Source organism: Phenylobacterium composti DSM 19425 (assembly GCF_059568645.1).
Genome location: NZ_JCANTT010000019.1, coordinates 111108 through 161326, shown reverse-complemented (window position 1 = coordinate 161326; position 50219 = coordinate 111108). Strand labels below are relative to the sequence as shown.

General features: G+C 69.7%; 60 protein-coding genes and 4 tRNA genes (1 of these 64 only partly in view). 41 read left to right on the top strand and 23 right to left on the bottom strand.

Annotated elements, in window-relative coordinates; genetic code table 11:
- Window positions 1-564 (top strand): aminotransferase class I/II-fold pyridoxal phosphate-dependent enzyme (locus tag BO64_RS15395; protein ID WP_496401555.1); only part of this gene is annotated, 564 nt, incomplete at its 5' end.
- A gap of 12 nt (window positions 565-576) precedes the next feature.
- On the opposite strand, the gene BO64_RS15390 is transcribed toward BO64_RS15395, so the two are convergent.
- The gene (locus BO64_RS15390; RefSeq protein ID WP_496404184.1) at window positions 577-819 is read right to left on the bottom strand and encodes a hypothetical protein; all 243 of its coding nucleotides are present in this window, start codon (window positions 817-819) and stop codon (window positions 577-579) included.
- Window positions 819-1253, bottom strand: a complete 435-nt coding sequence (locus BO64_RS15385) for a Ros/MucR family transcriptional regulator (protein WP_496404183.1) — start codon at window positions 1251-1253, stop codon at window positions 819-821. Before BO64_RS15385 ends, BO64_RS15390 begins: the two co-directional genes overlap by 1 nt.
- A 194-nt stretch (window positions 1254-1447) precedes the next feature.
- Here BO64_RS15385 and glyA point away from each other — a divergent pair, with 194 nt between their 5' ends.
- Genes glyA through thiL form a run of 7 tightly spaced genes read left to right on the top strand, consistent with a single transcriptional unit; the run spans window position 1448 to window position 6396 of the window.
- A complete protein-coding gene (glyA, locus tag BO64_RS15380) occupies window positions 1448-2737 on the top strand; it encodes a serine hydroxymethyltransferase (protein WP_496404193.1) in 1290 nt (429 codons plus the stop codon).
- A 31-nt stretch (window positions 2738-2768) separates the two neighbouring features.
- A complete protein-coding gene (nrdR, locus tag BO64_RS15375) occupies window positions 2769-3236 on the top strand; it encodes a transcriptional regulator NrdR (RefSeq protein ID WP_496404182.1) in 468 nt (155 codons plus the stop codon).
- 60 nt (window positions 3237-3296) lie between these two features.
- Entirely contained in the window at window positions 3297-3941 is a 645-nt protein-coding gene (locus tag BO64_RS15370) for a RibD family protein (protein ID WP_496404181.1), read from the top strand.
- A complete protein-coding gene (locus tag BO64_RS15365; protein WP_496404180.1) occupies window positions 3942-4532 on the top strand; it encodes a riboflavin synthase in 591 nt (196 codons plus the stop codon).
- Window positions 4533-4542: 10 nt separating this feature from the next.
- Window positions 4543-5004: a 6,7-dimethyl-8-ribityllumazine synthase gene (locus BO64_RS15360; protein WP_496404179.1), complete on the top strand. Its 462-nt coding sequence runs from the start codon at window positions 4543-4545 to the stop codon at window positions 5002-5004.
- Window positions 5001-5450: a transcription antitermination factor NusB gene (gene nusB / locus BO64_RS15355; RefSeq protein WP_496404178.1), complete on the top strand. Its 450-nt coding sequence runs from the start codon at window positions 5001-5003 to the stop codon at window positions 5448-5450. The genes BO64_RS15360 and nusB overlap by 4 nt, the downstream gene beginning before the upstream one ends.
- On the top strand, window positions 5434-6396 hold the full coding sequence (thiL, locus tag BO64_RS15350; protein ID WP_496404177.1) for a thiamine-phosphate kinase: 963 nt from the start codon (window positions 5434-5436) through the stop codon (window positions 6394-6396). The genes nusB and thiL overlap by 17 nt, the downstream gene beginning before the upstream one ends.
- 14 nt (window positions 6397-6410) lie before the next feature.
- Here the strand turns inward: thiL and BO64_RS15345 are convergent, their stop codons facing one another.
- Window positions 6411-7361 (bottom strand): retroviral-like aspartic protease family protein, encoded by a 951-nt coding sequence (locus BO64_RS15345; RefSeq protein ID WP_496404176.1) that lies wholly within the window; start codon window positions 7359-7361, stop codon window positions 6411-6413.
- 120 nt (window positions 7362-7481) lie between these two features.
- Here BO64_RS15345 and BO64_RS15340 point away from each other — a divergent pair, with 120 nt between their 5' ends.
- The gene (locus BO64_RS15340; RefSeq protein WP_496404175.1) at window positions 7482-7931 is read left to right on the top strand and encodes a hypothetical protein; all 450 of its coding nucleotides are present in this window, start codon (window positions 7482-7484) and stop codon (window positions 7929-7931) included.
- Between the two features lie 208 nt (window positions 7932-8139).
- Window positions 8140-10260: a sodium-translocating pyrophosphatase gene (locus BO64_RS15335; RefSeq protein WP_496404174.1), complete on the top strand. Its 2121-nt coding sequence runs from the start codon at window positions 8140-8142 to the stop codon at window positions 10258-10260.
- 82 nt (window positions 10261-10342) lie between these two features.
- Here BO64_RS15335 and BO64_RS15330 read toward each other — a convergent pair whose 3' ends face one another.
- A complete protein-coding gene (locus BO64_RS15330) occupies window positions 10343-10837 on the bottom strand; it encodes an outer membrane protein assembly factor BamE (protein WP_496404173.1) in 495 nt (164 codons plus the stop codon).
- A 111-nt stretch (window positions 10838-10948) separates the two neighbouring features.
- Between BO64_RS15330 and BO64_RS15325 the strand changes: the two genes are divergently transcribed.
- The 6 genes from BO64_RS15325 (at window position 10949) to BO64_RS15300 (ending at window position 14932) form a co-directional block, all read left to right on the top strand.
- Window positions 10949-11473 carry a ubiquinol-cytochrome C chaperone family protein gene (locus BO64_RS15325; RefSeq protein WP_496404172.1) on the top strand — a complete coding sequence of 175 codons (525 nt, stop codon included), beginning with the start codon at window positions 10949-10951 and terminating at the stop codon, window positions 11471-11473.
- Window positions 11470-11991 (top strand): YceD family protein, encoded by a 522-nt coding sequence (locus BO64_RS15320; protein WP_496404171.1) that lies wholly within the window; start codon window positions 11470-11472, stop codon window positions 11989-11991. The genes BO64_RS15325 and BO64_RS15320 overlap by 4 nt, the downstream gene beginning before the upstream one ends.
- An 81-nt stretch (window positions 11992-12072) precedes the next feature.
- Window positions 12073-13122, top strand: coding sequence for a phosphate acyltransferase PlsX (gene plsX, locus BO64_RS15315; protein WP_496404170.1), 1050 nt, complete (start codon window positions 12073-12075; stop codon window positions 13120-13122).
- 1 nt (window position 13123) lies between these two features.
- On the top strand, window positions 13124-14104 hold the full coding sequence (locus BO64_RS15310; RefSeq protein ID WP_496404169.1) for a beta-ketoacyl-ACP synthase III: 981 nt from the start codon (window positions 13124-13126) through the stop codon (window positions 14102-14104).
- 97 nt (window positions 14105-14201) lie between these two features.
- Entirely contained in the window at window positions 14202-14504 is a 303-nt protein-coding gene (locus BO64_RS15305) for an integration host factor subunit alpha (protein ID WP_496404192.1), read from the top strand.
- Window positions 14505-14518: 14 nt separating this feature from the next.
- Window positions 14519-14932 (top strand): MerR family transcriptional regulator, encoded by a 414-nt coding sequence (locus BO64_RS15300; protein WP_496404168.1) that lies wholly within the window; start codon window positions 14519-14521, stop codon window positions 14930-14932.
- Window positions 14933-14956: 24 nt separating this feature from the next.
- On the opposite strand, the gene BO64_RS15295 is transcribed toward BO64_RS15300, so the two are convergent.
- Together BO64_RS15295 and BO64_RS15290 are read right to left on the bottom strand one after the other, a co-directional pair.
- Window positions 14957-15033: transfer RNA gene (locus BO64_RS15295), tRNA-Pro, on the bottom strand.
- A gap of 69 nt (window positions 15034-15102) precedes the next feature.
- Window positions 15103-15300, bottom strand: coding sequence for a DUF2842 domain-containing protein (locus BO64_RS15290; RefSeq protein ID WP_496404167.1), 198 nt, complete (start codon window positions 15298-15300; stop codon window positions 15103-15105).
- Window positions 15301-15394: 94 nt separating this feature from the next.
- On the opposite strand from BO64_RS15290, the gene BO64_RS15285 reads away from it, so the two are divergent.
- From BO64_RS15285 to msrB, 5 genes are all read left to right on the top strand, one after another.
- Window positions 15395-16426, top strand: a complete 1032-nt coding sequence (locus BO64_RS15285) for a COX15/CtaA family protein (RefSeq protein WP_496404166.1) — start codon at window positions 15395-15397, stop codon at window positions 16424-16426.
- Between the two features lie 179 nt (window positions 16427-16605).
- Window positions 16606-17079: a 50S ribosomal protein L13 gene (rplM, locus tag BO64_RS15280; protein WP_496404191.1), complete on the top strand. Its 474-nt coding sequence runs from the start codon at window positions 16606-16608 to the stop codon at window positions 17077-17079.
- A complete protein-coding gene (gene rpsI, locus BO64_RS15275) occupies window positions 17079-17567 on the top strand; it encodes a 30S ribosomal protein S9 (RefSeq protein ID WP_496404165.1) in 489 nt (162 codons plus the stop codon). The genes rplM and rpsI overlap by 1 nt, the downstream gene beginning before the upstream one ends.
- Before the next feature lie 78 nt (window positions 17568-17645).
- Window positions 17646-18623 (top strand): N-acetyl-gamma-glutamyl-phosphate reductase, encoded by a 978-nt coding sequence (argC, locus tag BO64_RS15270; RefSeq protein WP_496404164.1) that lies wholly within the window; start codon window positions 17646-17648, stop codon window positions 18621-18623.
- A gap of 60 nt (window positions 18624-18683) precedes the next feature.
- On the top strand, window positions 18684-19175 hold the full coding sequence (msrB, locus tag BO64_RS15265; protein WP_496404163.1) for a peptide-methionine (R)-S-oxide reductase MsrB: 492 nt from the start codon (window positions 18684-18686) through the stop codon (window positions 19173-19175).
- 82 nt (window positions 19176-19257) lie between these two features.
- Here msrB and BO64_RS15260 read toward each other — a convergent pair whose 3' ends face one another.
- The 4 genes from BO64_RS15260 to phaC all read right to left on the bottom strand — a co-directional run bounded on the left by BO64_RS15260 (window position 19258) and on the right by phaC (window position 23017).
- The gene (locus BO64_RS15260; protein ID WP_496404162.1) at window positions 19258-20055 is read right to left on the bottom strand and encodes a GIN domain-containing protein; all 798 of its coding nucleotides are present in this window, start codon (window positions 20053-20055) and stop codon (window positions 19258-19260) included.
- Between the two features lie 13 nt (window positions 20056-20068).
- On the bottom strand, window positions 20069-20635 hold the full coding sequence (locus BO64_RS15255) for a DUF1700 domain-containing protein (protein WP_496404161.1): 567 nt from the start codon (window positions 20633-20635) through the stop codon (window positions 20069-20071).
- A complete protein-coding gene (locus tag BO64_RS15250) occupies window positions 20632-20961 on the bottom strand; it encodes a PadR family transcriptional regulator (protein ID WP_496404160.1) in 330 nt (109 codons plus the stop codon). Before BO64_RS15250 ends, BO64_RS15255 begins: the two co-directional genes overlap by 4 nt.
- A 115-nt stretch (window positions 20962-21076) precedes the next feature.
- Window positions 21077-23017 (bottom strand): class I poly(R)-hydroxyalkanoic acid synthase, encoded by a 1941-nt coding sequence (gene phaC, locus BO64_RS15245; RefSeq protein ID WP_496404159.1) that lies wholly within the window; start codon window positions 23015-23017, stop codon window positions 21077-21079.
- Between the two features lie 130 nt (window positions 23018-23147).
- Here phaC and BO64_RS15240 point away from each other — a divergent pair, with 130 nt between their 5' ends.
- The 12 genes from BO64_RS15240 (at window position 23148) to BO64_RS15185 (ending at window position 31544) form a co-directional block, all read left to right on the top strand.
- Window positions 23148-23549: a hypothetical protein gene (locus BO64_RS15240; protein WP_496404158.1), complete on the top strand. Its 402-nt coding sequence runs from the start codon at window positions 23148-23150 to the stop codon at window positions 23547-23549.
- 127 nt (window positions 23550-23676) lie between these two features.
- On the top strand, window positions 23677-24897 hold the full coding sequence (locus BO64_RS15235; RefSeq protein ID WP_496404157.1) for an LL-diaminopimelate aminotransferase: 1221 nt from the start codon (window positions 23677-23679) through the stop codon (window positions 24895-24897).
- Window positions 24898-24899: 2 nt separating this feature from the next.
- Window positions 24900-26189: a homoserine dehydrogenase gene (locus BO64_RS15230; protein ID WP_496404156.1), complete on the top strand. Its 1290-nt coding sequence runs from the start codon at window positions 24900-24902 to the stop codon at window positions 26187-26189.
- 60 nt (window positions 26190-26249) lie between these two features.
- Window positions 26250-27203, top strand: coding sequence for a class II fructose-bisphosphatase (gene glpX, locus BO64_RS15225; protein ID WP_496404155.1), 954 nt, complete (start codon window positions 26250-26252; stop codon window positions 27201-27203).
- A 75-nt stretch (window positions 27204-27278) separates the two neighbouring features.
- A complete protein-coding gene (recJ, locus tag BO64_RS15220) occupies window positions 27279-29069 on the top strand; it encodes a single-stranded-DNA-specific exonuclease RecJ (RefSeq protein ID WP_496404154.1) in 1791 nt (596 codons plus the stop codon).
- 114 nt (window positions 29070-29183) lie between these two features.
- Window positions 29184-29258: transfer RNA gene (locus BO64_RS15215), tRNA-Glu, on the top strand.
- A 155-nt stretch (window positions 29259-29413) separates the two neighbouring features.
- Window positions 29414-29989 (top strand): cold-shock protein, encoded by a 576-nt coding sequence (locus BO64_RS15210; protein WP_496404153.1) that lies wholly within the window; start codon window positions 29414-29416, stop codon window positions 29987-29989.
- A 23-nt stretch (window positions 29990-30012) separates the two neighbouring features.
- Entirely contained in the window at window positions 30013-30528 is a 516-nt protein-coding gene (locus tag BO64_RS15205) for a DUF192 domain-containing protein (RefSeq protein ID WP_496404152.1), read from the top strand.
- A 1-nt stretch (window position 30529) separates the two neighbouring features.
- Window positions 30530-30946: a PaaI family thioesterase gene (locus BO64_RS15200; protein ID WP_496404190.1), complete on the top strand. Its 417-nt coding sequence runs from the start codon at window positions 30530-30532 to the stop codon at window positions 30944-30946.
- Between the two features lie 71 nt (window positions 30947-31017).
- Window positions 31018-31094 (top strand) — tRNA-Pro (locus BO64_RS15195).
- A 37-nt stretch (window positions 31095-31131) separates the two neighbouring features.
- Window positions 31132-31440, top strand: a complete 309-nt coding sequence (locus BO64_RS15190) for an ETC complex I subunit (RefSeq protein ID WP_496404151.1) — start codon at window positions 31132-31134, stop codon at window positions 31438-31440.
- Window positions 31441-31467: 27 nt separating this feature from the next.
- Window positions 31468-31544: transfer RNA gene (locus tag BO64_RS15185), tRNA-Arg, on the top strand.
- Between the two features lie 135 nt (window positions 31545-31679).
- On the opposite strand, the gene arsH is transcribed toward BO64_RS15185, so the two are convergent.
- From arsH to BO64_RS15160, 5 genes are read right to left on the bottom strand one after another with little or no spacing between them, the layout of a single operon-like run.
- The gene (gene arsH, locus BO64_RS15180) at window positions 31680-32396 is read right to left on the bottom strand and encodes an arsenical resistance protein ArsH (protein ID WP_496404150.1); all 717 of its coding nucleotides are present in this window, start codon (window positions 32394-32396) and stop codon (window positions 31680-31682) included.
- Window positions 32396-33451 (bottom strand): ACR3 family arsenite efflux transporter, encoded by a 1056-nt coding sequence (gene arsB / locus BO64_RS15175; protein ID WP_033450605.1) that lies wholly within the window; start codon window positions 33449-33451, stop codon window positions 32396-32398. The genes arsH and arsB overlap by 1 nt, the downstream gene beginning before the upstream one ends.
- Before the next feature lie 9 nt (window positions 33452-33460).
- Window positions 33461-33886: an arsenate reductase (glutaredoxin) gene (gene arsC, locus BO64_RS15170; RefSeq protein ID WP_024846003.1), complete on the bottom strand. Its 426-nt coding sequence runs from the start codon at window positions 33884-33886 to the stop codon at window positions 33461-33463.
- Between the two features lie 8 nt (window positions 33887-33894).
- Window positions 33895-34434 carry an arsenate reductase ArsC gene (locus BO64_RS15165; RefSeq protein ID WP_496404149.1) on the bottom strand — a complete coding sequence of 180 codons (540 nt, stop codon included), beginning with the start codon at window positions 34432-34434 and terminating at the stop codon, window positions 33895-33897.
- Window positions 34427-34789, bottom strand: a complete 363-nt coding sequence (locus BO64_RS15160; RefSeq protein ID WP_033450788.1) for an ArsR/SmtB family transcription factor — start codon at window positions 34787-34789, stop codon at window positions 34427-34429. The genes BO64_RS15165 and BO64_RS15160 overlap by 8 nt, the downstream gene beginning before the upstream one ends.
- 276 nt (window positions 34790-35065) lie before the next feature.
- Between BO64_RS15160 and BO64_RS15155 the strand changes: the two genes are divergently transcribed.
- The 3 genes from BO64_RS15155 (at window position 35066) to BO64_RS15145 (ending at window position 36714) form a co-directional block, all read left to right on the top strand.
- A complete protein-coding gene (locus tag BO64_RS15155; RefSeq protein WP_496404148.1) occupies window positions 35066-35551 on the top strand; it encodes an OsmC family protein in 486 nt (161 codons plus the stop codon).
- Between the two features lie 98 nt (window positions 35552-35649).
- On the top strand, window positions 35650-35850 hold the full coding sequence (locus BO64_RS15150) for a hypothetical protein (RefSeq protein WP_496404147.1): 201 nt from the start codon (window positions 35650-35652) through the stop codon (window positions 35848-35850).
- A 54-nt stretch (window positions 35851-35904) separates the two neighbouring features.
- A complete protein-coding gene (locus BO64_RS15145) occupies window positions 35905-36714 on the top strand; it encodes a pseudouridine synthase (RefSeq protein WP_496404146.1) in 810 nt (269 codons plus the stop codon).
- Here BO64_RS15145 and BO64_RS15140 read toward each other — a convergent pair.
- The 4 genes from BO64_RS15140 to metC all read right to left on the bottom strand — a co-directional run bounded on the left by BO64_RS15140 (window position 36659) and on the right by metC (window position 41197).
- Window positions 36659-38068, bottom strand: a complete 1410-nt coding sequence (locus BO64_RS15140; protein WP_496404145.1) for an NAD-dependent succinate-semialdehyde dehydrogenase — start codon at window positions 38066-38068, stop codon at window positions 36659-36661. The genes BO64_RS15145 and BO64_RS15140 overlap by 56 nt on opposite strands.
- Window positions 38061-38873, bottom strand: a complete 813-nt coding sequence (locus tag BO64_RS15135; protein WP_496404144.1) for a kinase — start codon at window positions 38871-38873, stop codon at window positions 38061-38063. The genes BO64_RS15140 and BO64_RS15135 overlap by 8 nt, the downstream gene beginning before the upstream one ends.
- Before the next feature lie 74 nt (window positions 38874-38947).
- Entirely contained in the window at window positions 38948-39940 is a 993-nt protein-coding gene (locus BO64_RS15130) for an SDR family oxidoreductase (protein ID WP_496404143.1), read from the bottom strand.
- Window positions 39941-40009: 69 nt separating this feature from the next.
- On the bottom strand, window positions 40010-41197 hold the full coding sequence (metC, locus tag BO64_RS15125; protein ID WP_496404142.1) for a cystathionine beta-lyase: 1188 nt from the start codon (window positions 41195-41197) through the stop codon (window positions 40010-40012).
- An 82-nt stretch (window positions 41198-41279) separates the two neighbouring features.
- On the opposite strand from metC, the gene BO64_RS15120 reads away from it, so the two are divergent.
- Complete coding sequence (locus BO64_RS15120) at window positions 41280-42374, top strand: amino acid ABC transporter substrate-binding protein (protein ID WP_496404141.1); 1095 nt, start codon at window positions 41280-41282, stop codon at window positions 42372-42374.
- Here the strand turns inward: BO64_RS15120 and BO64_RS15115 are convergent.
- The 4 genes from BO64_RS15115 to BO64_RS15100 all read right to left on the bottom strand — a co-directional run bounded on the left by BO64_RS15115 (window position 42371) and on the right by BO64_RS15100 (window position 45993).
- Window positions 42371-42787: a GNAT family N-acetyltransferase gene (locus tag BO64_RS15115; RefSeq protein WP_496404189.1), complete on the bottom strand. Its 417-nt coding sequence runs from the start codon at window positions 42785-42787 to the stop codon at window positions 42371-42373. The two genes, BO64_RS15120 and BO64_RS15115, sit on opposite strands and share 4 nt — an antisense overlap.
- 84 nt (window positions 42788-42871) lie before the next feature.
- The gene (gene sseA / locus BO64_RS15110) at window positions 42872-43714 is read right to left on the bottom strand and encodes a 3-mercaptopyruvate sulfurtransferase (RefSeq protein ID WP_496404140.1); all 843 of its coding nucleotides are present in this window, start codon (window positions 43712-43714) and stop codon (window positions 42872-42874) included.
- 19 nt (window positions 43715-43733) lie between these two features.
- On the bottom strand, window positions 43734-44735 hold the full coding sequence (locus BO64_RS15105) for a cysteine synthase A (protein WP_496404139.1): 1002 nt from the start codon (window positions 44733-44735) through the stop codon (window positions 43734-43736).
- A gap of 46 nt (window positions 44736-44781) precedes the next feature.
- Window positions 44782-45993: a class I SAM-dependent methyltransferase gene (locus tag BO64_RS15100; RefSeq protein ID WP_496404138.1), complete on the bottom strand. Its 1212-nt coding sequence runs from the start codon at window positions 45991-45993 to the stop codon at window positions 44782-44784.
- Window positions 45994-46147: 154 nt separating this feature from the next.
- On the opposite strand from BO64_RS15100, the gene kdsA reads away from it, so the two are divergent.
- The 4 genes in view from kdsA to BO64_RS15080 are tightly spaced (at most 34 nt apart) and all read left to right on the top strand, a layout consistent with a single transcriptional unit that may run on beyond the window.
- Complete coding sequence (gene kdsA, locus BO64_RS15095) at window positions 46148-47005, top strand: 3-deoxy-8-phosphooctulonate synthase (protein ID WP_496404137.1); 858 nt, start codon at window positions 46148-46150, stop codon at window positions 47003-47005.
- Between the two features lie 34 nt (window positions 47006-47039).
- Window positions 47040-48509, top strand: a complete 1470-nt coding sequence (rfaE2, locus tag BO64_RS15090; protein WP_496404188.1) for a D-glycero-beta-D-manno-heptose 1-phosphate adenylyltransferase — start codon at window positions 47040-47042, stop codon at window positions 48507-48509.
- Window positions 48506-49507 carry an ADP-glyceromanno-heptose 6-epimerase gene (gene rfaD / locus BO64_RS15085; protein WP_496404136.1) on the top strand — a complete coding sequence of 334 codons (1002 nt, stop codon included), beginning with the start codon at window positions 48506-48508 and terminating at the stop codon, window positions 49505-49507. The genes rfaE2 and rfaD overlap by 4 nt, the downstream gene beginning before the upstream one ends.
- A gap of 13 nt (window positions 49508-49520) precedes the next feature.
- Window positions 49521-50219, top strand: the 5' portion of a protein-coding gene (locus BO64_RS15080; RefSeq protein WP_496404135.1) for a DUF3089 domain-containing protein. The gene runs 438 nt beyond the window's last position; only the first 699 of its 1137 coding nucleotides appear in the window; the start codon lies at window positions 49521-49523; the stop codon falls past the right edge of the window.

The following is a 50219-nucleotide window of genomic DNA, read 5'->3' as shown; positions in this document are numbered from 1 at the left end:
TACGGTCCCCGGGGCGCGGGCGTGGCCGAGCGTGACGGCCTGATGGCCGAGATCGACATCATCGAGGGGACGCTGGGCAAGGCGTTCGGGGTGATGGGCGGCTATATCGCGGCCGATGCGGTGATCGTGGACGCGATCCGCAGCTATGCCGACGGCTTCATCTTCACGACCTCGCTGCCGCCGGCGCTGGCGGCGGGGGCGGCGGCCTCGATCCGCTGGCTGAAGGAGCACAACGAGGTGCGCGAGGCCCACCAGGAGCGGGCCGCGACCCTGAAGGCCAAGATGCGGGCGGCGGGCCTGCCGGTGATGCCGTCGGTGAGCCACATCGTGCCGGTGCTGGTGGGCGACCCGGTGCACTGCAAGATGGTCAGCGACATCCTGCTGGAGAAGCACGGGGTGTACGTGCAGCCGATCAACTTCCCCACCGTGCCGCGGGGCACCGAGCGGCTGCGCTTCACGCCGAGCCCGTTCCACACCGACGACATGATGGACCGCCTGGTCGAAGCGCTCGAAGAGCTCTGGACCTACTGCAACATCAAGCGCGTCGGCGGCGTCGCCGCCTAGGGCGGGGATTCCTCAGAAGACGTCGGTCACCCGGCAGACGGCGTTCCAGCCGCCACGAAACGTGGCGAGCTGGACGACGGCCACCTCGTGGACGACTCCGCGGCTTTCCACCGTGAACAGGTCGCCGAGGCGCGGGGCAAGCGGGTCGACGGACCAGATCGCCACCTCGCGGCGTGTATCCAGCTCCTCGTCGAGGATCTCGTAGCCGCCCTGGTTGAACGGCAGCAGAGCCGGATCGGTCCTGGCCTGGGGCATCATTTCCTCCTTCGAACCCCGCGGCCGAGACCTATTTTCTTGGCGAAGTCGGACCGGCGGGCCGCGTAGGCCGGGGCGACCATCGGATAGTCGGGCGCCAGCCCCCAACGGCGCCGGTACTCGTCGGGGCTCATGTTGTAGCGGGACCGCAGGTACCGCTTGAGCATCTTGAGCTTCTTTCCGTCCTCGAGACAGACGATGTAGTCGTGCTGGACGGAGCGGCTGATCGGCACCGCGGGCTTCGGCCGCTCCTCGGGAATCGGCGCAGCCGGCTCGCGGGTGAGCTGCTCCAGGGCCTGATGAACGCTGCGGATGATCTCGGGCACCGCGTCGGCCGACACGGCGTTGCGGCTGACATAGGCGGCGACGATGCCGGCGCCGAGACGCAGGAGTTCTTCTCCCGACGGAGCCCCATTGTCGGGTCCAACGCTCATGGATCCCCCTTTTTTCACGCTGCACTTCCGGGTCGGGCGCGCCCTCGGCTGCACCCCGGCTCAAGGCGCAGAACGTGACAGGACGGCCTTTGTTCCCCCGGTCGCGGTTGGAAGCCGCGCGGCAAGAGAGTAAAGGGGGCGCTCCGCCGCCACCGGACCCGAGTCCCAGCCTTAAAGAGAGGCCCGCCTTGAACGTGCACGTGCAATCGCAAGCCCAGACGGACGAGTTCTTCGGCAAGGGGGTCGGCGAGGCCGATCCGGCGGTCGCCGCCGTGCTCGACGGCGAGCTGAAGCGTCAGCAGGACCAGATCGAGCTGATCGCCTCGGAGAACATCGTCTCCAAGGCGGTGCTGGAGGCCCAGGGCAGCATCCTCACCAACAAGTACGCCGAGGGCTATCCGGGCAAGCGCTACTACGGTGGCTGCGAGGTCGTCGACGAGGTCGAGCGCCTGGCCATCGAGCGCGCCAAGCAGCTGTTCGGCTGCGAATACGCCAACGTCCAGCCGCACTCGGGCAGCCAGGCCAACCAGGCGGTGTTCATGGCCACCATGACGCCGGGCGACACCTTCATGGGCATGAACCTGGACCACGGCGGCCACCTGACGCACGGCAAGAGCGTCAACCAGTCGGGCAAGTGGTTCAGCCCCGTGGCCTATGGCGTGCGCGCCCAGGACCACCTGATCGACTATGACGAGGCCTATGAGGTCGCCAAGGCCAACAATCCGAAGGTGATCATCGCCGGCGGCTCGGCCTATTCGCGCCACATCGACTTCAAGAAGTTCCGCGAGATCGCCGACGAGGTGGGCGCGATCCTGATGTGCGACGTGGCCCACTATGCGGGCCTGATCGTGGCGGGCGAATATCCGAACCCCTTCCCGCACGCCCACGTGGTCACCACCACCACCCACAAGACCCTGCGCGGCCCGCGCGGCGGCATGATCCTCACCAATGACAAGAAGCTGGCGAGCAAGATCAACAGCGCCGTCTTCCCCGGCCTGCAGGGCGGCCCGCTGATGCATGTGATCGCCGCCAAGGCGGTGGCCTTCGGCGAGGCCCTGCAGCCGGAGTTCAAGACCTATGCGAAGCGGGTGATCGAGAACGCTCGGGCCCTGGCCGACAGCCTGCAGGGCGTGGGCTTCAAGATCGTCTCCAACGGTACCGACAGCCACCTGATGCTGGTCGACCTGACGCCGAAGAACGTCAGCGGCGCGGCCGCGGAAGTGGCCCTGGAGCGGGCCGGCATCACCACCAACAAGAACTCGATCCCGGGCGACCCGCTGCCGCCGATGCAGACCTCGGGCCTGCGCGTCGGCTCGCCGGCCGGCACCACCCGCGGCTTCGGCCCCGAGGAGTTCCGTCAGATCGGCCGCTGGATCGGCGAGGTGCTGGACGCCGTGGCCACCGGCGAGGACTCCTCGGCCGTGGAGCAGAAGGTCCGCGGCGAGGTGCTGGCGCTGACGAAGCGCTTCCCCATCTACTGCTAATAGCGTTTAGTGGCCGGGAAGAGGGCTAGATATGCGCTGCCCGTTTTGTGGCCACGATGAGACCCAGGTGAAGGACAGCCGCCCGTCGGAAGACGGGGCGGCGATCCGTCGGCGGCGGCTCTGCCCCCAGTGCGAGGGCCGCTTCACCACCTTTGAGCGGGTGCAGCTGCGCGAGCTCACCATCGTCAAGCGCTCCGGTCGGCGTTCGCCGTTCGACCGGGACAAGCTGGCCCGTTCGGTGTCCATCGCCCTGCGCAAGCGTCCGGTGGAGCCGGAGCGGGTGGAGCGGATGATCTCCACGATCGTCCGCCAGCTCGAGAGCATGGGCGAGACGGACATTCCGTCCTCGACCGTGGGCGAACTGGTCATGAAGCAGCTCAAGCTGCTCGATGACGTGGCCTATGTGCGCTACGCCTCGGTGTACCGCGACTTCCGCGAGACCCAGGACTTCGCCCGCTTCCTCGGCGAGGAAGGCCTGAACGAGGCCGCCGAAGGCTGACGGCCTTGCGCGGCGCGCCCGCTTGGCGCCCGCGAGGTTCTCGGCCATGAACGGGGATACATGCCCGTCACCCTGAAGCTCGCCACGTCCCTGGACGGCCGCATCGCCACCGCGGCGGGCGAGAGCCGCTGGATCACGGGCGAGGCGGCCCGGCGGGCGGTGCATCAGCTGCGCGCCCGGCACGACGCGGTGCTGGTGGGGGCGGAGACCGCCCTGGCCGACGATCCCGAGCTGACCGTCCGGCTGGCGGACTGGACCGGGCCGCAGCCGGCGCGGGTGGTGCTGGACAGCCGCCAGCGCCTGAGCCCGTCGAGCCGGCTGGCGCGGACGGCCCGGGAGATCCCGACCTATGTGGTGGCGACGGGCGAACCGCGTCCCGACCTGGTCTCCGCCGGGGTGCGGGTGATCACGGTCCGGCCTGTGGGCGAGGATCGGCCAGAGTTGAAAAGCGTGCTGCAAGCCCTTGAGGTTGAAGGACTTTCAAGGATTTTCGTCGAGGGCGGCGGGCAGGTGGCGGCGAGCTTCCTGCGCTGCGGCCTGGTGGACGCCCTGGAGTGGTTCCGCGCCCCCCTCGTGATCGGCGGGGAAGGGCGGCCCGGCGTGGGCGCCCTGGCGGTTGCGGCCCTGGCGGATGCGCCCCATTTCCGGCGCATCGAGGTCAGCGTCGTCGGCGACGACCTGTGGGAGCGTTACGAGAGGATCTGAATGTTCACCGGCATCGTCACCGACGTGGGCCGCGTCCGGGCCGTTCGCGACACCGACCGGGACCGCCGGTTCGAGATCGAGACCGCCTATGACACGGCGGGCGTCGACATCGGCGCGTCCATCGCCCACGCGGGCTGCTGCCTGACCGTGGTGGAGAAGGGGCCGGGCTGGTTCGCCGTGGAGGTCTCGGCCGAGACGCTGTCGAAGACCACCCTCGACGAATGGACCGAGGGGCGGCGGGTGAACCTGGAACGGGCCGCTCGGGTGGGCGACGAGCTGGGCGGCCATATCGTCTCGGGCCATGTGGACGGCGTGGGCGAGGTGGTGAGCGTGGCGGCCGAGGGCGGCTCGCACCGGGTGCGGATCAAGGTGCCCCGCCCGCTGCACCGCTACATCGCGCCGAAGGGCTCCATCGCCGTGGAAGGCGTGTCGCTGACGGTGAACGAGGTGGAGGACGACGTCTTCGGGGTGAATCTGATCCCGCACACCTGGGAGGTGACCACCCTGGGCGAGCTGAAGGCGGGCTCGCGGGTGAATCTGGAGATCGACATGCTCGCCAGATATCTCGCCCGCTGGCGCGAAACCGCCTAAAGGGGCGGACATGAGCGACCAAAACCTCCGCCTCCTGATCGTCGAGGCCCGATTTTACGACGACCTGGCCGACGCCCTGCTGGAAGGGGCCAGCGATGCGCTGAAGGCCTATGGCGCGGAATTCGACGTGGTGACCGTCCCCGGCGCCCTGGAGATCCCCGGCGCCATCGCCATGGCCGCCGACGCCGCCGAGGCGGGCGGCGTGCGCTATGACGGCTATGTGGCCCTGGGCTGCGTGATCCGGGGCGAGACCTATCACTTCGAGATCGTCTCGAACGAGAGCGCCCGGGGCATCATGGACCTGACGGTGCGCCGGGGCCTGTGCATCGGCAACGGCATCCTGACCACCGAGGACGAGGACCAGGCCTGGGCCCGGGCGCGGATCAGCGAGGGCGACAAGGGCGGCGGCGCGGCCCGCGCGGCCCTGGCCATGATCGCCCTGAAGCAGCAGCTGGCGGCGGGCGAGCGATGAGCAGCGCCAAGCAGTCCCGTTCGGTGGCGCGGCTGGCGGCCGTGCAGGCCCTCTACCAGATGGAGGTCACCTCCGCGGGCGTGGAGGCGGTGATCCGCGAGTTCAGCGATCATCGCTTCGACCGCGACGTGGAGGGCGAGACCCTGGCCAGCGCCGACGAGGCGTTCTTCGCCGATCTCGTGCGCGGGGTGGTGCAGCAGCAGAAGGCCATCGACGCGGCGATCGTGAAGCGGCTGGCCTCGGGCTGGCGGCTGGAGCGGCTGGACGCCACGGTGCGGGCCATCCTGCGGGCCGGGGCCTTCGAGCTGATCCACCGGCCCGACGTGCCCACCGAAGTGGCGATCGACGAATATGTCGAGCTGACGAAGAGCTTCTTCGAGGGCCCGGAGCCCGGGTTCGTGAACGGGGCGCTGGACGGCGTGGCCCGCGATGTCCGGCCCGGCTGAGCGCGGTCTCGACGAGTTTGGCGAGATCGCGCGGCTGTTCCGGCCGCTCACCGGCGGCTATCCCGGCGCGTTCCAGCTGAAAGACGATGCGGCGGTGATCCCGCCGCGGGCCGGGCACGAGCTGGTGGTGACCAAGGACGCCATCGTGGAGGGCGTCCATTTCCCCGTGGGCGAGGCCCCGGACCTGGTGGCGCGCAAGCTGGTGCGGGCCAATCTTTCCGACCTGGCGGCCAAGGCGGCCGAGCCGTTCGGCTGCCTCCTGGCGGTGGCTTGGCCGCAGGGCCTTTCGGCGCGCGACCGTGAGCGGTTCGTGCAGGGCCTGGCTGCGGACCTGGAGCATTACGGGGTCAAGCTCCTCGGCGGCGACACGGTGTCGACGCCGGGCCCCTTCACAGCCAGCCTGACCGCCTTCGGCTGGGCGCCGGAGGGGCGGATGGTGCGCCGGGCCGGCGCGCGCCCCGGCGACCGGCTGCTGGTGAGCGGGACGATCGGGGACGCCACCCTGGGCCTCGATGTCGTGAGGGGGCGCCTGGCCGACGGCGACGGGACGCTGGTCTATCGGTACCGCCTGCCCGAGCCGCGCCTCGACCTGCGCCGGGCGCTGCGGGAGAAGGCCACGGCGGCGGCGGACGTCTCGGACGGCCTGGTGGCCGACGCGGCCCACATCGCCGAGGCGAGCGGCGTCGGCGTGCGCATCGACCTGGACGCCCTGCCGCTGTCGCGGGCGGCGGCGAGCTGGCTGGAGCAGCAGCCGGACGTGGCGGCGGCCCTGGTGCGGCTGGCCACCGGCGGCGACGACTATGAGGTGGTCTGCACCATGCCCGCCGCCCTGCGGAAGCCGCCGGGCTTCACGGTGATCGGCGAGGTCGTGGAGACGCCCGGCGTCACCGTCCTGGCGCAGGGCCGCGAGGTGGACGTCGGGACCGGCGGCTGGCGGCACGGCTAGGCCGCGCGGCGCGATCAGACGAACTCGAACCGGACGGCCGAGCGGCCGAAGTCCAGGGCGACCTGTTCGAACTGGGTGAGCAGGTCCATGCCGATGACCAGGGCGGGCCGGGTCTCGAGGTCCCAGATCTTGAAGACGTGCATGTCGGCGTAGGTGACCGGCACATTGCCCAGGTGCAGGCCGCCCAGGCGCAGGAAGGGCAGGAAGACCGACTCGCCCTGGAACACCTCGCCGGCCAGGGACTCCATGCGGATGTACTGCGGCGGCTCCACCTTGCCGCGACGGCGCTCGGAGGCGCGGATGAGGTCGCGCAGGGGCGTGTTGCAGAGGGTGCCCTGGGCGCCGGAATCGATGATGGCGCTGATCGGCACGCCGTTCAGGTCGGCGTCGACGATGGTGAGCTGGCCGTGCCTGCGGCGGGCCGGGACCACCACCACGCGGCCGGCCTGGGGATGGTCGGACCTGGACGCCGTGATCTCGATGGCGTTCTTCTTGAAGTCCAGCACCAGGCGCTGGCCTTTGAGCCAGTCGACGCCGAGGATGCCGTCGATGTGCGGGCCCTTGATGGGCAGGGCAGGGGCTTCCACGTCGCGGCGGGCGCGCTTGCCCACGGTCAGTTCCTGGATGACCACGCTGGGGCGCTCGCGGACGCCCACGATCGTATGCACCCGGCGTAGACGGCCGGGCTGGAGGGCGAGCCGCTCCACCAGGGCGTGGGAGACGCAGCTGACATTGGCCCCGGTGTCGAGGACGAACTGGTAGGGGCCCCGGCCGTTGATCAGGACGGGCGCCATCATGTGGGTGAAGCTGTCGCCGCCCGCCTCGAGGATCTCGTCCTCTTCGTGCGGCTCGGCAGGCAGGGCGGCGGGGCCGGGGATCTCCTGGGCGAAGGCCCGGCTGATGGACAAGGAAGCAGCGCCAGCGGTCATGAGGCCGAGGGCGGCCTGGCGTCTGGTCGGAGACATGGCTCCGGTTTTCCTCCCAACGTCTTATATGGCCGGAAGAATATCACCGTTCGCCGGGTGCGGCCATCGGCGCGCGAGCACGAAAGGATAATGCAACCGAATCCGGGGCAGGATCGGGTCATGAACCGCCGCCGCGTCATCGCCGCAGCCTGCCTCGCCCTGGCGCTCGCCGGGGCACCCGCTGGGGCGCCCGCTGGGGCGCTGGCGGCTGACCGCGAGGGGCCGCCGAAGGACGCCGGGCAGTTCGTGGACCTGCTGCCCGTGGCCCTGCCGATCGTCGTGGATGGCCGGCTGGTGAACTATGTCTTCGTCCATGTGCGCATCAACCTGACCCCCTCGGCGCTGCCCAGCCGGGTCCGGCTCAAGGAGCCGCAGCTGCGCGACGCCCTGGTGCGGGCCGGCCACCGGACCCCGTTCACCCTGGCCACGGACTACAGCAAGATCGACACCGCCAAACTCGCAGCGACCCTGAAGCGCGAGGCGGAGGCCATCACCGGACCGGGCCAGATCAAGTCGGTCGCCGTCACCGCCCAGCAGCCGCAACGCCGGGTGGCCGCCCCCAAGGCCTGATCCCCGCGCCGGCGCGAAGGGATGATGGCGTTCGGCGGACGCTGTTCGCGCCGGTTGCGCCCTTTCGAAAAACCTGAGTACGGTTCCGCCCGCCGGGGCCGTCAGAGCCGCCGGTCAACTGGGGAAACGAACAAGGGCTGGGAGCACGCCGACCGCCCGGTGGGCCGCCGGCGCTCCTGCGCGCAGATCGCAAAGGGGTGCGCACAACATGAGTCTTACGCTTACGCTGGTGATCCTCGCCGGCTTGCTGGCGGTGCTGTACGGCGCCGTCCAGACGGGGTCGCTGTTGCGGGCCTCGCCCGGCAACGCGCGGATGCAGGAGATCGCCGCCGCCATCCAGGAGGGGGCGCAGGCCTATCTGAACCGCCAATACACCACCATCGCCATCGTGGGCGCAGTGATCCTGGTGGCCGCCTTCTTCCTGCTGGGCTGGCAGGCCGCCGTGGGCTTCGCCGTCGGCGCCGTGCTCTCGGGCCTGGCGGGCTTCGCCGGGATGCTGATCTCGGTGCGGGCCAATGTGCGCACCGCCCAGGCCGCCTCCGAGGGCTTGGCCAAGGGCCTGTCCATGGCCTTCCGCTCGGGCGCGGTGACCGGGATGCTGGTGGCCGGCTTCGCCCTCCTGGGCGTGTCGGTCTATTTCGCCCTGCTGGTCCACGGCCTCGGCTATGAGCCCACCAGCCGCGTGGTGGTGGACAGCCTGGTGGCCCTGGGCTTCGGCGCCTCGCTGATCTCGATCTTCGCCCGCCTGGGCGGGGGCATCTTCACCAAGGGCGCCGACGTGGGCGGCGACATGGTGGGCAAGGTGGAGGCCGGCATCCCCGAGGATGACCCGCGCAACGCCGCCACCATCGCCGACAATGTGGGCGACAACGTCGGCGATTGCGCCGGCATGGCCGCCGACCTGTTCGAGACCTATGCGGTGACGACCGTGGCGACCATGGTGCTGGCCGCCATCTTCTTCCGCGGCTCGGGCGTGGAGTTGGACATGATGCTGTTGCCGCTGGCCATCTGCGGCGTCTGCATCCTGACCTCGATCCTTGGCACCTTCTTCGTCCGCCTGGGCAAGAAGCAGAACATCATGGGCGCCCTCTACCAGGGCCTCATCGTCACCGGCCTGACGTCGGTCGTGGCGCTCTACCTGGTCATCAACCAGCTGGTTCCGGCTCCCGTCACGGCGGGCGCGGTCAGCTTCGGGGCCATGGAGCTGTTCTGGTGCGGCGTCGTCGGCCTGCTGGTCACGGCGGCCATCGTGGTGATCACCGAGTACTACACGGGCACGGGCTTCCGGCCGGTGAAGTCGGTGGCCAAGGCCTCGGTCTCTGGCCACGGCACCAATGTGATCCAGGGCCTGGCCATGTCGCTGGAGGCCACGGCCCTGCCGGCGCTGGTGATCATCATCGGCATCCTCGTCACCTACAATCTCGCGGGCCTGTTCGGCATCGCCATCGCCACCACGGCCATGCTGTCGCTGGCGGGGGTGATCGTCGCCCTGGACGCCTTCGGGCCGGTGACCGACAACGCCGGCGGCATCGCCGAGATGGCGGGCCTGCCGCCCGAGGTGCGGGTGTCCACCGACGCCCTGGACGCAGTGGGCAACACCACCAAGGCCGTCACCAAGGGCTACGCCATCGGCTCGGCGGGCCTGGGGGCCCTGGTGCTGTTCGCCGCCTATACCGAGGACCTGAAGTTCTTCTCGGCCAACGCCACGCCGGGCTCATTCTTCGACGGGCTGGGGGCGGTCGCCTTCGACCTGTCGAACCCCTACGTGGTGGTGGGCCTGCTGTTCGGCGGCCTGCTGCCCTTCCTGTTCGGCGGCCTGTCGATGACCGCCGTGGGCCGGGCGGCCGAGTCGGTCGTGGCCGAGGTGCGCCGGCAGTTCAAGGAGAACCCCGGGATCATGACCGGGGAGGTGAAGCCGGAGTACGGCCGCGCCGTGGACATCCTGACCCGCTCGGCGATCCGCGAGATGATCGTGCCGAGCCTGCTGCCCGTGGTCTCGCCGGTGCTGCTGTTCTTCGTGATCCGGGCCATCGCCGGGAACACCGACGCCTTTGCGGCCCTGGGCGCCATGCTGATGGGGGTGATCGTCACGGGCCTGTTCGTGGCGATCTCCATGACCAGCGGCGGCGGCGCGTGGGATAACGCCAAGAAGCTGATCGAGGAGGGGCACTACGGCGGCAAGGGGTCCGACGCCCACAAGGCGGCCGTCACCGGCGACACCGTCGGCGACCCCTACAAGGACACCGCCGGCCCGGCGGTGAACCCGATGATCAAGATCACCAACATCGTGGCGCTGCTGCTGCTGGCGGTCCTGGCCCACACGGCCTGATCGGACGGTCCTGAAACGACGACGCCCCGGAGAGTGATCTCCGGGGCGTTTTTCGTTTGGCGATGCTGAGGGAAGAGCCGGCCTAGCGGCGGTCGCCCGGACGCGAGCCGGGCACGCCCTCGTCGTCGCTCGGGAGCATGGCGGAACGGCCCACCGAGCCCAGGAGCTGTTCCAGCACGGTCATCTCGCGGCCGCGGGTCGGCGTCTCGCGGCCGTTGTAGGCGATCACCTTGCCGTCCTTGAGGGTGTAATTGTTCACCGAGGCGACCGTCTCGGTCTCCTTGTCGAACTCGATGGCGGTGACGTTCCGGGCGGTGACCTGCGGCTTGCGGAAGGCCACCCGCTGCTTCACCTGGTTCACATAGAACCAGACGTTGGGATCGAAGGTCGACTGCGCCGAGGGCGACCCCAGCTTGGCGCGGACGGTCGACTTGGTGTCGGTCCCCACCTGGACGTCCTTGGGATTGGAATCGATGGCCTGGAAGCCGGAATAGGTGGTGATCGGCGAGCAGGCGGCGAGGCCGAGGCCCGCGAGGAGGCCGACGGCGAGGACGGCGGGAGCGGCGGCGCGGAACATTCGGTCGGGTTTCCAATCACCTGAAAGGCAAGAGGCTTTGACCTATCGCTGGCAGCCCCTTAGTTCAATGCCGCCTTTAGCCGCCGCTGTTGGCGAAATCGAGGCCGACCCATGCTGAAGAGCCTGTTCAAGCCCAAGCCGGCCGTCACCGCCGGCCGCGCCCTCTACGCGCGGGTGGTGGAGCAGGCGCGCACGCCGGCGCTCTATCTGGACCTCGGCGCGCCCGACACCGTCGAGGGCCGTTTCGAGATCTACAGTCTGCATGTGGTGCTGCTGCTAGAGCGGCTGCGCGGGCAGGGGCAGGCGGCGGCCGACGTCTCCCAGGCCCTGTTCGACGCCTATGTGAAGGGGCTGGACGACGCCCTGCGCGAGCTGGGCGTGGGCGACATGGTGGTCGGCAAGAAGATGCGGAAGCTGGGCGAGGCCTTCTACGGCCGCGGCAAGAACTATCAGGCCGCCCTGGACCAGCTTCCCGACCGGGCGCCGCTCGAGGCGGTGATGGGCCGGACGGTCTATGCCGGGGTCGAGGACCGCTCCCGCGACCTGGGCGACTATGTGCTGGCCGTACGCGAATCCCTGGCCCGCAACCCGCTGGAGGCCCTGCTGCAGGGCCAGGTGGACTGGAGGGCGGCGTGAGCGACGGCTGGGAAAAGCTCCTCAAGCTGCACGAGCTGAACCAGGGGCCTGTGCGCCTGTCGCTCGCACCGGACGAGGCCGAGCGGGCGGCGGTGGCCAAGCGCCTGGGCCTGCGCCGGGCGCCGAAGCTGACCGCCGAGGTGACGGTGAAGCCGTGGCTGGACGGGGCGGAGCTTTCGGGCCGCTTCGACGCCGTGGTGGAGTACGTCTGTGGCGTGACCCTTGATCCGTTCGAGGCCCCGGTGCGCGGGGAGATCTTCGCCCGGGTGGTGCCGGCGGGCAGTCCGCACGCCCCGGCCGAACCCCAGGGCGAGATGGACCTGGACCTCGAGGCGGACGATCCCCCCGACGTGCTGGCCGGCGAGACGGTGGACGTGGCCGACTATGTGATCGAGCATCTGGCCCTGGAGCTCGATCCGTTCCCGCGCAAGCCGGGGGCGACCTTCGATTATCAGCCGCCGCAGGAAGAGGAATCGCCCTTCGCGGTTCTCAAGAAGCTGCAGGAGCGGAAGGACTAGGCCCCGGTTTTCAGAACGGAAACCGGCGCGTATGGTCGGCATGATTCCGGCTGAAGGCCGCCGAAGGACGAAAGCGCCGACTTGACCCAATCGCTGGTGATTTCGATCGACGCCATGGGCGGGGATCATGGGCCGTCCGTGGTCGTCCCGGCCGCGGCCAGCGCCCTGAAGACGCTGCCGCCCCATGTGCGCTGCCTGCTGCACGGGGACGCGGCGCAGGTGAAGGCCGAGGTGGCCAAGTGCGCGGGCCTGGCCGAACGCAGCGAAATTCGGCACGCCGAGCGCGTCATCGGCATGGACGAGAAGCCCGCCCAGGCCCTGCGCCGGGGCAAGGGCACCTCCATGTGGAACGCCGTGGAGGCGCTTCGGTCCGGGGACGCCACGGTGGCGGTCTCGGCCGGCAACACCGGCGCCCTGATGGCCATCTCCAAGCTGATCCTGCGGATGAGCGCCGACCTGGAGCGGCCGGCCCTGGTGGCCTCGGTGCCGCACGCCCGCGGCGTCAGCACCTTCCTCGACGTGGGCGCCAATGTGGACTGCGACGCCCAGCGCCTGGTGGAGTTCGCCATCATGGGCGAGGCCTATCATCGCGCCGCCCATGGGGTGGTCCGGCCCACCGTCGGCCTCCTGAACGTGGGCTCGGAGGAGATGAAGGGCCACGAGGAGGTCCGCGAGGCCAACCGCCTGCTGCGCGAGGCCGGGCTCGAGCTCGACTACCGCGGCTTCGTCGAGGGCGACGACATCACCAAGGGCACGGTGGACGTGATCGTCACCGACGGCTTCACCGGCAACGTGGCCCTGAAGTCCATGGAGGGCGCCGCCCGGTTCATGTACGGCGAGCTGAAGGCCGCCCTGACCGCCGGGCCGCTCTCGACCCTGGGCGCCTTGCTGGCGCGGCCCTCGCTGCTGCGCTTCCGGGACCGGATCAATCCCCCGCCGACGGCGCCGCTGCTGGGGCTCAACGGCCTCGTCCTGAAATGCCACGGCGGCGCTGGCGACCGTGAGTTCGCCAAGGCCATCCGCGCGGCCGCCGATCTGGCGCAAAGCGGGTTTGCCTCGGAGATCGAACGGAATATGAGGCGCCTTCCCGCCGCGCTCTCAATCGCGGCCCCTGCGGACGGAGCCGCCTAGAGTGTCCAAAGTCGTGCGTAGCGTCGTGACCGGGGTGGGGGGCTATCTCCCCGAAGGCGTCGTCACCAACGACGACCTCGCCAAGATCGTCGACACCTCCGACGAATGGATCCGCGAACGGACCGGCATCCGCCAGCGCCGCAAGGCGTCTGATGACCAGGCGGTCTCGGATCTGGCGGTGGAGGCGGCGAAGCGCGCCCTGGCCGCCGCGGGCCGCACGGCCGAGGACGTCGACCTCATCATCGTGGCCACCACCACGCCCGACCTGACCTTCCCGGCCACGGCCACCATCGTCCAGCGCAAGCTGGGCGCGCCGGTGGGCATCGCCTTCGACGTGCAGGCGGTGTGCTCGGGCTTCGTCTATGCCCTGTCGACGGCCGACGGCTTCGTGGCCCGGGGCCGCGCCAAGTGCGCCCTGGTGATCGGCGCCGAATGCATGACCCGGCTGATGGACTGGACCGACCGCGGCACCTGCGTGCTGTTCGGCGACGGGGCCGGGGCGGTCGTGCTGGAGCCGCAGGAAGGCGAGGGGACCACGGACGATCGCGGCCTCCTGGGCTTCGCCCTGCGCGCCGACGGGACCAAGCAGGACCTGCTGTATGTGGACGGCGGCGTCTCGACCACCCGCACCACGGGCTATCTGCGGATGCAGGGCAACCAGGTGTTCCGCCACGCCGTGGTGAACATCTCGGAGGCGGTGACCGCTGCGGCCGCCGACGCCGGGGTCGAGGTCTCGTCCGTGGACTGGTTCATCCCGCACCAGGCCAACCAGCGCATCCTGGAGGGCGTCGCCAAGCGCCTGGGCATCGACGAGAACAAGGTGATCTCCACGGTGGCCGAGCACGCCAACACTTCGGCGGCCTCGATCCCGCTGGCGCTCGACCAGGGCGTGCAGGACGGCCGAATCAAGCCCGGCCAGCTGCTGCTGCTCGAAGCCATGGGCGGCGGTCTGACCTGGGGGGCCTGCGTGCTGCGCTTCTAGGCGCCTTAACCAAGGCCCGAACGGGCGACTTGAAGTCTTTGAGCCGATGGGACAATCAAGGTCCATGAACGATGTCTCGGCAGGGGCCAGCGTGCGGATGAAGGGGGCGACAGTCACCCGGGCGGACCTCTGCGAGGCCGTGCATGAACAGGTGGGCCTCACCCGCCAGGATTGCAGCGAGCTGGTCGAGCGGGTGCTCGAGCTGATGTGCCAGGCCCTGGAGCGGGGCGAGCAGGTGAAGCTGTCCGGCTTCGGCGTGTTCCAGGTTCGCTCCAAGCGCGCCCGGATGGGCCGCAATCCCAAGACCGGCGAGCCCGCCGCCATCGAACCCCGCCGCGTGATCGGCTTCCGCGCTTCGCAGGTGATGAAGGCGCGGGTCGACCGGGCCCTGTCGCGGTGAGGACGCCTTAGGCGGTGGCCAAGGGGCCTGACGCGTTCCGCACGATCTCCGAGGCGGCGGTCGAGCTCAACGTGCCCCAGCACGTCCTGCGATTCTGGGAGACCAAGTTCGCCTTCATTCGCCCCATGAAGCGGGCGGGCGGGCGCCGATTCTACCGGCCCTCCGACATCGCCGTGCTGCGCGGCGTGCGCCGGCTGCTGCACGAAGAGGGCTACACCATCAAGGGCGTGCAGAAACTGCACCGCGAACAGGGCCTGAAGCGCCTGATCGCGGCGGGCGAGGGCGCGCCGCTCATGGAATCGGTCTCAGCGCCCGCTATCGCCGGCGAGTCGGCCGCCGCGGGGGCCGGTTCGACCGAGGCCCTGCTGGCGGCGCTGCGCGACCTCGAGACGGCCAAGCGGCGTCTCGACGACCTGCTTCAGTCCTGAAGGGAAATACTCGCCGCCGGCCGATGGTCGGAGCGGCGGGATTCGAACCCACGACCCCTTGACCCCCAGTCAAGTGCGCTACCAGGCTGCGCTACGCTCCGCGGCCGGTCGGCGAGGCGGGCCTTATAGGCAGGCTCGCCCGCGGGCGGCAATCCCGAAATCGCGGGAAATCAACGTCCGCGGTTCATCCAGGTGATCAGCGGCAGGATCGGCACGCCCCACAGCACCCCGGCCAGCCCGTAGTAGGCGAGCTGAGCCGCCCAATGCTCGGGCACGAAGGCGCCGAGGCTGGCCACCGCCCAGCAATAGAGCATCAGGAACCCGAGGATTCCGAAAAGGCCGATGAGCTTGCGGAGGCGGGCGGACATGGCCTCCGGCTATAGCGGGGTCGCGCTTCCGGCCCAAGACCGATAAAGAGACGGCCAAAGTTCGGCCCTCAAGCGGCGCCAACCCCGCGTACCCATGACTTCATTCCTGCGTTCCGACCGTTCCAAGCCCGTCGCCGTGTGGCTGCTCCTGGTGGCGGCGTTCGTCCTGGCCATGGTGGTCGTGGGCGGCGCCACGCGTCTGACCGGCTCGGGCCTGTCGATCACCGAATGGCGGCCGGTCACCGGCGCGATCCCGCCCATGAGCGAGGCGGCCTGGCAGATCGAGTTCGCCAAGTACCAGGAGATCCCGCAGTACCAGCAGGTGAACCGGGGCATGAGCCTGGGCGAGTTCAAGGGCATCTACTGGTGGGAGTGGGGGCACCGGTTCCTGGGGCGGATGACCGGCCTCGTGTTCTTCGTGCCCTTCATCTGGTTCGCCATCCGCCGGGAGATCCCGCGGCGGCTGACCGGGCGGCTGGTGGGCATCTTCGCCCTGGGCGCGCTGCAGGGGCTGGTGGGCTGGTGGATGGTGGCCAGCGGCCTCTCCGAGCGGGTGACGGTGGCCCCTGAGCGGCTGATGGTCCACCTGGGCCTCGCGTTCGCCCTCCTGGGACTGCTGGTCTGGACGGCGCTGGATTCCTGGGCGGGCGGGGCGCGCCAGACCTTGCCCAGCCCGTGGGGGCGGCGCGCGGCGATCCTGCTGGGGCTGATCTATGTGCAGATCCTGCTGGGCGCCCTGGTGGCCGGCAACCACGCGGGCCTCGTCTACAACGACTTCCCGCTGATGGGCGGGCGGCTGATCCCCGAGGACTATCTGGGCGACGGGCTCTGGCAGACCCTGGCCCACAGCCAGGGCGCGGTGCAGCTGCATCACCGGCTGATGGCCTATCTGGTGACCGGCGTGGCCATCGCCATGGGCCTGGCCGCCTGGCGGTCCAACTATCTGCACCAGGAGACCAAGCTGTTGGGCGCGGCCCTGACCTGGGCGGTGATCGGCCAGGCGCTGCTGGGGGTGGCGACGCTGATGATGCGCGCGCCGCTGGGCTTCTCCATCGCGCACCAGCTCGTGGCGGCCCTGGTCCTGGGGCTGGCGACGGCCTTCGCCTGGCGCACGCGGCGGGTCTGAGGTGCAGAAAGTCGAGGTATGATATTACCGCATATGATAAGTCGCGGATTTATCTGGGGTTTCTAGAAATCCGCCGCGCAAAACGGCGTTGACAAGCGGGGGCGGGGGCGGCATATGCCCCGCCTCACGTCGGGGGCGCACGTTCGCGCCTCCGCACCATTCTGACGGATTGAACCATGTTGAAGGCTACGACGGCTTCGCTGAAGCCCGCCGAGGTCGAGAAGAAGTGGATCGTGGTCGACGCCAAGGACGCCGTGGTCGGCCGCCTGGCTTCGTTCATCGCCATGCGTCTTCGCGGCAAGCATCGGCCCGACTATACCCCCCACGTGGACTGCGGCGACTACGTGGTCGTCGTGAACGCCGACAAGGTGAAGTTCACGGGCAAGAAGCTCTCGGACAAGATCTTCTACTGGCACACCGGCCACCCGGGCGGCGTGAAGCAACGCACCGCCGGCCAGATCCTCGAGGGCAAGTATCCCGAGCGCGTGCTCGCCAAGGCCGTCGAGCGCATGCTGCCGAAGGAAAGCCCGCTGGCTCGCAAGCAGATGACGCACCTGCGCATCTACGCGGGCGCCGAGCACCCGCACGCGGCCCAGAACCCCGAGACCATCGCGTTCGCCGAGCTGAACGCCAAGAACGTGCGGAGCGCGTAATGAGCGAAGCCAACACCCAAGAAGCCACCGGCTTCGACGCCCTGAAGGGCCTGGGCACGCAAGCCGTCGAAGAGGTGGTCCGCGAGCCGAAGATCGACGCCCAGGGCCGCGCCTACGCCACCGGCAAGCGGAAGAACGCGGTCGCCCGCGTCTGGATCAAGCCGGGCAAGGGCCAGATCACCATCAACGGCCGTGACCAAGAGGTCTACTTCGCCCGTCCGGTCCTGCGCATGATGATCGCCCAGCCGCTGCAGGTCGCCGACCGCCTCGGCCAGTTCGACGTCGTCGTCACCGTCCAGGGCTCGGGCCTGTCGGGCCAGGCGGGCGCCGTCCGTCACGGCATCGCCAAGGCGCTGACCTACTACGAGCCGGGCCTGCGCTCGGTGCTGAAGCCGCACGGCTTCCTGACCCGCGACCCGCGCGTCGTCGAGCGGAAGAAGTACGGCAAGGCCAAGGCCCGCCGCAGCTTCCAGTTCTCGAAGCGCTAACCGCGCGCGAGTACTCGCGTTTGCAAAGGGGCGCTTCGGGCAACCGGAGCGCCCTTTCTCTTGTCCAGGACAGCGTAGATGGCCCACACGGTCTTCATCGACGGCGAAGCCGGCACCACGGGACTGCAGATCCGCGAGCGGCTGGAAGCCCGCAGCGACATCGAGATCCTGTCGATCGATCCCGCCCTGCGGAAGGACGCGGCGGCGCGGGCCGAGCTGCTGAACGCCGCCGACGCCGTGGTGCTGTGCCTGCCGGACGACGCCGCCCGCGAGGCCGTATCGCTGATCACCAATCCCGCGGTGAAGGTGGTGGACGCCTCCACCGCCCACCGGGTGGCCGAGGGCTGGGCCTATGGCTTCGCCGAACTGCACAAGGGCCAGCGCGAGGCGATCCGGGCCTCGACCCGGGTGGCCAACCCCGGCTGCTATCCCACCGGCTTCATCGCCTTGGTGCGGCCCCTGGTGGACGCCGGTCTGATCCCGGCCGACTTCCCGCTCACCGTGAACGCCATCTCGGGCTACTCGGGCGGCGGCAAGGGGCTGATCGCGGAATTCGAGGGCCCGGCGCCCGAGGGCACGAACGACGCCTTCCGGCCCTACGGCCTGCCCCTGGCCCACAAGCATCTGGCCGAGATGCGGGCCTATACGGGCATCGCCCATCCGCCGGTGTTCGCCCCGGCCGTCGGCCGGTATGCGCAAGGGATGCTGGTGGAGGTGCCGCTGCAGCTCTGGGCGCTGCCGGGCAAGCCGGCGCCGGCTGATCTGCTCGCCGCCCTGGACACCCACTACGCCGGCGAACGTTTCGTCGAGGTGGCCAGCGCCGCCGAATGCGCCGAGCTGCAGAAGACCCGGGCTGGGGCGGCGGGCTATGTCCGCACGCTCGACCCCGAGGCCCTGAACGGCACCAACCGGATGCGGCTGTTCGTGTTCGGCAACGCCGAGGCCGGCCAGGCGCGGCTGCTCGCCCAGCTGGACAATCTGGGCAAGGGCGCCTCGGGCGCCGCCGTGCAGAACCTCAATCTGATGCTGGGCCTGGACGAGGCGGCGGGACTCTAAGCCGCCGCGGCTTGCGCCGCACGCCCTTGTCAGACCGGCGTTCGGCGCCACCTTAGGCCCATGGAAACGCCCATCGAACGCCGCGCCTTCCTGCTGGGCGCGTCCGCGATCGCACTGTCGGGCCTGTCGGGCTCAGCCCTGGCCGCCGACAAGTATGCGAACTCGCCGTTCCGCAGGATCACCGACGCCCAGTGGAAGCAGCGGCTCTCGCCGCTGGCCTACCAGGTGCTGCGGCACGAGGCGACGGAGCGGGCCGGGACCAGCCCGCTGAACCGCGAGAAGCGCAAGGGCGCCTATGCCTGCGCCGGGTGCGGCCTGGCGCTGTTCAGGTCGGGGTGGAAGTTCGAGAGCGGCACGGGCTGGCCCAGCTTCTTCCGGGTGATTCCGGGCGCCGTGGGGACCAAGACCGACTTCAAGATCGGCGTGCCCCGCACCGAGTACCACTGCGCCCAGTGCCTGGGGCACCAGGGGCATGTGTTCGAGGACGGCCCCAGGCCCACGGGCCTGCGCTACTGCAACAACGGCGCAGCGTTGCGCTTCATCCCGGCCTGACGCCCAGAAAAAAGGAGCGGACCCGCGAGGAGCGGGTCCGAGTGGATCGCGGCCGGCTTGGGAGGCGGGCCCTACGAAGCGGTCAGGCGCGGGTCTTCGCCGAGGCTGGAGCCGGGGCGGGCGCCGGGGCGCCGCTCTTGCGGTTCACGCGCCCCGCGCCCGAGATGTCGGTCTGCAGCTCGGCCGGTTCGGTGACGAGGGTGATCTCGCCCATGCCCGAGATTTCCAGCCTGGCGCGGCCGGTGGGGGCCACGGCGGCTTCGCCGGCGCCCGAGATCTCCACCTCGGCGTCGCGGGTGGCGAGGCCGGACATGTCGGCTTCCCCGGCGCCGGAGATGTCGAGGTCGAGCTCGTCGGTGCGGCCCCGGGCGACGACGTGCGAGGCGCCGGAGACGTCCACCGACAGGCTGGGCTGGTCGTAGTTCTCGATCACCAGCCGATTGGCGCCCGACAGATGGAAACGGCTGATGTTGGGGGCGGTGACCTCGACGCGGACCTTGCCGCCGCGCCAGGCGCCGCCGCGCCGGACCCGGAGGCGGCCGTCATCGATCTCCAGCCGGTTCAGCAGGCGCTGCGGGCCGGTGACGACCACCTTGCCGGGGCCGTCGGCGGCCTGGGTGTAGACCACCTCGGCGGGGAACCGCAGGCTCAGGCGGTCGCTGCCGTCCCAGTCGAGGGTGCGGGTGGCAGAGGGTCCGGCCGGGGCCGCGTCCCAGTCCCGATCCCAGTCGGCCTCCCAGTCATGGCTGTCCCAGACGCCGGCCCAATGCCAGCCGCCGCGGGCGATGGCGTCCGGCCCGCCGATGGCGAAGGCGGCGGCGAGGGCGCCCAGGCAGAGCACGAAGCCTGCCACGGCGATCACGACGAGGTTGCGGATCATGGCGCGAACTCCCTTAGCCTTGAGGTTCCAGGGCCGGCTTGAGCAGCCGGTAGTGCAGGCGGCCGTACCAGACCAGGGCGTTGATGAGGCCGATGCTGATGAGGGTCAGGATCGCCCCGCCCGAGGTGGCGCCGGCCATCAGGCCGATGCCCGCGAGGACGCCCGCCACCGTGCCGCCCGGCGGGGCGACGAAGGGGGCGGCGGCGAACAGGAAGCCGCCGGCGAAGAACACCGCGATGACCGCGATGAAGAGGCCGAACAGGGCTCCCGCCACGCCCATCAGGATGGGCAGCAGGATCAGGATGTCGATCGCCCCCAGGCCGAGAATGGCGAAGATCGCCGCGGCGGCCGACGAGGGGCTGCGCTCCTCCCGCCAGCGGTTCAGCTGGGCCTCCGCCCGCAGCTCGCGGGCCAGGCGGTCGGGGTTGCCCAGGGCGGCGGCGACGTCGGCCTCGCTGCGGCCGGCGGCCTCGCCCTCGGTGAAGTGCGCCTCATAGTCGGCGACGATCTCGGCGACGGTCTGCGGCGGCAGGCCGCGCAGGCCTTCCCGCAACCGGGCCATGAAAGCCTGGCGTGTCATTTGGCCCCTCCAAACACGATCTCGTTCACGGCGCCGGAGAACGAGCTCCAGGCGTCCTTCTGGGTGGTGAAGCTGCGCTTCCCGGCCTCGGTGAGCCGGTAGTACTTGCGCGGCGGACCGGCGGAGCTCTCGACGAGATAGGTCTCGACGAGGCCGTCGGCCTGCAGGCGGCGCATCAGGGGATAGATGGTGCCTTCGCCCATGCCGATCAGGTCGGAGAGGCGGCTGGCGATCTCGTAGGCGTAGCTGTCCTGGCTGTGGAGGAGGGCGAGAACGCAGAGTTCAAGCGCCCCTTTCTTCAGCTGGATCTCGATGGCTTCCGGCACGGCGGAGCTCCTTTCCGGAGTCCGGTGTACGGCCAGGTACTTGGCGACGCAAGGTAGCGTGTATTAAACGTTAGTAACGTAACACAGCGCGGTCTCAGATGCCGGGGCGGAGGGCCTAGCTCTTGACCTTCACATATTCGCCGGGGGCCTCGGCCAGCGGCGGGAGCTTGCCCTGGGCGGGGTCGCGGGCCGGGACCATAGGGCCGGATTTGTCCTTCAGCCAGGCGATCCAGTGCGGCCACCAGGAGCCGGGCGTCTCGGCGGCCTCGGCCTGCCAGGCCTCCAGGGTTTCGGGCAGGCCGTCGAAGGTCCAGTGCTGGTACTTGCCGGCGGACGGGGCGTTGATCACGCCTGCGATGTGGCCGGAGCCCGCCAGGGTGAAGGTGACCGGGCCGCCGAACAGCCGCGCGCCCTTGTAGACCGAGCGGGCGGGAGCGATGTGGTCGTCGCGGGAGGACTGGACGTACACCGGGATCTTCACGTCGGCGAGGTTCAGCTTCACCCCGTCGAGTTCCAGCTCGCCCCGGGCCAGGGCGTTCTCGCCATAGAAGCGCCGCAGGTAGAACAGGTGCAGCGTCTTCGGCATCCGCGTCTGGTCCGAGTTCCAGAACAGCAGGTCGAAGGGCTTGGGCTCGCGCCCGAGCAGATAGTTGTTCACGAAGAACGACCAGATGAGGTCGTTGGCGCGCAGGGCGTTGAAGGTGTCGGCCATGGCCTGGCCTGAGAGGACGCCACCGCCTTCGTCCATCTTCTGCTCGAGGGTCTTCAGCCACTCCTCGTTGGTGAACAGCAGCAGGTCGCCGGCCTCGGAGAAGTCCTGCTGGGCGGCGAAGAAGGTGGCTGCGCCCACCGGCTGCACGCCCTTGGCGGCCATGTGGGCGAGGGCGGCCGAGAGCAGGGTGCCGCCGATGCAGTAGCCCACGGCGTTCACCTGCGGGACGCCGCACTGCTGGATGGCCGCGGCCGTCCCCTCGTAGACGCCCTGGCGCATGTAGTCCTCGAAGGTCTTGGCCGAGAGCTCGGGCGTGGGATTGACCCAGGAGGCGACGAAGACGGTGATCCCCTGGTCGGTGAGCCAGCGGATCATCGAGTTCTCGGGGCGCAGGTCGAGGATGTAGAACTTGTTGATCCAGGGCGGGAAGATCACCAGCGGGACCTGATGCACCTCCTCGGTCGTGGGCGCGTACTGGATCAGCTCGATGATCTCGTTGCGGAAGACCACCTTGCCCGGGGCGGTGGCGACGTTCTCGCCGATGCGGAAGCGGTCGTAATCGGTCTGGGCGATGGCCAGCTGGCCGCCGCCGCGCTGCAGGTCGGCGGCGAAGTTCTCCATGCCCTTGACCAGGCTCTCGCCGCTCGAGGCCATCAGCTCCTTCAGGGCCGCCGGGTTCGAGGCCAGGAAGTTCGACGGAGAAAAGGCGTCGGTGAGCATCTTCATGAAGAACTCGACCCGACGCTTTTCCACCGGATCGACCCCGTCCACCTCGGCCACCAGGTCGTTCAGCCAGTTGGAGGTGAGCAGGTAGGACTGCTTGATGATGTCGAAGACGGGGTTCTCGGACCAGTCGGGGTCGGTGAAGCGCTTGTCGCCCTGGGCCGGCTTGACCACGGGCTCCACGGGCTCGCCGGCGACGCGGCGGGCGGCGGACTGCCAGAGGTCGAGGTAGCGGCTGAAGAGGTCGGCCTGGGCCCGCATCAGCCGGTCGGGCTGGGCGGCGAGGCGGCCCATGACCTGGGTGAGGGCGGGGGTCACATGGAAGGGATCGGGCGAGAGGGCGGCCGGGCGGTCGGCCTGGCGCAGGGCCATCTCGGCGATGGCTCCCTGGGCGGTGAGGGCGGCCCGGGCGAGATTGGCCGACAGCCGCTCGATCTGGGCCCGCTGCTCCTCCGTGAACTGGGCGAACGGGGCCGCACCCGCGGCGGCCCCAGCGGGCGTGTCGGATGGGTCGGTCGTGGGCGAGGGCGCAGCATCCGCGGCCGGCGGGCGGGGCGGCGTTTCGGGCGCAGGCGTCTTCGCCTTACCCTTGCGCGCCTTGGCCATCGTCTTCTCGCTCATGGGCCGCATCTCCCTGGGCGGAAAGTCTCTCACGGACTTCCGCCCCGCGCGATCATCGCATAAGAGCGTGACCTAGATGAATGCGCCGCGCCCGCTTTTTGGAAACGTCCGCCGCGCCAGGCGGCTCCCCGTGACGCTCGGGGCTGCCTGCGGGGCAGGCGTCCTGCTGGGCGGCTGCATGACCAATCCCTTCGTCGAGGCCCAGGTCGACCCGGCCTCGCCCGTGGCCGCCGAGGTGGCCCGGGTGGCCAGGACCAGCCGGGATTTCCCCAGCTTCCGCAACATCCCCGCCACGCCCGCAGACCTGCGCCCGGTGGGGCTCTACGGCCGTGAGGCCGAGCAGGTGAAGCTGGCCGGCGCAGCCCTGATCCGCGAGACCGAGCCCGAGACGTGGACCTTGCAGGAGAGCGAGAGCTTCGCCGCCCGCGCTCGCGAGGCCGCCGGGCCCGAACTGCCGCCCGCAGCCCCTCAGGACTCCGAAGCCTTCGCCCGCGCGCTCCGGGAACGAGCTACACCGCCTCCGCCGCGCTGAGGCGCGGAGCACGGAGGCGCAATGTTCCCGAACCGGCTTGGCGGACTCCGGCCCGGAGTCTATCGATGCCGAACCCCGCACACCCGAGAGCCGCATTGGGCATGACGCGGCGAAGGGCCTTCAGAAGATGACTCCGGAATTCCATCGCATTCGACGCCTGCCTCCCTACGTTTTCGAGGAGGTCAACAAGATCAAGAGCCGCCTGCGCGGCCAGGGCGTCGACATCATCGACTTCGGCATGGGCAATCCCGACATGCCGACGCCGAAGCACATCGTCGACAAGCTGATCGAGACCGCCCGCGACCCGAAGGCCGGGCGCTACTCCGCCTCCAAGGGCATTCCCGGCCTGCGCAAGGCCATGGCCGGCTATTACGAGCGCCGGTTCGGGGTGAAGCTGAACCCTGACACCGAGGTGATCGCCACCCTCGGCTCGAAGGAGGGCTTCGCCAACCTGGCCCAGGCCCTGACCGCCCCGGGCGACGTGATCGTCTGCCCGAACCCGGCCTATCCGATCCACGCCTACGGCTTCATCATGGCCGGCGGGGTGATCCGCCACGTCGCGGCGCCGTCGCCCGAGGAGTACCTGGCCGGGATCAGCCGGGCGGTGAAGCACTCGGCGCCGCCGCCCAGCGTGCTGATCGTCAGCTATCCCTCGAACCCGACCGCCCAGTGGGTGGACCTCGACTTCTACAAGGAGGTCATCGCCCTGGCGAAGAAGCACGAGATGCTCGTGCTGTCGGACATCGCCTATTCGGAGATCTACTTCGAGAACAACCCGCCGCCGTCGATCCTGCAGGTCGAAGGCGCCAAGGACATCGCCGTCGAGGTCAATTCGCTGTCCAAGACCTACGCCATGGCCGGCTGGCGGGTCGGCATGGTGGTGGGCAACGAGCGCATGTGCTCGGCCCTGGCCCGGGTGAAGTCCTACCTCGACTACGGCGCCTACACCCCGATCCAGGTGGCGGCGGCTGCGGCGCTGAACGGGCCGCAGGACTGCGCCGACGAGATCCGGGCGATCTACAAGAGCCGCCGGGACACCCTGATCGACGCCATGAAGCGGGCCGGGTGGGACATTCCCGCCCCGCCGGCCTCGATGTTCGCCTGGGCCCCGCTGCCCGAGCAGTACAAGGAGGCGGGCTCGATGCTGTTCTCCAAGCTGCTGGTGGAAGAGGCGGGCGTGGCCGTCGCCCCGGGGATCGCCTTCGGCGAGTATGGCGAGGGCTATGTGCGGATCGGCCTCGTGGAGAACGAGCAGCGCATCCGCCAGGCCGCCCGCAACGTGAAGAAATTCCTGTCGAACGCCGACGAGATCCTGGGACGGGCGCACAACGCGCTCGCTGCACAATAGTCATGGCTGAGAAGACCTGGCGCCTTGGCGTCGCGGGGCTGGGCACCGTCGGCGCCGGCCTGCTGAAATTCCTGGGCGAGCACCCCGACTTCGCGCCGGCGGGCGGCCGGGCCGTGGTGACGGGCGTCTCGGCGCGCTCGCGCTCGCGGCCCCGTCCGGTGGACATCTCGAACCTTGCCTGGTTCGACGATCCGGTGGCCCTGGCCCTGTCGGACGAGACGGATGTGTTCGTCGAGCTGATCGGCGGCTCGGACGGCCCGGCCAAGGCCGCCGTGGAGGCGGCCCTGAACGCCGGCAAGCCTGTGGTCACCGCCAACAAGGCGCTGATCGCCGAACATGGGGCCGAGCTCGCCGCCCTGGCCGAGGCCAAGGGCGCGCCGCTGCTGTTCGAGGCGGCGGTGATGGGCGGCGTCCCGGCGGTGAAGATGGTCCGCGAGGCCCTGGTGGGCGACGAGATCCAGTCGATCGCGGGCATCCTCAACGGCACCTGCAACTACATCCTGACCGAGATGGAAGCCTCGGGCCGCTCATTCGCCGAGGTGCTCTCCGAGGCCCAGCGGCTGGGCTACGCCGAGGCCGACCCGACCATGGACGTCGGCGGCTTCGACGCGGCCCACAAGATCAGCATCCTGGCGGCCCTGGCCTTCGGCTGCGCCCCCAACTATGCGGCCGCCGAGATCGAGGGCATCGACCAGGTGGACCTGCTCGACATCCACATGGCCAGGGACCTGGGCTACCGGATCAAGCTGGTCGCCTCGGCCGACCGCTCGGGCGAGGGCGTGCTGGTGCGGGTGCATCCGTCCCTGGCGCCCCTGAACCATCCGCTGGCCCAGGCAGGCGGGGCGCTCAACGCCCTGTTCATCGAAGGGACGCGCGTGGGGCGGATCTTCGTGCAGGGCGCGGGCGCCGGGGCGGGCCCCACCGCCGCCGCCGTGGCCGCCGACATCGCCGACGTGATGGCCGGCGCCGTCCGGCCGGTGTTCCAGGCGCCGGCGGCGTCGCTGCGGCCGTTTGAACCCGTGGACCCGTCCAAGAGCCTCAGCCGCGCCTATCTGCGCTTTACGGTAAAGGACGAACCGGGCGTGATCGCCGCGGTTTCCGAGACCCTGGCCGAGGCGGGGGTCTCCATCGAGAGCTTCCTGCAGAAGCCGGTGGAGAACGCCACGGGCGTGCCGATCGTTCTGACCACCCACGCGGTGGCCGAATCGGTGCTGATGGCGGCCATCGACCGCATTGCGGGCCTGCCCGCGGTGCTGGAGACGCCGAGAATGTTGCGGATCGCCCGCATCTAAGGCTGACGACGCACGCGCCTTCCGCTAAGGCGCTCGCCAACAGGCTGGAGACGCTACGGAATGAGTTCTGAACGGCTGGATCGCGGGCTGGTGCTGGACGCTGCCCGTGTGACCGAGATCGCCGCCATCGCGGCGTGGAAACTGGTGGGCCGCGGCGACGAGAAGGCCGCCGACCAGGCCGCCGTCGACGCCATGCGCACTGCGCTGAACGATCTCGACATCGACGGCGAGATCGTGATCGGCGAGGGCGAGCGCGACGAGGCGCCGATGCTCTACATCGGCGAGAAGGTCGGCAAGGGCAAAGGCGCCAAGATCGACATCGCCCTCGACCCGCTGGAAGGCACCACCCTGACGGCCAAGGCGATGGCCAACGCCCTGGCGGTGATGGCCTGGGCGCCGAAGGGCACGCTGCTGAACGCGCCCGACACCTACATGGACAAGATCGCCTGCGGCCCGGGCTATCCGGCCAGAGTGATCGACCTCGACAAGAGCGCCGCCGAGAACGTGCAGGCCCTGGCCAAGGCCAAGGGCGTGCCGCCCGAGGAGATCACGGTCTGCGTGCTCGACCGTCCGCGGCACGCCGAGATCATCGCCTCGGTCCGCTCGGTGGGCGCCCGGGTGCACCTGATCACCGACGGCGACGTGGCGGGGGTGATCAACACCGCCGACCCCGAGACCGGCATCGACCTCTACATGGGCCAGGGCGGGGCGCCGGAAGGCGTGCTGGCCTGCGCGGCGCTGAAGTGCGTGGGCGGCCAGTTCCAGGGGCGCCTCGTGTTCCGCAACGCCGATGAGCGGGCGCGGGCGGCGCGGGTCGGCATCACCGACCTCGACAAGAAGTACGACCTGCACGAGATGGTCCGCGCCGATGCGATCTTCGCGGCCACGGGCGTGACCAAGGGCGCGCTGCTGGACGGCGTGCGCTTCTCGGGCGGCCATGTGCATACCCACACCATCGTCATGGACAGCGCCACCCAGACGGTGCGCGAAGTCCGCATGAAGCGGCCGGTCTGACGACCGCTTCAGACGTAGCCCACTGCGACCCTGCCGCCGCTGGCGACTCACACGCCGGCGGCGGATAGTGCGCGGATGGCGGACGGCGGCGGACAGTTGGGCTATCTGGGCGTTTCCCGCTCGCTTTCGGGCCGGGCCTGGCGTGAACGGCCAGCCTGTCCGGACCTGACCCGCCGCCACCAGCTCGCCCTCGGCCTGTCCGAGCCCCTGGCCCGCGCCCTGGCGGCGCGCGGCGTCGCCGACGGGCAGGGCGGCGACTACCTCAATCCCACGCTCAAGGCCCTGTGTCCCGACCCGTCGGCCTTCGCCGACATGGACCGGGCGGCCGAAATCCTGGTGAACGCCCTGGAGGCGAGGCGCCGGATCGTGGTCTTCGCCGACTATGACGTGGACGGCGCCTCGTCGGCGGCGCTGCTGGTGCGCTGGTTCCGGGCCATGGGCCAGGAGATCGCCATCTATGTCCCCGACCGCCTCACCGAGGGCTACGGCCCGTCGCCCGCCGCGTTCCGACGTCTGAAGGACGAGGGGGCCGAGCTGGTGGTCACGGTGGACTGCGGCGCGGCGGCTCACGACGCCCTGGCCTGCGCCGCGGAGATCGGCCTGCCGGTCGTGGTCATCGACCACCACCTGATGCGGCCGGGCGAGATCCCCAGGGTCGAGGCCCTGGTCAATCCGAACCGGCCCGACTGCGGCTCGGGGCAGGGGCATCTGGCCGCGGCGGGGGTCACCTTCGTCCTGCTGGCCGCCCTGAACCGGGAGGCGCGCCGGCGCGGCCTGGGGCCCGAGCCCGACCTGCGGGCCTGGCTCGACCTCGCCGCCATGGGCGCCATCTGCGACGTGACGCGCCTGACGGGCTTCAACAGGGCCTTGGCCGCCCAGGGCCTGAAGGTGATGTCCGGCTGGAAGAATCCCGGCCTGAAGGCGCTGATGCAGGTCTCCAAGGCCGCGGGCGCGGCCTCCACCTTCCATGTGGGTTTCCTGCTGGGGCCGCGAATCAACGCCGGCGGGCGGATCGGCCGCTCGGACCTGGGCGCGCGGCTGCTGTCGACGGACGATCCCCTGGAGGCCGAGGCCCTGGCCGCCGAGCTGGATGAGCTGAACGCCTCGCGCAAGCAGGTGGAGGCCGAGGTCCAGGATCAGGCCGTGGCCTGGATCGAGACCCAGAGCAACGAGGCCGACTCGCCCTGTCTGGTGGTGGCTCGGGAGGACTGGCACCCGGGCGTCATCGGCATCGTGGCCGGCCGCCTGCGCGAACGCTACCGCAAGCCCTGCATCGTCATCGGCATCGACCGGGCGGCGAACGTGGGCAAGGGCTCCGGTCGCTCGCAGCCGGGCGTGAATCTGGGGCAGGCGGTGCAGGCGGCCTATGAGGAGGGCCTGTTGCTGGCCGGGGGCGGGCACGCCATGGCGGCGGGCCTGTCGGTGCGGCCCGAGGCGATTCCCGAACTGCGGGCCTTCCTGTGCGAGCGCCTGGCCGCGGAACAGGCGGCGGCCGCGGCCGAGGACGGGCTGGAGATCGACGCCCTGGTGACCACCCGGGGCTGCGACCGGGCGCTGTGGACCGAGTTCCAGCGCCTGGCTCCATTCGGCCCCGGCAATCCGGAACCCACCTTCGCCGCCGCCGATGTGCGAATCGAACGACCCATGGCCCTCCGGGGCGGCCATATCCGCTGCACGCTCACCGACGGCTCGGGCGGGCGGCTCAAGGCCGTGGCCTGGCGGATGGCCGACACCGAGGCGGGCAAGCGCCTGCTGCAGGAGGGCGGCGCGGTGCATGTGGCCGGTCGGCTGAAGCCCGACGACTGGCAGGGGCGCGAGAGCGTCGAGCTGGAGATCGAGGACGTCGCGGACCCGCGCGCCGTCTAGAGCTCAGAGAACATGCGTAGCTTTCCACAGGGAAAAACGCGCTTCGCAGAATTTCCCGATCGGGAGCCTTGCGCGGCTGGGGGAGGGCGGATATAGAGCCGGCCTCGCGACTGCGGGCCCTTCGTCTATCGGTTAGGACGTCAGGTTTTCAACCTGAAAAGAGGGGTTCGATTCCCCTAGGGCCTGCCACGCGATCCTTCCCCACAAGCTGGTGAACCGGCCTGGTGAAACGGCCCGCGCGCAATCGTGCATGGCGATTGCCCATTGACGCCCTCGCGGTTACAAGAACAGTGTTATAGTTGGCCCGTCCGAATGTTTCCGGGGGAGATGGGGCCGAGGGGCGAATGGCTGTTTTTGAATTCGAGCAGGTGGACGCGCCAGCTCCCGTACGCATCACCGGCCGCGTCAAATGGTTCGACGCCGGGAAGGGCTATGGCTTCATCGTCCCTGATGATCCCGCACAGACCGATCTGAAGGACGTGCTGCTGCACGTCACCAGCCTACGCAACGCGGGGCGGGAGCATTGCCTGGAGGGCTCGCTGATCACCTGCGACGTCGTCCGCCGGCCCAAGGGCTGGCAGGTGGCCGAGGTGGTGGAGCTGGACGAGTCCACGGCCACGCCCGAGCGGCCGCGCCCTGACCATCCCCGCCGCGACGCTGGGGGCGGGACGCGGGCGGCGCGCCGGGTGCTGGAGCCCACAGGCCCGCTCGAGACGGCGAAGGTGAAGTGGTTCAACCGCGCCAAGGGCTACGGCTTCGTCATCCGCGACAGCCAGCCGGGCGACATCTTCGTCCACATCGAGACCCTGCGCCGCGCAGGCATGGAGGACCTCCAGCCGGGCGAGCATGTGATGGTCCGCTTCGCCGAAGGCCCGAAGGGGCTTGTTGTGGCCGAGATCGAAGCGTCTAGTCTGGGCTAGACGACCGCTTCGGAGCCTATCCCTTGAAACAAGGACCGACCGGCCCGCGCCTGCTGCTGGCCGCAGCCCTGCTGACCGCCGCGAGCCTTCCGGGCGCGGCCCTGGCCCAGCTGCCCCGGCAGGATCCCGCCAACTGCAAGGGCCAGCCCGAGCTCACCCCGCTGCAGCCGCTGTCGGTGACGACGGCCAAGGGCGTGTTCCGGTTCATGGTGGAGCTGGCCGACAGCCCGCGGGAGCGGGAGTACGGCCTGATGTGCCGCAAGGCCCTGGCGGCGGACCGGGGGATGCTGTTCCAGTTCTCGGCGCCTGGGCCGCAGGCGTTCTGGATGCGCAACACGCTCATCCCGCTGGACATCATCTATATCGGCGCGGACGGGCGGGTGGTCTCGATCGTGCGCAACGCCCGGCCGCTGGACGAGACGCCGCTTCCCTCGGGGCGTCCGGCCCAGTACGTGCTGGAGCTGGCCGGGGGCCGGGCGGCCGAGATCGGGCTCCTGCCGGGCGACAAGGTGCAGCACCAGGTGATTCCCGTTGGATGATGTGATTCCCGAGCCCCCGGAGGGGTTCGTCCGTTCTGAGCTGCGCGGCCCGTTCTCCACCCACAATGGCCCTTGCTTCCACCGGGTGGGCGGTGATCCCGGAACGGTGGGGCAGGCGTTCTTCGCCCTGCCCAGGCACGCCAACGGCCTTGGCCTGGTGCATGGCGGGATGCTCAGCGCCTTCATGGACGGTCTGCTGGCCATGGCCGTGGGGCGCGGCACCGGGCAGGTGGCCATGACCATCCACCTCTCCATCGATTTCCTGCACATGGCCCGGCTGGGCGAATGGGTGATCGGCGAGGCGCGGATGACCCGGGCCACCAAGGACATCGGCTTCGCCGAAGGGGTCGCCCGCTCGCGCGGCGTGGACCTCGTGCGGGCCTCCGGGGTGTTCAAGTTGATGGCGCGGCGCAGCTAGAGAGCCCCCTTGGCGTCAGTTGGGTTTGCGGAAATCCTGAAACGCCCATATTGCAGGGCCTCCGACGCGTCCGGGGCGTAGCGCAGCCTGGTAGCGCATCTGCTTTGGGAGCAGAGGGTCGCAGGTTCAAATCCTGCCGCCCCGACCAGCGTTGGGGCTGAGAGTTAGACGACTGGGATCAGAGCATGCTCGCGCGCATCTTCCGCCCCGCCAAGACCGCCATGCAGTCGGGGCGCGCCAAGACCAAGGACTGGGTGCTCGAGTTCGAACCCAAGGACGCGCGCCGGCCCGACCCGCTGATGGGCTGGACCCAGACCTCGGACACCGAGAGCAGCCAAGTCCGGCTGACCTTCGACAGCAAGGAAGACGCCGTGCGCTATGCCGAGCAGCACGGAATCGCCTTCCAGCTCATCGACCCCAAGCCGGCCAAGCGGATCATCAAGGCCTACGCCGACAACTTCGCGTTCGGCCGCAAGGTCCCCTGGACCCACTGAGGACCGCCCGCCTGGGGAGAGCCATTCGCGCCCGTAGCTCAGCTGGATAGAGCACCTGCCTTCTAAGCATGTGGTCGCAGGTTCGAATCCTGCCGGGCGCGCCACGCTCCGCCGATTGCCCTCTACGGTGCGCTATGGCCGCCGATCACCGCCGATTACCCTATCGGCTGAAGATTACATCAAAGCCGCCGATAGCCCGCTACAGTACGAGAACAGTGGCCGCGTCGTCACAAGTCTGGTCAGGTCGCGGTCGTCAGATTCACCCGCCGCGACAAGGCTTCGCCGCTTTCTTTTCGCTCGGAATAGCGATCCGTCAGGTAGGACGACACGTCGCGTGTCAGCAGCGTGAACTTGACCAATTCCTCCATCACGTCGACGACCCGGTCGTAGAACGATGACGGTCTCATCCGGCCTGCCTCGTCGAACTCCTGATATGCTTTGGCGACGGAGGACTGGTTGGGGATCGTGATCATCCGCATCCAGCGCCCGAGCACACGCATCTGATTGACGGCGTTGAAGCTCTGCGAGCCGCCGGAAACCTGCATGACGGCAAGTGTCCGGCCCTGCGTCGGCCTTACCGCGCCGACCGAAAGAGGAATCCAGTCGATCTGCGCCTTCATCACCGCGCTCATGGCACCGTGACGTTCCGGGCTAGTCCAGACTTGCCCCTCCGACCAGAGCGAAAGCTCGCGCAGTTCCTGTACCTTGGGATGATCGATGTCGGCTCCGTCCGGCAGCGGCAGGCCGTGTGGATCGAAGATGTGCGTTTCCGCCCCGAAATGTTTCAGCAGACGCTCGGCCTCGAATGTCAGGAAACGGCTGTAGGATCGCTCGCGGAGCGAGCCGTAAAGCAGCAGGATACGCGGCGGATGGGTAGAGGGGTCGGCTACGCGCAGCCGATCAAGGCTGGGAGTATCAACACAGCCGGCATCGAGATTGGGAAGATCGTCCGGCATCAACGCAGTTCTTTCGCGAGTTCGGATACCTTGCCGCCACGCTCATACCAGCCTTTGGAGCGGTTCACGATCCAGACGACCGAAAGCATCACCGGCACTTCGATCAGCACACCGACAACGGTGGCGAGCGCCGCGCCTGAGTGGAAGCCGAACAGGCTGATGGCGGCAGCAACCGCCAGTTCGAAGAAATTCGACGCACCGATCAGCGCCGAGGGGCCAGCCACGCAATGCTGTTCGCCGGCCATCCGGTTAAGCAGATAGGCAAGGCCGGAGTTGAAATAGACCTGAATCAGGATCGGCACAGCCAGCAGGCCGATGATCGCGGGCTGCGCGATGATCTGCTCGCCCTGAAAGCCGAACAGCAGAACCAGCGTCGCCAGCAGGGCGACGAGGGAGGCCGGGCCGAGCTTTGCGAGCAGGCGGTCAAGCGCCGCCTGCCCACCGCTCGCCAGCATCCGGCGACGGATGATCTGCGCGATGATAACGGGAATGACGATGTAGAGCACGACCGACAGGACCAGTGTGCCCCATGGCACGGTGATGGCTGACAGGCCCAGCAGCAGGCCGACGATCGGCGCGAAGGCGACAACCATGATGGCGTCGTTGAGGGCAACCTGGCTCAAGGTGAAATGCGGTTCGCCTTTCGTCAGGTTCGACCAGACGAACACCATGGCCGTGCAGGGTGCGGCGGCAAGGATGATGAGGCCGGCAATGTAGCTGTCGATCTGGTCCGCCGGCAGATAGGGGCGGAACAGCCCGCCGATGAACAGCCATCCCAGCAGCGCCATCGAGAACGGCTTCACAGCCCAGTTGATGAACAGCGTCACGCCGATGCCGCGCCAGTGGCGGCCGACCTCGCCCAGTGCTGCGAAGTCGATCTTGAGCAGCATGGGGATGACCATCAGCCAGATCAGCACGGCGACGGGCAGGTTGACGCTGGCAATTTCCATCGCGCCGATGGCCTGAAATGCGCCCGGCAGGAAGTGGCCGAGCGCGATGCCAACGACGATGCACAATGCGACCCAGAGGGTGAGATAGCGTTCGAAGGTAGACATGCAATTCCCTCAGGTCGTGGCCACGCGCCGACCGTGTTCGTCGATCACCCGCTCGCCATCTTCCTTGACGAACGCGCCGCGCTGCGGCGGCAACAGGTCGAGCACGTCCTCGGACGGCCGGCAGAGCTTGACGCCCTTCGGACTGACGACGATGGGTCGATTGATCAGGATGGGATGCGCCATCATGGCGTCGAGCAACTGCGCGTCACTCAAAGCCGGGTCGCCAAGGCCCAGTTCCGCATAGGGCGTGCCCTTCTCGCGCAGCAGTTCCCGCACCGATATGCCCATGCGCGCAATAAGTCGGGTCAGCATCTCGCGCGACGGCGGTGTCTTCAGATATTCGATGACATGCGGCTCGACGCCCGCATTGCGGATCATCGCCAGCGTGTTGCGCGAGGTGCCGCAATCGGGATTGTGATAGATGATGACGTCCATGGCCGGCTTCACGCTGCGCTGTTGCGTGGAGACGACGCGCCATCGGACTGGCCGATCTCGGTCAGTTTGGTGCGCAGCGACGCCTTGTCGAGACTGGCGACCGGCAGGGACGTGAAAGCCGAGATGCGGTTCTTCAAGAAGCGGAAGGCCGCAACGAAGGCGGCTTCCTTCTGGATATCCGGTCCATCGACGGCGGCCGGATCTTCGATACCCCAATGAGCGGTCATGGGCTGGCCGGGCCAGACCGGGCAGGCTTCGCCGGCAGCGTTGTCGCAGACGGTGAACACGAAATCCATGACAGGCGCGTCAGGCCCCGCAAACTCCTCCCAACCCTTCGAGCGGAAGCCTTCAGAGGGGTAGTCGAAACTCTTCAATACCTTCAGCGCGAAGGGATTGATCGTCCCCTTCGGTTGCGAACCCGCAGAGAAGGCGCGAAAGCGACCCTCGCCATCCTTGTTCAGGATACTTTCCGCGAGGATCGAGCGTGCCGAGTTGCCGGTGCATAGGAACAGGACGTTGAAGACGCGATGCTCTTGTCCGTCAGACATGGGAGGTTCCTTTCGTGGGTTCGCAACAGGAAGACAGCGCGGCCATTGCCGGATTGCAGACCTCCGGGTGGCCCTGACAGCAATCGCGCATAAGGAATTCGACGAGACCGGCCAGCGTGGTCAGCGCGGCGCTGTAGATGATCGACCGCCCGTCACGGCGGGACTCGACAAGCCCGGCCTGTTCGAGATGGCTCAGATGAAACGACATACGGGACGAAGATGCGCCATCCATCGCTTCGCCGATTGCTCCGGCCGACATGCCTTCCGGGCCGGCAGTCACCAGCAGCCGGACGATGCGCAACCTCGTCTCTTGCGAGAGTGCGGCAAAGGCATGGAGGGCTTGCTTCTCGTTCATCATTATCTCAACAATTCAAGAATCATTGAGATAATGACTACGCCAAAGCTGTGCCGTAGGCCAGCGGAAATTCTCGACGGCCTAACAGAGCGAGGCTGCGTTAGCGGCCTTGCCAGCCTTAAGGAGGGCTGTGGAGGGGAATAGCGTAGACAAAGTTGTCATCATCACCCGGCGCGGCGCGCCACTCCCTAGGGATTTCCGCTCACCGCCGGCATGGAGCTTGCGGGCGGTTGGGCGTACCGATGGCGGGTCCGCCGCAGCTCGAAGGACCGCGCCATGCCCCACGATCACGATCCCGACACCGTGACCGTCACCGAGACGGGCGTTGGCCGCTTCCAGGTGGAGGTGCTCGCCGGCGGGGCGACGTTCCTCGCCGATGAGCCCGTGGAGGTCGGCGGCCTGGGCTCGGGACCCAATCCCTACGATCTTCTGGCCTCGGCCCTGGGCGCCTGCACCAGCATGACCATGCGCCTCTACGCCGAACGGAAGGGCTGGCCGCTGGAGCGGGCCACCGTCCGGGTGCTCCACCGGCGCACGCCGGAGGGTCGGGACCGTTTCGCCCGGGAGGTGACCCTGGAGGGGCCGTTGAGCGAGGAGCAGCGCCGGCGGCTGCTGGAGATCGCCGAGCGCTGCCCGGTCCACCGGACGCTGGAGGGCCGCTCGCAGATCATCACCGTGGCCGCAGCCCCGCCGGACCTCGCGGCCCTGGAGCGTTCGGGCCTGGCCCACATGGCGGCCATGGAGGAGGCCTGCGCGGAATAACTCCCGCTAAATGGTGAAAAACCTCCACCATTCGCCTCGACTTCGCCGCAGACTCGGCCGCCCATCCGGACTCTAGGCGTGAGACGAGGAGGCCTGCCATGAGCGACGCGACCTATGTGTCCTTCGTGCCGCGCGCCAAGAGCGTGAAGCTGCGCCAGGTGCTGGAAGGCGAAGACACCGGACCGATCCGCTGGAGCGAAAAGCGGGGGCTGTTCGGCAGCGAATTCTACTTCTCCGGGCCCTCGGAACTGGCCCGGAAGACCCACGCCTACATCACCGCCTGGCTGGCCAGGGGCTGAGGCGCCGGCCACAGCCGCTTGCCCTCGGCGTCCGAGGCCCCCTACAGACGGGCGATGGCCTGGACACGGCGATACGACGAGCCCGAACCGCAACGGGTGAACAAGTGGCTGGCGCAGAGCGGCGTGTGCTCGCGCCGCGAGGCCGAAGCCCTCATCGCGGGCGGGCTGGTGAGCATCGACGGCGAGACCGTCAGCGACGCCGGACGCAAGATCCTTCCCGGCCAGACCCTGACCCTCGCCGACCGCGCCGCCAAGGCGCTGACGGGCTTCACGGCGGTGCTCAACAAGCCGGTGGGCTACGTCTCGGGCCAGCCCGAACCGGGGCACATCCCGGCGGTGCGGCTCCTGACCCGGGCCAATCTCCACGGCGCGGGCGAGCCGCCGGCGCCGAACGCCAGCCTGCCGCCCCTGGGCCGCCTGGACGAGGACAGCCGGGGGCTGCTGATCCTCTCGGACGATGGCGTGCTGGCCAAGGCGGTGATCGGCCCCGAGAGCGACCTCGACAAGGAGTACATCGTCCGGGTGGCCGGCCAGTTGGACGAGCGCAAGCTGGCCCGGCTGCGGCACGGCCTGGAGCTGGACGGCCGCAAGCTGAAACCGGCCAAGGTCTCGGTGATCGAGGGCGCCACCCTCCGCTTTGTGCTGAAGGAGGGCCGCAAGCGCCAGATCCGCCGGATGTGCGACCTGGTAGGCCTGCGGGTGGTGGACCTCCTGCGGGTGCGGATCGGCCCCCTGCGGCTGGGCGACCTGCCGGAAGGACGCTGGCGCCCACTGAGCCCCGCCGAGCGCGAGGCGATGATCCGGGCCTCTATTCCATCCGGTCCGAGGTCGGCGCCGAAGCCACCAGCACGGACTTCACGTTGACGAATTCGCGGATGCCGAAGGCGGTGAGTTCGCGGCCGTAGCCCGAGTGCTTCACCCCGCCGAAGGGCAGACGCACGTCCGAGCGAACGTTCTGGTTCACAAAGCTCATGCCCGCGTCCAGGGCGTCGGCGGCGATCCGCTCGCCTCGGGCGAGGTCGCCGGTGAGGACGCCTGAGCCCAGGCCGAATTCGCTGTCGTTGGCGATGCGGATGGCCTCGGCCTCGTCGGCCGCCTCGATGACCGCGGCCACCGGGCCGAACACCTCCTCGCCATAGGCCGCCATGCCGGGCTTCACGCCCGCCAGCACCGTGGGAGGATACCAGGCGCCGGGCCGCTCGGGGATCTGGCCGCCGGTGAGCAGGCGCGCGCCCGCCTCGACGCTGCGCCGGACCTGATCGTGGACCGCGTCCCGGTCGGCGACCCGCACCAAAGGCCCGAGCCGGGTCCCTTCGGCCCGGGGATCGCCCATCTCATAGGCCTCCATTTCGCGCACCAGGGCCTGTTCGAACGCCTCCCGGACCGAGGTCAGCACCACGAAGCGCTTGCCGGCGATGCAGCTCTGGCCCGCATTCACCATCCGGGCCTGTGCGGCCACCTTGGCGGCGGCGGCGATGTCGGCGTCGTCGAGGACCAGATAGGCGTCGCTGCCGCCCAGCTCGAGCACGGCCTTCTTCAGCACCGCCCCGGCCTGGGCCGCCACCTGCCGGCCCGCGGCGACGCTGCCGGTGAGGCTGACGGCGGCGATGGCCGGATCCTCGATCAGCGCCTTCACCCCATCGCTGGGGATCAGCACCGTGCGGAACACGTTGGCGGGGAAGCCGGCGGCCTTGAACACCTCCTCGATGGCGAGGGCCGAACCGGGGACGTTGGAGGCGTGCTTCAAGACCGCCGTGTTTCCCGCCATCAGGGCCGGAGCGGCGAAGCGGAAGACCTGCCAGAACGGGAAGTTCCAGGGCATCACCGCCAGGACGGTCCCCAACGGCCGGTAGACCACCTGGGCCTTCACGGCGCCCGGGAAATCCACGGGCTCCTCCGCGAGGTAGGCCTCGGCGCGTTCGGCGAACCAGTCGCAGGCGCCGGCGCACTTTTCCACCTCAGCCCGGCCGTCGGCCAGCACCTTGCCCATCTCGGCGCACATCAGCTCGGCGAACTCGTCGGCCCGCTGGCGCAGGACGGCCGCGGCCGCGCGCATCAGCCCGGCCCGGGTCTCGAAGGACGTGGCGCGCCAGGCGGGGAAGGCCGCATGGGCCGCCCGGGCGATCTCCAGGGCCTCGGCCGGGGCGTGGCCCTCGTAGCGGGGGCCGGGCTCGCCCGTGGCGGGATCGACGGTCTGAAAGGCGGGACGGTCAGTCATGGAAACCTCCAGCGGCGAGGCGCACGCCGACGACGCGGCGCTCGGCGTCGAGCTCAAAGACCATATCGGCGCGGGGCGGGGCGTCCGCCAGGAGCCAGCGGGTGAGACGTTCGTAGTAGGCGACGAAGCGGGCCACCTGGGCGTCGGTCATGCCGCGTCCCGTGCGGGCGCGCAGCTTGGCCTCCTGCTCGGTGCGCCAGGCCTGCACCACTTCGAAACCGGGCGGCTCCAGCAGGGCGAAGAGATCGAGGCGGCCAAAGAGCGCCTGATACGGCCCTGCCAGCTGGGCGTTCACATAGGCCCGCCAGGCTCCGTCGGCGTCTTCCTCGGCCTCCATGGCGTTCACCGGGCGGGCGAGGTCGGTCCGGGGCTGCGGCCGGGCGCCGACGCACCAGCCCTCGAAAATCACCACCTCCACCGGCCCTTCCACCGTGCGCCACTGGGCCTGGGGCCTGCGCTCGTCGGTGGCCTTGTCGAAGGCGGGCAGGGACGTGGCCCCGGGGCGGGCGAGGGCGTCCAGCACGTCGCAGGCCATGGCCACGTCATGCGTGCCCGGCGGGCCGCGGGTGGCGAGCAGGGGGCTGACCTGGCCCGCCAGCCAGGCCCGGGCCTCGCGGCCGAGGTAGAAGTCGTCCAGGGAGACGGCCATGGCGGAGCGCCCGGCCTGCTCCAGCAGCTTCACGGTGGCCGCCGCGATGGTGGACTTGCCTGACCCCTGAGCCCCGCACAGGCCCACCACGGCGCGGCCGCGCACCTCGGCCAGGCGCGCGGCGCGGTCGGCGAGGGGCCGGCAGACCCGCTCCACCGTCTCGGCGAAGCGCGCCGGAAGCTGCTCCGCCGCCAGGAACTGATCGAGCCAGGCTTCGATGGGCCGTCCCTTCAGTAGCCGCCGATCACCGGCAGGATTTCGCCCGTGATGTAGCTGGCCGTCTGGGGCGAGGCCAGGAAGACGAAGGCCGGCGCCAGCTCCTCGGGCTGGGCGGGACGGCCCATGGGCGTGTCCTTGCCGAACTCCGGGGTCTTGTCGGGCTTGTCGGCGGGATTGAGCGGCGTCCAGACCGGCCCGGGCGCCACGGCGTTCACCCGCACGCCGCGCTTGATCAGGCTGCCGGCCAGGGAGCGGGTGAAGGCGTGCACCCCGCCCTTGGTCATGGAGTAGTCGAGGAGCTCCTTGGAGCCTTCGAGCCCGGTGACCGAGCCGCAGTTGACGATGGAGCCGCCGGCCTTCAGGTGCGGCGCGGCGGCCTTGGCCATGTTGAAATAGCCGTAGAGGTTGGTCTTCAGCGTCCGGTCGAAGTGGTCGTAATCGATGTCCTCGATGGCGGCGGCGTGCATCTGGAAGGCGGCGTTGTTGACCAGCACGTCCAGCTTGCCGAAGGCCTCCAGGGTCTGGCGCACGGCCGCCTCGGCATAGGCCGGGTCCGAGACATCGCCCGGCAGCAGGATGGCGCGTCGGCCCTCGGCCTCCACCGCGGCCTTGGTGACCTCGGCGTCCTCGTGCTCCTCAAGATAGGCGATGGCCACGTCCGCGCCTTCCCGGGCGAACAGGACGGCCACGGCGCGCCCGATCCCGGAATCGGCGCCGGTGATCAGGGCGGCGAAGCCCTCCAGCTTGCCCGAGCCCCGGTAGTAGGGGGCGTACCACATGGGCCGCAGGGACAGGTCGCTCTCCAGGCCCGGCTTCTCCAGGCTCTCCCGGGGCAGCGGCGGGACCGGATAGGCCCGCGCGCCGGTCTGAGGCGGCGGCTCGTCATCCTTGACCTGGAACGAACGAGCCTCCCTGGCCTCGATGCGGTCCTGGATCTCGCGCTCGTGGTCGGCGACGCGCTCGGCCCGCCGTTCGGCGTCGGGCCCGGTGTTCGGCTCGCTCATGCGTCCGTCTCCTCTGAAGGGTTCGGCGGAGCAATCCGGCAGGGCGGCGGGAGTTCCGGGCCCCGAGCGTCAGCCGGCGAGTTTTGCGTAGGCGTCGAGGCCGCGGCGGAGGTCCGCGATCAGGTCGTCGGGGCTCTCCAGGCCGATGTGCAGGCGCACCAGCGGCCCGCCATAGTCCCGGGGCAGGCGGCGCTGCGCGAGCTGCGGATCGCAGGGGATCGCCAGGCTTTCGAAGCCGCCCCAGGAGAAGCCGAGGCCGAAAATCTGCAGGGTGTTAAGGAGGGCGTCGACGGCCGCCCGTGGCGCGGGCTTGAGGGCGAAGGCGAAGAGGCCGCAGGTCCCCGTATAGTCCCGCGCCCAGATGTCATGCCCCGGGCAGCCGGGCATCGCGGGATGGAGCAGGCTCCCAACCTCGGGCTGGGTCTGGAGCCAGGTGGCGACCTTGAGGCCGGCTTCGCCGTGGGCGGCCAGGCGCATGGGCAGGGTGCGCAGCCCGCGGAGCATCAGATAGGCGTCGTCGCCCGACACCGACCAGCCGACATTGACGATCCCGTCCTCCAGCGCCCGCACCAGCTTGGGATCGCGGGCCGCGGCTGAGCCCATGAAGACGTCGGAGTGGCCGCCGACGTACTTGGTGAGCGCCTGGAGCGAAATGTCGACCCCATGCTCCAGGGGGCGGAACAGAAAGCCCGCGCCCCAGGTGTTGTCGATGGCCGTCAGGATGCCGCGCTCCCGGGCGAGAGCGGCGATGCGGGGCACGTCCTGCATCTCGAAGGTGAGCGAGCCCGGGCTCTCCAGCAGGATCAGCCGCACGGCGGGCGAGGCGGAGGCGACCAGGGCTTCCGGCGCGGCGCAGGCGTCGTAGTAGGTGACCTTCACGCCGTAGCGGGCCAGGACCTTGTCGCAGAACCGGCGGACGGGCTTGTAGACCGTGTCCACCACCAGCACCTCGTCGCCGGCCGAGAGCAGGGCGAGGAGCGCGCCGGTGACGGCCGCCAGGCCCGACGGATAGAGCGTGACGCCCGCCGCGCCCTCCATGGCCGCCAGGGCCTCCTTCAGCGCCGTCTGGGCCGAGAGCCCGCCGCGGCCGTAGGTGACGCAGCCGCCCTCGTCATAGATGGCCGCGGCGTCCGGCAGCAGGACAGTGGAGCCCCGCTGGATCGGCGGCCCCACGGTCCGGCAGAGCGGGCCTTGCCCGGTGGCCACGTGGATCAGGCGGGTGGTGTCGGAGGCACCGGAAAGAGGTCCGGAGGACATGCGGGGTTGCGGCCTTGGACGACGCTGGCGAAAGTGCCGTCCGCTCTTAGACCTCCGACTTTCTCCGATTCAAGGAGTAGGAATGATCCGGCTGGCGCCGATGGCCGCCCTGGCGCTTTGCCTCGCAGCCTGTGAGGCCCGACAGGCGCCTGAACCCGCCAAGCCCCCGCCTCAGCCGCAGGCGGTCACCCAGGCGCCGGACTATGCGGCGGCGGAGAGCCCGACGCTCAAGGCGGTCCAGGCGCGGGGGTATTTGATCTGCGGCGTCCATCCGGCGTTGCCGGGTTTCGCCCTGCGGGACGCGCGCGGGGAATGGCGCGGCTTCGACGTGGACATCTGCCGGGCGATCGCCGCGGCGGTGCTGGGCGATGCGGCCAAGGTGCAGTTCACCACCATCGACGGCGCGGACCGCTTCTCGGCCCTCAAGGCCGGGCGGATCGACGTGCTGTCGCGCAACACCTCCCTGACCCTCTCGCGGGACGTGGGCCTCGGGGTGGCCTTCCCGGTGACCACCTACTACGACGGCCAGGGCTTCCTCACCCGCCGGGCCCTGGGCCTGGCCAGCGCCGAGGAACTGGGCGGGGCCCGGATCTGCGTTCAGGCCGGGTCGGCCAGCGAGGCCAATCTCGCCGACTTCTTCCGGGCGCGCGGCCTGCGCTACCGGGCCGTGGTGACCCCCAGCGAGGCCGAGGCGCGGCAGCGATACGAGGCTGACGAATGTGACGCCTTCAGCGCGGATATCTCAGCCCTGGCCGCGTCGCGCTCGCTGCTGAACAATCCCGGCGCCCACGAGATCCTGCACAACGTCATCTCCAAGGAGCCCCTCGGCCCCGTAGTGCGGCAGGACGATCCGGCCTGGGCCGACATCGTCGCCTGGACGGTGCGGGCGCTGATCCTCGCCGAGGAACTGGGCCTGAGCTCGCGGACGGTGGAGCAGGCCAGGGATACGGCCACCGACCCGGAAACGCGGCGCCTGCTGGGCGTGGAGGGCGACCTCGGCGCCTTGCTCGGCCTGGAGCCTGACTGGGCCTATCAGGCCATCCTGCAGGTAGGCGCCTATCACGAGCTGTTCCGGCGCGACCTCGGGGCGGATTCGCCCCTGAAGCTGGACCGGGGCCTCAACGCCCTGTGGTCGGCGCCCAAGCCCGGCCTGATGTACGCCCCGCCGATCCGCTAGAGGCGCTTGATCATGGCGCAACGGTCGGGCCAGCCCAGCGCCAGCTCGTGGTCATGGACGGCCCGCAGGCCCGCCGGCATGGCTTCGGGGGCGACCTCCACGAAACCCTGGGCGGCGTAGAAGGGCCCGTTCCAGGCCACCGCGCGGAAGGTGGTCAGCGACAGGAGCCGGAAGCCGCGCTCGCGGGCCCAGGCCTCCGCGGCGGCGAGCAGGCGGCGGCCGATGCCGCGCCCCTGATGATCGCGCCGCACCTGCAGCTGTTCGACATGCGGCCGGTCGTCGTCGGCAAGCGCCCCGAGGAAGCCCAGCGGCCGGCCTTGTTCCTCGGCGACCCACAGGCGTCCGTCCGCCAGATGCGCGCGCCAGGAGTGGCCGGGCGAGACCTCGGTGAGGAACGCGGCTGGAACATCCAGGCCCAGGAAGGCCCGGGCGGCGGACCGCTCGATGCCGGGCAGGTGAGGCAGGTCGCTTTCGCGCGCTTGGCGGATCTCGATGGATCAGGCTCCGGTGACGACGGCGGTGTCGGGGCGGCCCCCCCATTCCGTCCAGGAGCCATCATAGACCGCCACGTCGTCCCGGCCCAGGCGCGCCAGGCCCAGGGCCAGGACCGCGGCGCTGACGCCAGAGCCGCAGGTGGTGACGACCGGGCGGGCAAGGTCGATCCCCGCGCCCTCGAAGGCCAGGCGCAGCTCGCCCTCGGACTTCAGGACCCCGTCCTCGTTGACGATGGCTGCGAACGGCAGGTTGCGCGCCCCCGGCATGTGGCCCGAGCGCAGGCCGGCCCGGGGCTCGGGCGCCTCGCCGCGGAAGCGGGCTGCGGCGCGGGCGTCGAGGAGCTGGGCGTCGCCGCGCTCCAGGTGGGCCTGGACAGCAGCCAGGTCCCGCACCAGCTCGGGGCGGAAGGCCGGATCGAGGTCGACCGCGGCGAGGGCGGGCGCATCGCTGACCACGGGCCGGCCTTCGGCGCGCCACTTCTTGAGGCCGCCATCGAGGACGAAGACCCTCTCAAAGCCCATGACCCGCAGGGTCCACCACACCCGCGGCGCCGAGAAAAGGCCGAGGGCGTCGTAGACCACGACCGTACGGTCCCGCGACAGGCCGAGCGCCCCGGCCGCCCGGGCGAAGGCCTCGGGGGCCGGCAGCATGTGCGGCAGGCCGCTTTCCTTGTCGGCGATCTCGTCGATGTCGAAGAACACTGCGCCGGGGATGTGCGCCTCGGCATATGATCCGTGGCCCGTACGCGGATCGTCCGGCATGAACCAGCTGGCGTCCACAACCCTCACGTCGGCGTCGTCGAGATGCTCGGCCAGCCAGCCGGTGGACACCATCGGGTCGCTCATCCGTCGCTCCTCAGGGCGGCTAGGCCAGCCAGCGCGGACAGGGCAGCCCCTTCTCGCGCAGGAAGGCCGGGTTGAAGATCTTCGACTGATAGCGCTGGCCGTGGTCGCAGAGCACGGTGACGATGGTGTGGCCGGGTCCCAGGTCCTTGGCCATGCGGATGGCGCCGGCGACGTTGACTCCCGTGGAGCCGCCCATCACCAGGCCTTCGAACTCCATCAGGTCATAGATCGCCAGCAGCATCTCCTCGTCCGAGATGCGGTAGGCATGGTCGATCTTCAGGCCCTCGAGATTTGCGGTGATCCGGCCCTGGCCGATGCCTTCGCTGATCGAGCTGCCCTCGGCCTTCAGCTCGCCGTCGGTGTAGTAGCTGTAGAGCGCCGCCCCGTGGGGGTCGGCGAGGCCGATGGCCACGTCGGGCTTGCGCGCCCGCAGGGCCTCGGCGACCCCGGCCAGGGTGCCGCCCGAGCCCACGGCGCAGATGAAGCCGTCCACCTTGCCGTCGGTCTGGCGCCAGATCTCGGGGCCGGTGCCCTGCACATGGGCCTGGCGGTTGGCCACATTGTCGAACTGGTTGGCCCAGACCGCCCCGGCCGGCTCCTTCGCATCAAGTTCCGCCGCCAAACGGCCGGAATATTTCACGTAATTGTTCTCGTTGGCGTAAGGGACGGCGTCCACCTCCACCAGCTCGGCGCCATAGAGCCGGATGGCGTCCTTCTTCTCCTGGCTCTGGGTGCGCGGGATGACGATGGTGCAGCGATAGCCCAGGGCCTTGCCGACCATGGCGAGGCCGATCCCGGTGTTGCCGGCGGTGCCCTCGACGATCCGGCCGCCCGGCCGAAGCAGCCCCTTGGCCTCGGCGTCGCGGATGATGAACAGGGCCGCGCGGTCCTTCACCGACTGGCCCGGATTCATGAACTCGGCCTTGGCCAGAATCTCGCAACCGGTCAGCTCGCTGGCCCGGCGCAGGCGAATGAGGGGGGTGTTCCCGATGGCGTCCAGAACGCTGTTGGCGACTTGCATAGCCGCTAATTAGGCAAGGCGCGGCCGTTGCAACAGACAGAAAGCCTTAAGTCCGCGCCAAGGAGAGCTGAACGACGTTGATCCGGGAGGTCCGGAAGCCCGCCTCGCAGTAGGACAGGTAGAAGCGCCAGAGCTTGCGGAAGCGCTCGTCGAAGCCCAGGCGGCGAATCTCGTCCCAGGCGTCCTCGAAGCGGCGGGCCCATTCGGCCAGGGTGTCGGCGTAGTTCTGGCCGAAGCGCGAAATCCCGGCCCAGGACAGGCCCGCCTTGGCGGTTTCGGCCTTCAGCCGCGCCTCGGAGGGCAGCATCCCGCCGGGGAAGATGTACCTCTGAATGAAGTCGGCCCGCCGACGATAGCCGTCGAACAGCTCGTCGCGGATGGTGATGATCTGCAGGCCGGCCCGCCCGCCCGGGGCCAAGCTGTCGCGAATCTTGCCGAAGTAGGTGGGCCACCAGCGCTCACCCACCGCCTCGAACATCTCGATGGAGGCCACGCGGTCGAACTGGCCGTCCACGTCCCGGTAGTCCACGAGCCGGATGTCGGCCCGCTCGTTCAGGCCCTCGCGGAAGATGCGCTCCTTGGCGAAGCGGTACTGCTCCTCGGAGATGGTGATGCCGGTGACGCGGGCGCCCACCTCGCGGGCGGCGAACTCGGCGAAACCGCCCCAGCCGCAGCCGATCTCCAGGACATGCTGGCCGGGCTTCAGCTCCATGCTCTCGGCCAGGGTGCGGTACTTGCGCTTCTGGGCCTCGGACAGCGGCTCCCCGGGCTTTTCGAAACGGGCCGAGGAGTAGGTCATGGTGGGGTCCAGCCAACGGGAATAGAAGGCGTTCCCCAGGTCGTAGTGGGCGTGGATGTTCCGCCGCGAGCCAGCGCGGGTGTTGGGCCGCAGCAGGTGGTGGATGAAATGCACCGCCGACATCAGCGGATTGCCGCTGGCCACCTTGTCGATGCTGGAAAGGTTGAGGGCCAGGACCTCAAGCAGTGCCGAAAGGTCGGGCGTGTCCCATTCGCCGGCCATGTAGCCTTCGGCGAAGCCGATGTCGCCCGAGGCCAGGACCCGGCGCATGAATCGGTAGTCGCGGACGAGCAGCCGCCCTTTGGGGCCGGGCTCGGCGCCCGTCAGGCGCAGTTCGCGCCCGTCCGGCAGAACGAAGACCAGAACGCCAGCCTGCCACTGGCGCGCCAGAATGCGCGCGGCCGCCTTGAAGGCGGCGGGCGCACCACGAAGTTCCTGCATCGGCAGATCCACGCTCATGGTCGCTTCCCCCTAAGCGTCGCCGCAACGATAACACCGATCCGTCAGCCTGTGCGAATCCAGGCTCGCCCTGCGGCAGGCGCCGTCGGGCGGTGAGGGGTTGCGGCCTGCCGCAGCTTGCGCCACTCAGGCGCGCCCGACCCAAGGAGACGTCATGGCCGTCCTGAAGCTCGACCGCTGGAACCTCGCCATTGGCGACGGCCAACCGCTGACCGTCATCGCCGGCCTGAATGTGCTGGAGGACGCGGGCCTGGCGCTGGAGACCGCGCGGCATCTCAAGGCCGTCTGCGAGCGCCTGGGGCTGCCCTATGTGTTCAAGGCCAGCTTCGACAAGGCGAACCGCTCCTCGATCACCAGCTACCGCGGGCCGGGGCTCGAGGCGGGCCTCAAGATGCTCAAGGCCGTGAAGGACGAACTCGGCCTGCCGCTCTGCACCGACATCCACGAGCCCGACCAGGCGCAGCCCCTGGCCGAGGTCATCGACCTTCTGCAGATTCCGGCGTTCCTGTGCCGCCAGACCGACCTGGTGGTGGCCTCGGCCCGGGCGATCCATGCGGCGGGCGGCCTGCTGCATGTGAAGAAGGGCCAGTTCCTCGCTCCGTGGGACGCCAAGAACATCGTCTCCAAGGTGAAGGAGGCCGTGGGCGGCGCCGACATCACCATCCTCTGCGAGCGGGGCGCCTCGTTCGGCTACAACAACCTCGTGGTCGACATGCTGGGCATCGGCCAAATGAAGAAGCTGGGCGTCCCGGTGACCATCGATGCGACCCATGCGGTGCAGCTGCCGGGCGCCGACCCGCGCACCGGCGGGGCCTCCACGGGCGGTCGGCGCGAGGGGGTGGCGGTGATCGCCAAGGCGGCCGTGGTGTCCGGCGCCGACGGCGTGTTCCTTGAGTTCCACCCCGAACCCGACAAGGCCCTGTGCGACGGCCCGAGCTGCCTGCCCCTCGACAGCGCCGAGGCGCTGCTGGCCAAGCTCAAGGCCCTGCATGAAGTGGCCCGCGCGGCTTGACCCGCCCCACAAGCCGCCGCACACGCTGAACGCCATGGATCTGGCCGCACTCCAGCACCTCCTGGGCGAGGTCCCTGGCAAGCGGGTCGCCTGCGTGGGCGACCTGATGGTGGACCGGTTCGTCTATGGCGCGGTGAGCCGCATCTCGCCCGAGGCGCCGATCCCGGTCATGGCCCGCAGCCACGAGATCGTCATGCTCGGCGCGGCGGGGAACGTCGCCCGCAATGTGGCCGCCCTGGGCGGCTCGGTGGCCCTCGTCGGGGTGATCGGCGGCGACGCCGACGGCCATGAAGCCTCGCGCCTGATCGGCGAGGAGGCGGCGGTGCAGGGCTTCCTCGTCACCGATCCGACCCGCCCGACCACCCTGAAGACCCGCTTCGTCTCTGGCGGCCAGCAGCTCCTGCGGGTCGATCTGGAGGAGAGCCGTCCGGTGGACGGCGCCTGCGAGGCCGAGCTGGTCCGCACCATCCGCAAGGCCGCCCAGGGCGCAGGCGTGATCCTGCTCTCCGACTACGGCAAGGGCGTGGTGACCGACGCGGTGATCGCCGCCTGCCGCGAGGCCGCCGCAGCCACCGGCGCCAAGGTGGTGGTGGATTCCAAGGCCCGGTCCTTCGCCCGCTACGGCGAGGTGGACCTGATCAAGCCGAACGCCTCCGAGCTGGCCCACGCCACGGACCTGCCCACCGACACCGACGCCGAGGTGGAAGACGCCTTAGCCCGGGCGCTGGAGCTGTGGCCCGCCCGGGGCGTGATGGTGACCCGCGGCGGCAAGGGCGTCTCGCTGGCCCTGCGCGGCGAGCCGGTGCGGCATTTCCCCACCGTGGCCCGGGAGGTGTTCGACGCCTCGGGCGCCGGCGACACGGCCCTGGCGGCCCTGGGCCTGGCCCTGGCGGCAGAGGCGCCGCTGGAGACCGCCATCGCCTTCGCCCAGCTCGCCTCGGGCGTGGCGGTGGGCAAGGCGGGCACGGCCACGGTCAGCGCCGAGGAGCTCATCGAGGCGGCGCTCACCGCCCACATGGCCCCGGCGGAAGCCAAGATCGCCACCCCGCAACGGATGGTCGAGGAGGTCGCCCGCTGGCGGGCCCAGGGCCTGCGGGTGGGCTTCACCAACGGCTGTTTCGACATCCTGCACCGGGGGCACGTGGCCTATCTGGCCCAGGCCAAGGCCTGGTGCGACCGGCTCATCGTCGGCCTCAACTCCGACGCCTCGGTGCGAACCCTGAAGGGCGAGGGGCGGCCGGTGAACGACCTGGAGAGCCGGGCCCTGGTGCTCGCCGGCCTGCAGAGCGTCGACCTCGTCGCGCCCTTCGACGAGCTGACCCCTCTGAAGCTGATCGAGGCGGCCCGCCCTGACGTGCTGATCAAGGGGGCCGACTATTCCGAGGATCAGGTGGTGGGCGCCGCCGAGGTGAAGAGCTGGGGCGGGGAGGTGCGCCTCGCGACCCTCGTCGACGGCTATTCCACGACCGCCGCCATCGCGCGCATGAAGAAAGAGTCCATATGAGCCGCAAGATCGTCTTCGTCACCGGCGGCGCGGGCTTCATCGGCTCGAACATCGCCGCCAAACTGGCCGAGGACCGCAGCCTCGACGTGGTGGTCTGCGATCGCCTGCGCGAGGCCGAACTCGGCAAGTGGCGCAACATCGCCAAGCATCCGATCGGCGACTTCGTGGCCCCCGACGACATGTTCGACTGGCTGGAGAAGCGCTGGCGCGACGTGGAGATGGTGATCCACATGGGCGCCGTCTCGTCCACGACCGAACCCGACGCGGACAAGATCATCCATTCGAACTTCACCCTCAGCCGGGACCTGTTCCGCTGGTGCGCCGACCGGCAGCGGCGGCTGGTCTATGCGAGTTCGGCCGCCACCTACGGGGCTGGCGAATACGGCTTCGACGACGACAACAGCTACGAGGCCCTGGTCCGCCTGCGGCCGCTCAACACCTACGGCTGGTCAAAGGCCCTGTTCGACGTCTTCGCGGCCCGCCAGGCCTCGCGCGACTATGCGCCGCCGCAGTGGGTGGGGCTCAAGTTCTTCAACGTTTACGGGCCGAACGAGGAGCACAAGCACTCCATGAAGTCCGTGGCGGCCCAGATCTGGCCGCACGTGCGGGCGGGGCAGGGCGTGCAGCTGTTCAAGAGCTATCGCGACGACGTACCGGACGGCGGGCAGAAGCGCGACTTCGTCTATGTGCGCGACGTCGCCGACGTGACCCGCTGGCTGCTCGACAGCCCGCAGGTGAACGGGATCTTCAACCTCGGCAGCGGCCAGGCGCGGACCTTCGAGGACCTGGCCCGCAATGTCTTCGCCGCCGCCGGCAAGCCGGCGCAGATCGAGTACACCCCCATGCCGCCCGCCATCCGCGACAAGTACCAGTACTTCACCGAGGCGCGGATGGACCGGCTGTTCGAGGCCGGCTACCCCGGCAAGATGACCCCGCTGGAAGAGGGCATCGCCGACTATGTGGGCCGTTTCCTCAGCCAGCCCGACCCCTATCGCTAGGATGAGGCGCTAGATGGAGCGGGGTGGCCAGCCGCGCCGGCGTCGGTGGCTGACAGGCCTGTTCCTGGGCCTGGTGCTGCTGGTGGGCGCGGCGATCGGCTTCTACTGGGGCGACCTGCAGCAGACCGCCCTGGATCCCAAGGCGCCGTTCCAGACCTATGTGCCGCCGCCGGCGCCGGACTATTCAGAGCCGGAGTCCTGGTGGCTGCGGCCCCAGGCCGGGCCGCCGAACCGGACGGCGGACGTCTTCTTCATCGCCCCCACCACCTATGACGGCGGCCGACACTGGAACGCGCCGATCCACGACCCCGAGGCCGACCGCACGTTCCGTGAGGTGATGGCGCCCAACTATGTGGGGCCCTTCGTCAGCATCGGCCGGGTCTATGCGCCGCGCTACCGTCAGGCCAGCCTCTACAGCCTCCTGACCCTGCGCGAGGACGCCCGGGAGGCGCGCCGCTTCGCCTATGGGGACGTGGCCGAGGCCTTCCGCACCTATGTGCAGCGCGACAACGGCGGCCGGCCGTTCTTCATCGTCGGGGTGGAGCAGGGCGGCACCCTGGGCCTGCGCCTGTTGGAGGAGGAGGTGGCCCGCGACCCGGCCCTGCGCGCGCGTCTCGTGGCGGCCTACCTGATGGACACGGTGGCTCCCGCCGATCGCCCGCCGATCCCGCCGTGCGCGGCGCGCGACCAGGCTGGCTGCCTGGCGGCCTGG

Bases quoted from the DNA above. Each gene is read 5' to 3' on its own strand.
- BO64_RS15390 (WP_496404184.1), bottom strand. From the start codon at position 819: ATGCCCCAGGCCAGGACCGATCCGGCTCTGCTGCCGTTCAACCAGGGC.
- BO64_RS15385 (WP_496404183.1), bottom strand. From the start codon at position 1,253: ATGAGCGTTGGACCCGACAATGGGGCTCCGTCGGGAGAAGAACTCCTG.
- nrdR (WP_496404182.1), top strand. From the start codon at position 2,769: ATGCGCTGCCCGTTTTGTGGCCACGATGAGACCCAGGTGAAGGACAGC.
- BO64_RS15370 (WP_496404181.1), top strand. From the start codon at position 3,297: ATGCCCGTCACCCTGAAGCTCGCCACGTCCCTGGACGGCCGCATCGCC.
- BO64_RS15365 (WP_496404180.1), top strand. From the start codon at position 3,942: ATGTTCACCGGCATCGTCACCGACGTGGGCCGCGTCCGGGCCGTTCGC.
- BO64_RS15360 (WP_496404179.1), top strand. From the start codon at position 4,543: ATGAGCGACCAAAACCTCCGCCTCCTGATCGTCGAGGCCCGATTTTAC.
- nusB (WP_496404178.1), top strand. From the start codon at position 5,001: ATGAGCAGCGCCAAGCAGTCCCGTTCGGTGGCGCGGCTGGCGGCCGTG.
- thiL (WP_496404177.1), top strand. From the start codon at position 5,434: ATGTCCGGCCCGGCTGAGCGCGGTCTCGACGAGTTTGGCGAGATCGCG.
- BO64_RS15345 (WP_496404176.1), bottom strand. From the start codon at position 7,361: ATGTCTCCGACCAGACGCCAGGCCGCCCTCGGCCTCATGACCGCTGGC.
- BO64_RS15340 (WP_496404175.1), top strand. From the start codon at position 7,482: ATGAACCGCCGCCGCGTCATCGCCGCAGCCTGCCTCGCCCTGGCGCTC.
- BO64_RS15335 (WP_496404174.1), top strand. From the start codon at position 8,140: ATGAGTCTTACGCTTACGCTGGTGATCCTCGCCGGCTTGCTGGCGGTG.
- BO64_RS15330 (WP_496404173.1), bottom strand. From the start codon at position 10,837: ATGTTCCGCGCCGCCGCTCCCGCCGTCCTCGCCGTCGGCCTCCTCGCG.
- BO64_RS15325 (WP_496404172.1), top strand. From the start codon at position 10,949: ATGCTGAAGAGCCTGTTCAAGCCCAAGCCGGCCGTCACCGCCGGCCGC.
- BO64_RS15305 (WP_496404192.1), top strand. From the start codon at position 14,202: ATGAAGGGGGCGACAGTCACCCGGGCGGACCTCTGCGAGGCCGTGCAT.
- BO64_RS15290 (WP_496404167.1), bottom strand. From the start codon at position 15,300: ATGTCCGCCCGCCTCCGCAAGCTCATCGGCCTTTTCGGAATCCTCGGG.
- BO64_RS15285 (WP_496404166.1), top strand. From the start codon at position 15,395: ATGACTTCATTCCTGCGTTCCGACCGTTCCAAGCCCGTCGCCGTGTGG.
- rpsI (WP_496404165.1), top strand. From the start codon at position 17,079: ATGAGCGAAGCCAACACCCAAGAAGCCACCGGCTTCGACGCCCTGAAG.
- argC (WP_496404164.1), top strand. From the start codon at position 17,646: ATGGCCCACACGGTCTTCATCGACGGCGAAGCCGGCACCACGGGACTG.
- msrB (WP_496404163.1), top strand. From the start codon at position 18,684: ATGGAAACGCCCATCGAACGCCGCGCCTTCCTGCTGGGCGCGTCCGCG.
- BO64_RS15260 (WP_496404162.1), bottom strand. From the start codon at position 20,055: ATGATCCGCAACCTCGTCGTGATCGCCGTGGCAGGCTTCGTGCTCTGC.
- BO64_RS15255 (WP_496404161.1), bottom strand. From the start codon at position 20,635: ATGACACGCCAGGCTTTCATGGCCCGGTTGCGGGAAGGCCTGCGCGGC.
- phaC (WP_496404159.1), bottom strand. From the start codon at position 23,017: ATGAGCGAGAAGACGATGGCCAAGGCGCGCAAGGGTAAGGCGAAGACG.
- BO64_RS15235 (WP_496404157.1), top strand. From the start codon at position 23,677: ATGACTCCGGAATTCCATCGCATTCGACGCCTGCCTCCCTACGTTTTC.
- BO64_RS15230 (WP_496404156.1), top strand. From the start codon at position 24,900: ATGGCTGAGAAGACCTGGCGCCTTGGCGTCGCGGGGCTGGGCACCGTC.
- glpX (WP_496404155.1), top strand. From the start codon at position 26,250: ATGAGTTCTGAACGGCTGGATCGCGGGCTGGTGCTGGACGCTGCCCGT.
- recJ (WP_496404154.1), top strand. From the start codon at position 27,279: ATGGCGGACGGCGGCGGACAGTTGGGCTATCTGGGCGTTTCCCGCTCG.
- BO64_RS15210 (WP_496404153.1), top strand. From the start codon at position 29,414: ATGGCTGTTTTTGAATTCGAGCAGGTGGACGCGCCAGCTCCCGTACGC.
- BO64_RS15190 (WP_496404151.1), top strand. From the start codon at position 31,132: ATGCTCGCGCGCATCTTCCGCCCCGCCAAGACCGCCATGCAGTCGGGG.
- arsH (WP_496404150.1), bottom strand. From the start codon at position 32,396: ATGCCGGACGATCTTCCCAATCTCGATGCCGGCTGTGTTGATACTCCC.
- arsB (WP_033450605.1), bottom strand. From the start codon at position 33,451: ATGTCTACCTTCGAACGCTATCTCACCCTCTGGGTCGCATTGTGCATC.
- arsC (WP_024846003.1), bottom strand. From the start codon at position 33,886: ATGGACGTCATCATCTATCACAATCCCGATTGCGGCACCTCGCGCAAC.
- BO64_RS15165 (WP_496404149.1), bottom strand. From the start codon at position 34,434: ATGTCTGACGGACAAGAGCATCGCGTCTTCAACGTCCTGTTCCTATGC.
- BO64_RS15160 (WP_033450788.1), bottom strand. From the start codon at position 34,789: ATGAACGAGAAGCAAGCCCTCCATGCCTTTGCCGCACTCTCGCAAGAG.
- BO64_RS15155 (WP_496404148.1), top strand. From the start codon at position 35,066: ATGCCCCACGATCACGATCCCGACACCGTGACCGTCACCGAGACGGGC.
- BO64_RS15150 (WP_496404147.1), top strand. From the start codon at position 35,650: ATGAGCGACGCGACCTATGTGTCCTTCGTGCCGCGCGCCAAGAGCGTG.
- BO64_RS15145 (WP_496404146.1), top strand. From the start codon at position 35,905: ATGGCCTGGACACGGCGATACGACGAGCCCGAACCGCAACGGGTGAAC.
- BO64_RS15140 (WP_496404145.1), bottom strand. From the start codon at position 38,068: ATGACTGACCGTCCCGCCTTTCAGACCGTCGATCCCGCCACGGGCGAG.
- BO64_RS15130 (WP_496404143.1), bottom strand. From the start codon at position 39,940: ATGAGCGAGCCGAACACCGGGCCCGACGCCGAACGGCGGGCCGAGCGC.
- metC (WP_496404142.1), bottom strand. From the start codon at position 41,197: ATGTCCTCCGGACCTCTTTCCGGTGCCTCCGACACCACCCGCCTGATC.
- BO64_RS15120 (WP_496404141.1), top strand. From the start codon at position 41,280: ATGATCCGGCTGGCGCCGATGGCCGCCCTGGCGCTTTGCCTCGCAGCC.
- sseA (WP_496404140.1), bottom strand. From the start codon at position 43,714: ATGAGCGACCCGATGGTGTCCACCGGCTGGCTGGCCGAGCATCTCGAC.
- BO64_RS15105 (WP_496404139.1), bottom strand. From the start codon at position 44,735: ATGCAAGTCGCCAACAGCGTTCTGGACGCCATCGGGAACACCCCCCTC.
- BO64_RS15100 (WP_496404138.1), bottom strand. From the start codon at position 45,993: ATGAGCGTGGATCTGCCGATGCAGGAACTTCGTGGTGCGCCCGCCGCC.
- kdsA (WP_496404137.1), top strand. From the start codon at position 46,148: ATGGCCGTCCTGAAGCTCGACCGCTGGAACCTCGCCATTGGCGACGGC.
- rfaE2 (WP_496404188.1), top strand. From the start codon at position 47,040: ATGGATCTGGCCGCACTCCAGCACCTCCTGGGCGAGGTCCCTGGCAAG.
- rfaD (WP_496404136.1), top strand. From the start codon at position 48,506: ATGAGCCGCAAGATCGTCTTCGTCACCGGCGGCGCGGGCTTCATCGGC.